Here is a 57,671-nt window from a genome sequence, read left to right as displayed (position 1 = left end):
AATGAACCAAAGTAAGCACACCGTCTAACTCTCCAGAAAGAACGTATTCACGGGCTTCAACATAGGCCTCCTCTATTTCCGGACTATCTCCATCACCCAGAAAGTGAACCCCTACCAAATTGTAGTCTGAAACCGTCTCTATGGTATAGTCAATGTTATTTAACCCACCTAAATACACATAGCCACCAATTATTATAATAAAGGCTACAAGCCCAGTGATTATCTTTCCTTTCTTACTCATATTGCTGCTACTTCTTTGTATTGCATGTTATACAACTTAGAATAGAAACCATCTTTATCCAATAACTCTTGGTGTGTTCCTACTTCTTTAATTTCTCCTTTATCTAACACTATAATTTTATCGGCACCCTGAATGGTTGAAAGTCTGTGAGCAATAACTATGGATGTTCTCCCTTTCATTAAAACCTCAATTGCCCCTTGAATAAGCTCTTCTGTTTCTGTATCAACTGAAGATGTGGCTTCGTCTAACACAATGATCTTCGGATCGTAGACCATGGCCCGTACGAAGGATATCAACTGTCGCTGACCTACAGAAAGGGTTGAACCTCTCTCCATCACGTTATAATCATAACCGTTGGGCAAGCGGTCGATAATTTTCTTCACTCCGACCAAATCGGCAGCAGCAGCTATTTTATCATCTGTAATATCGGGGTTACCTAGTGTAATATTGTGCCTGATGGTATCGGAATACAAAAAGACATCTTGCTGAACTACACCGATATGACTCCTAAGAGCTCCTAAATCATATTCTTTCAGGTTTACACCATCTACCAGAATATCACCTTTGTTGATTTCATAGAATCGCGACAGTAGATTAATGACTGAAGACTTCCCTGCTCCGGTGGCTCCGACAAGCGCTATGGTTTCACCCTCTTTCACCTTGAACGAAATATCCTTTAGCACATATTCCTCCTCATTGTAAGCAAACCAGACATTTTTGAACTCAACTTCGCCTTTGATTTCCTCAGGTGCATATTCACCTTCATCGGCCATGTGTTCATCATTATCTAATAGATCGAAAATTCTGTTCGAGCTCACAATCCCCATCTGAAGGGTGTTGAACCTATCGGCAATCATTCGGATGGGACGGAAGAACATCTGAATGTACATGATAAAGGCAATGATCACTCCTGGACCAACACTAGCGTCTACCAAAATCTCTCTAGCGCCATACCATACTGCCATACCTATGGCAATAGCTTGAATAATCTCTGCAACAGGGAAATAGATAGAATAGTAAAGTACGGAGCGAATATGCGCCTTTTCATGTTCTCTGTTAATTTCCTTGAACTTGTCCATCTCTCGCTTTTCTGCGTTAAAAATCTGGACAATGTTCATTCCTGTTACATGCTCCTGTACAAAGGAGTTTAAATTGGAAACAGCGTTTCTGACCTCATTAAAAGTAACCTTAATCTTCTCCTTGAAAACATAGGTGCTAAAAATAAGAAGTGGTAAGGTAGATAAACTTACTAAAGTCAGTTTCCAGTCTAAATAGAACATAAAGCCCATCAAGAAAACCAGCTGAAGCAAGTCGCCAATCAGGGCGGCAATACCTTCACTAAAGACGTTAGAAAGCGTTTCAATGTCCGAAACATTTCTGGTTACTAGTCTTCCTATTGGTGTTTTATCGAAGAATTTGAGTTTTAACCTTATTAAGTGATTAAAGAGCTTTGTTCGAATATCCTTTATAATGGTTTGGCCTACCCAACCCGAAAGATAAGTATGCGAATATTGCACTACAGCTAATACAATAAGGTGACCGATGAGAATGGTTATCATTAAAACCAATCCATCATAATCTCCATTCGGCACATATTCATCTATGGCCTTTTGAACCAGAATTGGTCTAATAGGGGTTAGTATGGCCAAAAATATGGTCAGGAATACTAGCAGATAAAACTGCTTTATGTAAGGCTTTGCGTATTGAAACAATCGCTTCAACACTTTAAAGTCTACAACATTTCCACTCTTAACTTTAGCCTTTTCCTTTTCCAATGCTATAAGTAAATCTCTTCTGAATAGTTAACCTCCGAAAGGTACAGTCCATGAGGAGGCACAGCCCTACCCGCTTTTGTTCTGTTCTTTGCAGCAATGATAGTAACAAAATCTTCCACAGTAAGTTTCCCTCTGCCCACTTCCAATAACGTTCCAACCAAGGCTCTCACCATTCCGCGCAAAAACCTGTTTGCCCTAACGTTAAAAATTAGCTGATCGTTCTCGCAATACCAGTTGGCTGTCAATATTTCACAAAAGAAGTTATTCACTTCAGTTTTCACCCTGCTAAAGCTTTCAAAATCTTGCCTACCGAGTAGCTTCTGGGCAGCCTCATTCATTCGTTCCACATTTAAGGAATGGCTGAAATAGTAGCTCTGTCCCACTAGAAAAGGAGTCTTCTTTTGATGAATAAAATAATGATAACCTCTCTCTTGAGCATCGAAACGTGCATGAGCCTCTGGCTGAACTTTACGACAGCTGTTAATAGCCACTTCATCGGGCAGCAGGCCATTCAGCTTGTACTGAATCTGACTTTCTGGAAGCTCAGTTTCTGCATCGAAATGCGCTATTTGCTTCCTGGCATGAACACCTGTATCTGTTCTACCACTGCCTGTAATACCAATCTGAGCGCCTAATATTCTGGAAAGCCCCTCTTCTATTTCTTGCTGAACGGTTAGAGCATTGGCCTGTCTTTGCCAGCCATGATAAGCCGCACCGTTGTAAGAAATATCAAGAAAATAGCGCATAGAGGTTTAGCCAATTCAATTTTGCCAGTGCGAATTAACTCAATTTAATCCATGCAGGAAAAGGAGCACTGTTTAAATCGACATTCAAAAGGAGCATTCGTAAATGGGTTTACTATATTTGCGCAAAATCAAGTAAGATGATCCAACGTATACAAACTTTATTTCTTCTAGGAGTAGCCATTTTAATGGGAATGACCAATGCGTACTACATTTGGGGCGAACAAAGTGTTGATCAGGAGACTGTGGTAACCCTTACCTCCATGAAGTTAAAGGTAATTGATACTGCAGGAACCATAAGTAACCTATCTGACGACACATTGATCAGAGAAGATGCTACTTGGTACATTGGCGCACTTACTATTGTTGCTGCCTTAATTGCAATATTCTCAGCCCTTCAATTTAAAAACAGGCTAAACCAAATGAAACTTGGTGCACTAAACGCACTAGTTATGGCTTCAACTTTAGGTGTTTCTTATTACAAGATATATCAATACGAAGGACTCATTGAGGGACAGGGCGTTATTTCATTCGGCTTTTATTTACCAGCTGGCGCCATGATTCTAAACATCATAGCTAACCGTTTTATCCGTAAAGACGAGAAGTTGGTAAAAAGTGTAGATAGAATCAGATAATCTACCCCTTCTGCTGCAAAACTTCTTTTATTTCCCTTAGCTCTGCTAGCAAGGCTTCATTAGCTCGTACACTTGAGTTAACAAAGCTCTTGAGTACATAAAGTATAGCCAAAGTGAAAATAAGAATAAATATAACGCAGGTTAAGATAATAAGTAGCTCCATGGTTTATTGGTTTATCCATAAAGTTACTCATTATCCTTTGACTATTTAACCTTAAACGGAATTATGAAGCCCATGGTCATTCTCATTGCCACCACGGCTTGCCTATTTGGCCTTACCTGATTGATCTGAAGTTGATGTGGAATAACTCCAGCAGCAACATCAAAAAACAAACTCTTAGCTTCTACTCTGTAACCATAGTATATTCCGTGCATTGGAAGAAACCTTCGATCAGCAGAACCGCCCTGGCCGTCTGTAGCCTGATAAGACTTTGCCCAAACATTATGAACCCTAAACATAGCATAATGACCAGCAAATTTATCTTTAGCGAAGTAGTAACGCCCTGAGAGACTAAATGAGGAGTTTATATCGTAGGTTCTCTGTCCTTGAGGTTCAGAATGAACCTCAATTACGCCATCACCAACATTCAAGGCACGTGTTCTTCGTTTTGCGTAAAAATCTACGCCCCATTGAAATCTATTAGAAATATCTCCTGTCAAGCCAAGCACAATGGCCGATTCTAATTGCTCCGATTGAGCGGCTGAAAAAGGACTTAAAGCTATTTCAAGTTGCAAAGGCTTTCTAGCTCCGTCTTAAGCTAGAATCGATCCTGAGAAGAACAAAAAGATGAATACTAGTACTGATATGTGTTTTTTCATGAATAAGTTATGTTATAAGTTAAAGAAATTTCTAAGCCTTTAACTTACAACAATAACAACACCTTGGTATCTACTCAGGATTAACTTTAACAAGTTTTATGACGAACCTTAAGTTCTCATTCGGTGCAATTTTGCCTGAGCCATAGTTCTGGTAACACCAAACTGAAGGAATATAAAAGTCTCCCTTGCCTCCCTCTGTAAGGAGCACTGCCGAACGTTGAAAGCCAGGGATAATTCCATTTGTGCCTATGGTAAATCTCAATGGCTCATAATCTCTATCCGCATCATGAATACCACCGTCTTGAGCAACACTTTCAATACTCGTATCCAGTAGCTCATCTTCAAAATTATATAACTCGTAATCAACATCTACCACATCACCGTCAGTAGCTTCAGTGGTATTTCCGTCTTCTAGCAACAAATATCTGATTCCGCTTTGCTCATCTACAACGGCAGTTAAATTCTTTTCTTCCAAGTGCTGATCTATTGCCGCAATATCAATTTCCAATTGCTCTGCAGGGTTATATTCAGGAAAATCATCATCACCTAAACACCCCATAAAACTCAACAACACTAAGCCTGCTATCCACTTTTTCATTCTCTTTCAATTTTAATTCAACAGTCCGGATAAACGAACGGTCGAATTTTACACTTTATTTTAACAATTCATCTTCAAGACACCCCCAAAAAACAAATAGTTGTAATGTCAAAAAAAGTAGTGTCGCCATAATTTCACTAAGTCAGGAAGCTTAAACTGTCAGGCTGTCACTCTTTTTGCCTTGGTATGGACTTTGAGTTTTAGGCATCGCAAAAAACAACTGACAGAACGTTATGCAAGAGAAAGGTACAATCTCGATACATACCGAGAACATATTCCCGATCATTAAGAAGTTCCTCTACTCAGATCATGAGATCTTCTTGAGAGAATTAGTCTCGAACGCGGTAGACGCTACACAAAAAATTAAAAGGCTAGCCTCACTTGGCGAATACACTGGCGACTTAGGTGAAACCAGAGTAGAAGTTGAGGTAAACAAAAAGAAGAAGACCATTACCATCAAAGATGCTGGTATTGGTATGACAGCCGAAGAAATTAAAAAGTACATCAACCAGATTGCTTTTTCAGGAGCTACTGAGTTTGTTGAGAAGTTTAAAGATGCTGGAGACGCCAAAGAGATCATTGGTAAGTTCGGTCTGGGCTTCTACTCTGCCTTTATGGTTGCCGGCAAAGTTGAAATTGACTCTTTGAGCTACCAAGAAGGTGCTGAGCCAGCGAAGTGGATTTGTGACGGTAGCACAGAATTCGAAATCAAAGAAGGAAAGAGAAAAACTAGAGGTACAACCATTACCCTCCACGTAAACGAAGATTCCGAAGAATTCTTAGAAGAAAGCAGAATTCAGGGCATCCTTGACAAGTATGCTAAATTCCTTCCTATCGAAGTAAAATTCGGAGAGAAAGAAGAGTCTGTAGAAGATGGCGAAGACAAAGAGGGTAAGAAGAAGTGGAAAACGGTTAAGAAAGATAACATCATTAACAACACCGCTCCTATCTGGACCAAGTCGCCTTCAGATCTGACTGACGAAGACTACCTAAAATTCTACAAAGAGCTTTACCCATTCTCTGAAGATCCGTTGTTCTGGATTCATTTGAATGTTGACTATCCGTTCGAACTAACCGGAATTCTTTACTTCCCTAAGTTGAAGAACGACTTCGAAATGCAGAAGAACAAGATTCAGCTTTACTCTCGCCAGGTATTTATTACCGATGAGGTGAAAGACGTTGTTCCTGAATTCTTGATGTTACTCCACGGTATCATTGACTCACCAGACATCCCGTTGAACGTATCTCGTTCTTACCTACAGTCTGATGGCAATGTGAAGAAAATCAACACCTACATCACCAAAAAAGTAGCAGATAAGTTGGGCGAACTCTTTAAGAAAGAGAGAGAATCTTACGAGAAGAAGTGGGATGATATCGGGCTTTTTGTGAAGTATGGAATGATCTCAGAAGAGAAGTTCTACGAAAAAGCGACTGACTATGCTTTGGTGAAAAATACGGAAGGCAAGTGCTTCACCTTAAAAGAATACGAAGCTCAAATAGAAGCCAACCAAACCGATAAAGACGGCAACAAAGTTTGGCTATATGCTAACAACCCAGCCAAGCAAGATGCCTTCATTTCTTCTGCTATTGATAAAGGTTATGATGTTCTTGTATTCGATTCTCCAATCGATAGCCACTTCATTAACCATATGGAAAGCAAGTTGGAGAAAACACAAATCAAGCGTGTAGACTCTGATAACCTGAACAAACTGATTGATAAAGACGAAAAGAGAGAGTTAGTACTTTCTGACGAGCAAAAAGAAAGCTTGAAAGAAGTATTCTCTAAGTCTATCGGCAATGAAAACTTCAAGGTTGAAGTTGAAGCACTTTCTCCATCTGATGCCCCGGTAACTATCACAATGTCTGAGTTTATGCGCAGAATGAAGGAGATGCAAGCTACTGGTGGTGGCGGATTCAACATGTTCGGTGCCATGCCAGATACATACGATGTTTCCGTGAACGGTAACCACCCATTAGCTGACAAAATCTTGAAGTCTGAAGCAGACGATGCAAAGCAGGGTCTTGCCAAGCAGGCGGTTGACTTAGCTATGCTTTCTCAAGGTTTGCTAGAAGGCAAAGCTTTAACTGACTTTATCAAGAGAAGTACTGAATTACTAGGTAAGTAGTTTACTTACAAGCTTTTTTAAAAATGCCAGCCCTATAAGGGTTTGGCATTTTTTTTGTTAATTTTTGTACTCAAACAACTAACACATGAAAAAGCTACTCCTCTCCATTCTCTCTCTTTTTACACTTCAAATTGCTTTAAACGCACAAAACACTACTCTTGAGATTCATTCTAATGGTTTCAAGCCAGAAGACAAGGTTAGTATAAAGTTTCATGATGGAGGCAGTTATAAAATAGATCCATCTACTGAGGTACAAACCATTCAAATGGACATTAATGAACCGAAACGAGGGATCATCCTCATAAGAAAACCCAATAGACTATTCTTTAAATCGCACTGGAAGGAGATTTATATAGACCCGGGTAAAAACGTGGTTAAATTAGAAAGACGAAGATTTAGAAGAAAAACGAGCCTCACTGGCTCCTCGAGCAACACTATGTTTCAGGCTTATTTAAAGGGCTCAAAAAAAGACAGGCTTTCAATACAAAAGGAAAACCCAAATCACCCCTTCTTCAACAGTTGCAAGAATTGAAAAAGACACTCCCTAAACTCAAAATAGACAAAACATGAAAAAAACACTTACCCTCTTAGCATTTTGCTTGTTGTCCTTAAATCTTACCGCTCAAGATTCTTTAAGACTAACCTTTAAACTTGAAGGCTTCAAGGCAAAAGATCAATTATCCATTGAATATAGTGAAGGTCGGTTTTCACTTCCTTCAGAGAAAGAAGAGCTTACAATAGTTAGAAAGCTGGAAAATCCAGAACCTATGGCCATAATTTATAAGTCTAGGCTTCGATCTTTTTGGATAGATAATAATGATATAACAGTAACCATCTCTAAATCTGGCTTTAAAAATGGAATAGATGTTCAAGGGTCACCCGCAGAAGATTTGTGGCAGCAGATAGTAAAAGCCCCAAAAGAAAAACGAGCCGAGCTATTAGCAGAAAACATTAATACTAAAATGGCTCAGTCCTACTTAGCAAGGAGTAGTGACAGGCTACTTCCAGAAGATCAAGAACGACTGCTTGCCATGTCTAACTCTAAAACCAAAGACTTAGCCAAGTATGATCTTTTAATGGCTTATGATATGTCTAATAGACTCAAAGAAGGAGACCCAATGATGGACTTTATCGCATCAACTATTGATGATCAGCAAACCTCAACCAAAGACTTAAGAGGCAAATTCATTCTGCTTGATTTTGCCGGCACTAATTGCGGCTGGTGTTGGGTAGAGTATCCTGAGATGTCTAAAACATTAGTTAATTACAAAAACCTGCAGACATTTACATTCAACCTAGACTTTAGGCATTCACAATGGCAAAAAATAGCCACACAACGGAATATTGAATTACCATGGCCAGTACTTTGGAAAGCAGAGAATAAACAGGAAATCATTGACAGATATGGAATCAACGTGCTACCCACTTATTACCTAATCTCTCCAGATGGAACAATCCTAGATAGATGGCAAGCTGGTAAAGTTGAAAAGCTAATTAGGAAGCTAGAGCAGCACAAAGTTAACTGATTGACTGCCTTTCAACATTAAGAGCACACAAAGCAGCCATAAACTCAAAATAGACAAAACATGAAAAAAACACTTACCCTCTTAGCATTTTGCTTGTTGTCCTTTAATCTTACCGCTCAAGATTCTTTAAGGTTAACCTTTAAACTTGATGGCTTTAAGACAAAAGATCAATTATCAATATCCTTTAGTGAAGGTCAGTTTTTGCTTCCGACAGAAAAAGAAGAAGTTACAATAGTTAGGAAACTGGTAGGCCCTGAATCCATGGCCATCATTTATAAGTCTAGGTTTAAATCGTTGTGGATAGACAATAATGATATTACGGTGACCATCTCTAAATCTGGCTTTAAAAATGGAATAGATGTTCAAGGGTCACCCGCAGAAGATTTGTGGCAGCAGATAGTAAAAGCCCCAAAAGAAGAACGAGCCAAGATTCTAGAAGAAAATATTAAGACTAAAATGGCCCAGTCCTACTTAGCAAGCAGTAGTGACAGGCTACTTCCAGAAGATCAAAAACGGCTACTGGCCATGTCTAACCCTAAAACTAACGACTTAGCCAAATACAACATTTCATTACTGGGTTTAGATGTATCTGAAAGACTAAAAGAGGGAGATCCAATGATGGACTTTATCGCATCAACTATTGATGATCAGCAAACATCAACCGAAGACTTAAGAGGCAAATACATTCTTCTCGATTTTGCAGGAACTGGTTGTGGTTGGTGTTGGGTAGAATACCCCAATATGGTTAAGTCATTAGAAAAGTATGAGAATCTTCAAGTATTAACTATCAATGAAGATTTTTCTCACGAACGTTGGAGGAAAATGGCTGAACAAAGAGACATTAACTTGCCTTGGCCTGTACTTTGGAAAGCTGAAAACAAAAAAGAGATTTTTGCCAAGTATGGAATTCAGGTGCTACCCACCCACTATTTAATATCTCCAGAAGGCATCATCTTAGAGAGATGGCAAGGAGCAAAAGACAACAAACTGGAACGTGCATTGGAAAAACACAAAGTCAATTAACCGACCGCCAGCGAACACCATCGTCCTTGTAAGAACATTTTAATACGACATACAATTTCCAACAGGCCTAAATCAGTTATTTAGGCCTGTTTTTCTTTGGCATATTCCTTGGCTAGCAAAAGCCGAACTTATTAAATTCAGCTATGCTTAGAACCATGTTCACAATTGCTTGGCGCAACGCCATTCGCCACAAACAATTCGCTATCCTCAATATACTTGGGCTAACCATAGGCATTACCGCCACAGTAATAATCGCGCTGTACGTGATGAACCAGTACAGCTATGACAACTTCCATAGCCAGGGAGATAGAATTTATAGAGTGAACCAGCCCATGATCTGGGGAGACTGGAATGAGCCCTTCGCCTCCACTGGTCCGAATTTAGCTATTGCATTAAGGTCTGATGTGCCCGAGTTTGAAGAAGTAACCAGAGTTCATACGCCAGGGGAAATGGCAGTAAGCTACAGACCGGATACCGGCAACCCTGTTTCGTTTACAGAAAGTAAAGCATTTGTTGCAGAGCAGAACTTCTTTGAAATATTTGACTTTAAGGCCAGAAATGGAAGCTTAGAAACAGCTCTGGAGCTACCGGGTAACGTGGTGGTCACTGAAGAAACTGCCACTAAGTACTTTGGTACAGAAGAAGCCATAGGAAAAACACTTTTGGTAAATCAGGGAACGGATGTCAAAGCATTCCGTGTAACGGCTGTTCTAGAAAGTATTCCAACCAATTCACATATACAGTTCGACATGTTGCTTTCCATGACTTCATTTGATGATATAAAGCGAAGACAGCATCAGTGGATCTGGACAACCTTTGTAACCTATGGTTTAGTGGCCGATGGGGTGAACATTGAGCAGCTTGAGCAAAAAATCCAGTCTATTCCTCCAAAATGGGCAGAACAAGAAATACAAAATGTTTTTGGCCAGAGCTATGCAGAATATACCAAAGACAAAGCTTGGACTCTAGAACTGCAGCCCTTAAGCGAAGTTTATGTGTACTCTCCACCTTCGGGTAACCGCATTGGCCCTAGCGGCAACATTCTATATATCCAGATTTTTTCAGCTGTAGGCGGACTTATTCTACTCTTATGCAGCATCAATTTTATGAACCTTTCTACAGCCAAATCGGCTAACAGAGCCAAAGAAGTGGGTATTAGAAAAGTTCTGGGATCGGAGAAAAGAACACTTATTCAGCAGTTTATCTTTGAATCGGTTTTATATGTTGCCGTAAGTACAGTAATAGCTTTAGTGGTCACCGAAATCTCTTTAGATGGTTTCAACCTAGTGGCCAATACAGAATTGAGTCTTTATGAATACGCCACCAACCCAAATGCTATCGGGCTAGTGGCTGCTTTTATAATTATACTAGGCGTGGCTGCCGGAAGCTATCCAGCCTTTTATCTATCATCCTTCAGCCCTATGAAAGTACTCAAAGGAAAATTAAGCTCTGGTTTTAAAGGAAGCATGCTAAGGAACACTCTTGTAGTGGTTCAATTCACTATTTCCGTAGCGCTAATTATAGCTACCTTCTTTGTGCAGAAACAGCTCAATTATGTTTCCAACGTAAATTTGGGGTTCAACACAGAAAACATTTTGCAAGTCCATAATATGGAAATGCTAACTAACGAGCAGCAGCAAACGCTTCAAGATATGCTTGTTGCCAATTCGGCAATTGAACAGGCCGGTATATCTGATCTTATTCCACCCAATGTTTGGAATGAGGACAAATACAAAGCTTACGGCCCCGACACCGAGGTGGTGACATTGAACAGGATCAGAAGTAACGAAGAGTATATCGATTTGCTAGACCTAAATTTTCTGGCAGGTAGAAACTTTGACAAAACCAGAGGCACTGACCAGCGCAAAGTAATACTGAATGAAGAGGCTGTTAGAGTGCTTGGTTGGGAGTACCCGATTGACCCAGACAATTCGCCCATTGGCCAACATATTACCTTCCCTAATAGCAACGAGGCCCTCTTTGAGGTAATTGGGGTAGTGGAAAACTTCAACCATAACAGTGTTCGTTATGAAATAGGCCCACTCCTCCTCATTCATCAGGAGAACGACATCATGTGGAAGCACAGCAACAACTACCTATCCGTTAGGCTGAACAATCAAATTGTGGCTAGTAAATCTTCGTTGGAAAATAGCCTTAAAAGTATTGAAGAAAGCGTGAAGGAAGTAGATGCCACCATTCCTTTCGAATACTCATTCATGGATCAGATGTTCGAAGCAAACTTTAGAACTGAACAGAGAATGGGCCAGATTCTGAACATCTTTACGGTGATGGCTTTAACCATTGCCTGTCTTGGTCTATTTGGGCTTTCGGCATTTGCTGCTGAGCAAAGAAAAAAGGAGCTCGGTATAAGAAAAGTACTCGGAGCCACAGCTCAACAGATCATAAGTTCTTTCACTAGAGAATTCTCAATTCTGATTATTGTTTCTATTGTAATAGCCAGCCCATTGGCCTATTTCTTTACCAAAAACTGGCTCTCCAACTTTGCCTATTCAACACCAATTGAGGTCTGGGTATTTGTGCTTGTTGGAGTGGCATCAATAATAATAGCTTGGCTAACTATTGGAGTACACTCGTTCAACGCAGCAAGACAAAACCCTACGGAAGTTTTACGAGACGAATAATTCTTATTGATTGGAAGCAGTATCTGCTTGCTGTCTGTTGTATTTCCAGCGTTTGTGAGACCAGAGATAATCTGCCGGATTTCGGTTGATGGCTTCTTCTAAAAGCTGGGCATACTTTTCAATTACCGCAGGTGATTCAGCGTAAGGCGGCTGCGCTATCGGTCTAAAAGTCACTTCATAATGCCCTTTAGATACTCGTACCGTATCGGAAAAGTAAACAGGGTAATTAACAGAACTAGCTATTTTCTCTGCTCCTACATAAAAGGCAGACTCTTGGTTGAGAAAGTTGACCCAGCGCTTCTCCGTCCCCATACTAGGTATCTGATCGGCTATCATACCGATCACCCTAGGGACATTTTTCCTTTTTATGATCTCTCTTAAAGCAGTGTCTTTAGGTATTGGCAAACCTCCATGTCTAGTGCGGAGTTTGTGCATAATGCCTTGATAAGACTCTTTTTTGATCGACTTAAAAAGGAACTCCATAGGGTAACCGATCTGCTGACTTATTGCATGTGCAGGCCACTCCCAGTTGGCTACATGGCCCGACAGCAACAAAATAGGTTCGCCCTTACTTAAGTGAGCCTGCAGTACTTCTGGGTTGATTAACTTACAGCGTTGTTCCCAATCTTTTTTCTTGAAAGAATATGACTTAGTGAACTCAGCAAAAACCTCCATAAATTGAAGATAAAATTGCTTTTCTATCTTCAACCTATCTTCATCGCTCAGGTCTGGAAATGATTTCTTGATATTCTCATGAACAACACCTCTTCTGTATTTAAGCACATAAAATGCAAAATAGGCCGTCATTCTGAACCAGAAATAAATCCACCAAAACGGCAGCCAAGAAGCAATTTTTACAAAAATCATCGTGTTAAAAGTGGTGTTTATTAACCATTAAAGGATGGGCTTAGTTCTCTCCTGATTTGGCCTGTTCGTTAATGGTTGGGTCTTCAGCTTTGGTATACTTCCACCTTCGGTGAGACCATAAATATCCTTCAGGTTGCTTTCTTATATTCTGCTCCAAATGTTGGGCATAAGATTTAATAATACCTGTATGCTTTTTGGAATAAGGCGGGGTAGCAATCTCATGAAATGTACATTGATACCTACCACGACCGATTCTCAAGACTTCCATAAAAAACACTGGACTTTGAGTAGCAATCGCAATTTTTTCAGAACCCTGATAAAAGGCGGTTTCTTTGTTGAAGAAATCTAACCATTGTTTATCTGTTCCTCTTGAAGGTATCTGATCTCCAATAATACCTATAACCCGAGGTTTATCTTTATTCTTCAGAATATGCCTGATGGCCTTGTCTTTAGGTAGACCAGTTCCACCATGCTTTTCTCTGAAAGTCAATAGCGACTTATCTACTCCATTATTTTCCATTGGCCTGTAAAGAAACTCTATAGGCACATTGAGTAAACTCCCCATAGACAGAAAAGGCCACTCCCAATTGGTCATGTGACCATAGGCAACCAGAACGGTTTTTCCTTGTTCTATGTACCCTCTCACCTTTTCTGAACCTCTCATCTCAACCCGCTCTTTCCAGTCATATTCGGTAAAACGATAGGCGTAAATTGCCTCTCCCAGAACATACAAAAACTGTCTACCAAATTGATTAGCCGTTTTCTTCACCTCTTTTTCGGTGAACTCAGGAAAGCAGGTTCTAATATTGTCTTGAATGATAGATCGCCTGTAGCCAAACACTTGAAATCCGAGAAACCAGAGAAAATCGGCAATCAGGTACACCAACCATTGAGGAAGCAGGGAAATGATTTTAAAAATCATAGGGAATTAATTCTGCGCAAATATAGCAGTTGATCGGGGCTAGTAAACCAAAAACTACTTGTCGTACAGCCAAAGTAGGGCTTCTTTCAGCTCTGCTCTCCAAAAACGTTCGTTGTGCTCGCCTTTAGGGTTAATCTTAGAGGTCATTTGATCAGCATAGCCTTGTTCCTTGAACAGTGCTAGCATGCGATTATAACTATCCATCATCATCGGCCCTTCCTTTCCACCCATGTAGAAGAACAATTTAACATCAGAAGATAGTTTGAACCCTTTCACTTGTTCAAAAGCTCCTTCGCTATACCAATAACTTGGAGAGAAAATTCCTGCTTTACTGAAATATCCAGCATACTGGAACATAGCGTAATGTGAGATAAGTCCGCCCATTGAGCCTCCCATTATTCCTGTGTGCTCCCAAGAAGGTAAGGTTCTGTACTTTTTGTCTATGTAAGGTTTTACCACACGAACAATGAAGTTCATGTATTCATTGCCTTCTGCCTTACCATACTTTTCATGGTCCCAGCCAGCCATTTCTTGCGTTCTGTGTTCTGCTCCATTGTCCACTCCCACTACAATAAGCTCCAGGCCATGAGACTTGTAAAGGTCGTTCAACACTTCATCTACACCCCATTCTCCAGCAAAAGAAGTCGCATCATCAAACAGGTTTTGACCATCGTGCATATAAAGCACTTCGTAATCTTTCTTTGTGCTCGAGTAGTTAGGAGGAAGGTAAACTCTTATTTGACGCTCTCTTTCCATTCTAGGAAAATGAAGTGGAGTTTCTATGACCGTAACATTGGCTGTAGCTGTGCTTTTAGAGTCTTGTGCGCGAACAGAAATAACAGCAACTAAACCTAACAGGAAGAGAAATTTTCTCATGCTTAATGGATTTCAAAACGAAGCACGAAATTAAAGATTATATCAACTTTTGTAGAATATTAGTTAGAATCGCTCCCAGCGCTGCGCATCTTGTTTCCGCTTCATCTCCCCAGAATCTATCATTTCAGTCAGCCTTGGGTTTTGCTCGGCATTTTTAGAGGTAAGGTGCCAGTAACCGCAAATATCGCACTCGTAGACATTCTGAGGCCCTTCATGAGGAAGAAAGCCCTTATAGATGTGTTGGTCAATCAGGGCGGTTTCAGCCAAGTCTTGAGACATATATTGGTATTTCCCTGTCGAACACTTCATAGTACAAAGGTAATGGAGTTAATGGCTAACTATATAAATGATAACAGCCAAAATAGTTCAGAAAAACCATGCTCATTGCCATTAGGCTCAAGTTCTTTTTCATATTTGTAGTGTATAATTTATGCCGAAACCCACTTTCGGTGATTAACCAAGATGTTTCTATCAAGAAGCATCGCTCAAAATAATAAACATATGCGCCATGAATTGAGCGACATAGCTAAGCTCACAGCAGAGTTCATCAATACTACCGACAGGCACGTTTTCCTAACCGGAAAGGCCGGAACAGGCAAAACCACCTTTCTCAAATACATAGTTGAACACACTCACAAAAAAACTATTGTTGCAGCTCCTACTGGCATTGCGGCTATCAATGCTCAAGGAGTTACATTGCATTCCTTATTACAGCTTCCTTTTGGTGCATTTATTCCAGAAAGAGTAATTCCGCCCGATGTAAACGCACAGGTCACCACGCTTTACAACTTGTTTTCAGGCCTTCGTTTCAATGCAACCAAGCGCCAACTGATTAGAGAAATGGAGCTACTCATCATTGATGAAGTGAGTATGCTGCGGGCCGATTTACTAGACTGCATCGACCATATGCTTCGGTATTTGAGGAAGCGAAAAGACGTTCCGTTTGGAGGGGCTCAATTGCTATTTATTGGCGATTTGCTTCAGCTTCCGCCAGTAGTAAAAGACAACGAGTGGAATGTTTTGAAATCTCATTACAAATCGTCTTTCTTTTTTGAAGCCAAGGCACTCAGTAACCAATCACTTATTCATGTTGAACTAGAGAAAATTTACCGCCAGAGCGATGATCAGTTTATCTCAATACTCAACAGGTTCAGAGAAAATACTCAGACCCATGCCGATATTGAGTTTTTGAACGGGTACTACAAACCCAATTTTAATGAACAAGAGTCTGATGGTTTCATTCATCTGACAACCCACAACAGAAAAGCTGACAACATTAATAATGAACGACTTCAGGCTCTAGAAGCTAAGAGTCATTCCTTTCAGGCAGAAATTACAGGCGACTTTCCCGAAAACTCCTATCCTATCCCCAAAACGCTAGTTGTTAAAGAAGGGGCTCAGGTAATGTTCATTAAGAATGACCCTTCGGGCGAAGCCCAATTCTTCAACGGTAAAATCGGGCATATTTCTTCCATAAGCTCAGGGACTATTAAGGTGAAATTCGGTGATGGCAATGAAGTGGCTGCTCCACAATATACTTGGGAAAACAAACGCTACTCGTTGAACAAAGATACCAATGAGATCGATGAGAAAATACTGGGTAGTTTCACCCATTTCCCCATTAAGTTGGCCTGGGCAGTTACGGTACATAAAAGCCAGGGACTTACCTTCGAAAAGGCCATTTTAGACCTTTCAGGAGCTTTTACCCAAGGTCAGGTTTATGTGGCGCTTTCCAGACTTACCTCACTCAACGGACTGGTACTTTCTTCAAAAATACCTCTGGAGGGCTTCGATATTTCAAGGTCGATGAAGGAGTTTGCGGAAAACCGACCAAGTAAAGAAGAACTCAACAATAGACTTACCAAAGACCGCAGCGACTACCTCTACCAACTCATCTCTAAGCATTTCAATTTTGAGGAACTGGCGCGAATATTCAGGGCACATGTGTTTAGCTTCGACAAGCAAGAGAACAGATCGCTTAAGCAGCAATTTTCTGAGTGGACCAACGAACAGGCCAAGCCAATTTTAGACATGGTTCAGGTAGGCAAAAGCTTTCAAAGCCAGGCTTACTCTATCATTCATAAGCAAGGGGACATGAAGCTTTTAGCCGAAAGGGTTGAAAAAGCAAAAGGGTATTTCTCTACAATTTTGACTAACGCCTTAGACTCCATTAAGGCGCACGATAAAAATCTGAAAGACAAGACCAGACTCAAAGCCTATCGAAAGGAGCTGAAGGAGCTTCACGAACAACTCTTTAGCAAACAAATGGCTATGCTCAGGGCCAATCTGTTTATTCAGTTTATGGCCGAAGGTAAAACCCTCACTAAGCAAGATGTTCAAGATGTACTGAAAGAGGTAATTATTCCCAAAACCGAGAAAAAGAAAGACAAAACGCCAACGGCCGAAGTAAGCTTTGAGCTGTATAAGCAAGGTAAAACCGTAGAAGAAATTGCAGAAGAACGTGGGCTAGTGTCTTCCACTATTGAAGGCCATCTTTCTAAATACATTGAAACTGGAGAAGTAAAAGCCACCGATTTGGTAGATGAGCAAAAGCTTAAAAACATCCTCAGCCTAATCACCCCAGAAACCACCACCTTAACAGAAATCAAAAGCCAATTAGGTGATGAGTATACCTTTGGAGAAGTGAGAATTGCAATGACGGAGTGGAAGAGAAGGAAATAGATGCGTAAAAATAACAAAAATCACTTCTTATGATTCGCTGATACTATTCAAATAGCTATCTGGAAGCATTATCTCATATTTGGATTCTAAGTATTCATCAATTGATTCTTGATCTGTCATCGATAAAAGTTCGTTCCTTTCATGATTTGTAAATTGGTATACGCCAAAACGTTGTAAATACCGCTTTCCCATAGAGTAATAGTCGTTATCATACGGGCGACTAACATGAGACAGGTAGAACCAGAAAAGCCTAGAATTAAGCACTTTTTGTACAACTCTGAGATCCTCCTCTTTGTGGGAGATTACTGCAAACCCATTGTAAAAAAGGAGATCTTCGTTATCAGTGTAGACAAAATAAGGTTGGTTAGAAATATAGGGAAAAAGTAATTTCTTCCCTCTTAAATTGAGTGCCTGATTTCTGCCAAATGCAAACCAATTCTCATATTCCTTATTTGCGTTGTCTCTCTTTGCCAGCTCTTCCTTATGGAATACCAAATATTTATATGCATACGGAAAATTTTCTTGAAAATAATCCTCCTTGAAAAGACTCAAAACCGGGTTTTGAGTTTCTGGAAACAAAGTTCCTTCTGGATAAGTCAAGTGATAAGGAAAAAGTAGGTACTCGAGTTTTTCGTCAATATCTTCCTCAGACTTCAGAATATTTGGCTTTACAGCCAGTTTGCAGATCCCCTTTTCTATCCCAAATTCCTTTTCTTCTAATTTGACATAAAAAAACTCCTCATCTTCTCTATTGGCCCTAATTAAGTAAATCTTATTTCTTAGAGTGGCAAACCCGTTGCGAATATCAAAACATTGTCCAAGCTGTTCACCAATTGTCTCAATTTTCAAAACCAATGCTGAAACCTTAGCTTCATCCAATAGCCATCCTCTGTGGTTATCCAGTCTATTATAAGGAATTGAAACAAAGTGTCTTTCACCTAATTGCTGAAGCCTTCGACTTTCAATTTTGATGTATTCAAGATGATCAGATCTCCTATTCTGTATGATGCATATACATGTATATGTCGTACGCCTTTTGAATATCTGCTCTCCTCCAAAGTCGATTATCCTTAAGTCATACAGTGCTTGTGAAATATAATTCCTGAGTCCAATTCCATTCAGACTTTTATAGAAGGTATTTACTGAGATAAAGCCCAAAACTCCACCTTCAATCAAAAGTTCTAACCCTATTTGAAAAAAAGGAATATATAAATCTGCCTTTCCTACACTAGCTACATCCCACTTCTTTAATTCCTCTTTTGTCTGAGCATCTAACTTAACCGAACCTACATATGGAGGATTGCCAACAATAGCATCGAAGCCTCCATTGATTCTTATTTTATCGCAATTGTCATCCCACTTGAACTTTAGCGCATCACCAACGAACAAGTTCCAATTGTAGGTTTCTTCATCTTCGCCATTTTGCAATGCAAGCGCAGAAAGCAGTAACTTGGTTCTTTTGATACTGTATGCCTCAATATCGAGACCGAAAATATTATCTTGAAAAATGTCTTTATAATCCTTGCCAGTTCTTGCCTTGAGTTGTTGAGTTAGGGTAAAAAAGAAGCCTCCGCAACCGCAAGCAATATCTCCAAATGTAGCAAAATTCAAATCCCTGCCTGATACCTCAAGTCTATCTATAGACTCGGTAACAATATATTCTCTTATTTGATTAGGAGTATATACAGCACCATTGACCTCCTTATCTGCTGGAGAAATAACAAACTCAAAAAGCTGAATTAGGTCTTCAATTGTTAATATTTCTCTCTCCTTCCTGACAAGACCAATTAGGTGCTCCAGCTTACTTCGTTCCTCATCATCTTGCTCCTTTATGTAATGATCGAGAAGTAACCGATTGTTCCGAGGCTGAATGTTATTGAACTCATAAAACAGGGACATTATGAGCTTATCAACCAAGTTGGTTGTATCGGAGTATTTTGCTAGATATTCATAAACAGATTTATGCATATCAATTACAAAATTTGAGGGCATATTGCCTTTACATCCCAGTCGTAATTGGCTTCTCCATAACCTGTCCAAATTTTAGCCATCGAATGGATGTAAGGCCTCCAAATACTTTTTTGACTTTCCTTTACACAGTCGTAATATGGTTTGACATCGCAGAGCCTGTTTCTAAGGTCACCAAGAAAATTTGAAAGAACAAAATCAATGCCTAACACTGCATCTAAGGGAAGATGCATTAACCTTGGAGTATCAAGTACTAAATGTGTTCCATAGTTACCGTCAGGAAGTCTCAACTTTTGCCCCCCATACTGAAAGTGATATATCGGATGTGCTTCCTTAGGCTGTTTACTCTTATCATCGGTCAAATGACGATCCAAATGCCAGCTATTGAGCATAGCAGTACCATCTTTCCTTTTTCCCTTAGAAACAACATTCAACTCAAGATGAGAATATGGATCTTCGGCATAATCGTTCCTGAGATAATTGCCAATTACAATCGCTGAAACAGATACGCTTTCACAACTTGCCTCTTCAGGATAAACCCCCTTTGCTTTCTTATCCTTAGGAATATTGAAAACGATGTTTGCGATTTCATAACCCCATGTCGTAGCGGTATTAATTTTCACACCTTTCACCACTGGCATCGGCCCATTCTGACATTGATTGGCTGCATCATCAAAGGGCTTTTTAGTTGTTATGGCCTGATTGTCTAAAAGAGCACTACCAAACTTTCTTAGTTGGTCCGCCATTTCCCTTTTGAACTTTTTCTTACCACTCTTATTCATTCACCACCTGTCGTTTTCAGCTCATTAACTCGCTCTTTTTCTAATTGATGAGGAAAAAGATTGTTGGCTTTACTTTCAACGTCAAGAGCCGCTTTGATACTCATACTTAAATTATCTTGCCATGGCAAAGGCTCATTTTTTGTTTCAGCGCGAATTGCGTCTATTGGATCCAAAGGGAGTTGATAAAGTGCACATATAGTCCAAAACTTAGTCGCGTATTCGCGATCTAGTGGTTCGGCAGCATTAAGTCCATTAATATTGGTTGCACTTGTAAGTTGACTTGCCCTTTCTTGAGCATCTAAAAAGGCAAGATTGGATTTACAGGTTTTTCTCCACCACTGATCAACAAGATGCCACCACCAACGGTCCCAACCTTCATGAAAAGGACCTTTGTATTTAAGCTGATTAAACTTCGTCTCAATTAGTTCATTGAAGCCTGGAGAGTCATCTTTTAAACCCAACCTAGCAGCTAATACTTTCCTATCAATCAATGGCCCCGAAGTCCATATCATTTCTCTTAAAATAAATCGGGCGTATTCATGTACTGGTAACCTACCAGTCACTTCACCAAAGTGCTCTGTAAGCCTCACATCCAATGGTTTCAATTCCTCTGCTGAGAGTTGGAACATTTGCTTTAATTGAGGTCCACGACCTCCCATTTTGGCCTTGATTTCTGCAATGTGTTTGTAACCTTTGGCGAACGCGACCAATTCTTTAGCAACAACCTCTGAGTTATCGACTAAATCCTCTTCCTTCAAGTACTTACTATCGAACAAATCATGCCCAGTGCCATCCTTGTTATATGACTTTTTGAGTTTTGCATCTGTAGAACAAACAACGATCGGAATATCAGTTAACGTTCCTTCTGTCGCTCTTGTCCTTAACTCCTGTGCTAAAGTGAATGCTCTATACTCAGCCTCTGATTTTACATCTAATCTTAAGTCTAAAATCAGACCATCGTATTCACTAGATCGCAGCCTTTGAATTTCCTCTCCAAAGGACTTGGGTAACTTCAGATCAATTTCAAGTTCATCATCCTCTGAAGAAAGAAGCTCAGGAATATGACGAGTTAACTCCTCAATCTCATCATCTAGATATAGGTACTTGATACTCATGTATTTTCTAAATCTTTTTCGGTGGCCTCAGGAAGCTCTATTCTAATATTGGTGCTATAATCAGAAGGGGCATCAACAACTTCTATCGACCCATCATAGGCATTAATAATATCCTTAACTATTTTGAGTCCAAGACCAGTTCCTAAGATTTCATCTTGCTCATCCGCAAAATGTCCAGCTGATGTTGAGGTTGTAAAAAAGGGTTCGAATATGCGGTCTCGATTCACTTCAGGGATACCATCTCCATTATCGAGGAACTCGAGATAAACCCGCCTATTTTCTTTACCAATTCTTAGCCAAACTTTACCGTTATCAGTTTTAGCCCTCTTTATAGCTTTTAATGAATTCGTATATAAGTTGAAGAGAATTGTGGCCCACTCTGAAGAGTGCATTGGGACGGTAAATAAATCCGCACCATTAATTTCAGTCTGTTGAATCTCAACCTGGTTTAAACCAGAATCTAGAGAAACAACTTTGAAGAATTGTGAGACTACCAAAGGAACCTCCTGAGGCACTAATTCTCGGGTAATATTTTCCGAAATGGCTTTATCAAAGTATGAGGTGTAAGTCCTTAAAGTTCTTACATTATCCAATAAGCCAGCAATCTTATTTTGATACTCATTGTCCTCCTTATACTTCTTTGAAAGTAATTTTGTAGAAGCATTTATTGCCGCCAAGTAGTGTCGTATCTCGTGGGTAAAAATTCCGATTGACAAGCCCAAACTTGCAAGAACCCTGAGAATTCCCGTCTCCTTGAATTGAAGGGAGTCTTCAAGTTCTTGTTCGGCAATGACCTCGTCAATAGTGTCAACGGTTCTTCTGATTTTCTCATTTTGGTCAATCAGTCGATCCGTAATTTCCTCTTTGGTCTTTTCCGTATAAGAATCCGTTTTTACAGCTTCAGCCTCTTTTTCGAGTTCTTCCTTTAGAGCCTTTAGTTTTCTTACTGGTTTATCAGCCTTCCCTTGCCAATTTTTTTGGCCAGAAGTGACCTTTATATCTCTAGCATGTCCGATACGGATGACTCCTGTGATTATACTACGATAAACCCAGTCTTTCAATTCTTCAAAACTTGAAGTATCAAGTAGCCCTTCTCGACTGGAGGTCTCTTGGAATTTTTCTCCTTCAGGGTCATAAACTTCTACAAATCCAAAGAAATTGTTATTGGCATGTCGTGCCAATAAAGTCCTTTTTCTTTCCGATTCATCCAATTCTATCCAATCATCACCAAACTCTCCATAGGGCAGTACGCGAAAACCATTTCTATATAACCGAATACCTCCAGCAGTATGTGAAAGCTCTCTAATCTTACTTAACTGCTGAGTAGGAATATAATCTGAAGTATATAAAAAGTAATAAGCCTTGAAGCTTACATTACGCAAGTGCCCATACCCTAACTCAAATTTATCCTTTTCCGCACCCAATTGAATCATCTCATCTATTTCAAATCTTTTACTCTTAATTGAGAGCAGACTGTGTCCATGATCATCAACAATTCCTTCAAATACAGCAACAGAATAGTCGAAAATCATGCTTTGCTCATCAGCAATGGCAATGGTTTCGGAACCATCTTTCTTAAATAAACTGGCTTTAAACCCCGGGTCTAATGTTTTAGAGCTTCTTTCTTTCTCTTGCTTAATTCTTTCTTTGGATAATGGGAATGGCTGAATCAATGCCGATATATACCGAAAAACGCGTTCAATACTTGCTATTGTCCACTTGTCCCTTAGACCTTCAATGGTTAGAGTTGTTCCAAAGGCTCGATCTGATTCGAATTCTTCTATCTGATTGTTAATTGTCAACAAATCTTGATCTCCTTTATAAAGAGACCAATCTATCGTCACCTTTACTGCTGTGGGCGAACCCTCTTTTCTAGAAATAATGGCCAATCTATTACCCAGCCTTTGAACTGCAAACCGTCCAATTCCTTTCCGTCCAGCACGATTTCGTTTGTACTTTGGCGATTTGGGGTTGTGGACTTTGTCAGTTGAAGAAATCTTCATGAAGCCATCAATCAACTCCTCGCGAGACATGCCAATGCCATCATCGGAAATCTCGAGAGTGCCACCTTCATAGTCAGAATCCGAAAAGGTCAAGTCGACTTTTTTGGCATCTGCGTCATATGCATTTTTGACCAACTCAGAAACAGCCGTTTCCTTTTTCCCAACCAATTCTCGACCTAATCTGTCAATAACACCGGCATCGACAGAGAACCTAACGTTCTTCCTATCAAATCTGGAAAGCATGGAAGACAACTCAAGAACCTTTGAATAGTTCTCTGGTTCCGTCTCAATGGTCTGAGTTAGTAAGCGTCTAATTTCCGATTCGGTCATTTTGGAAGGTGGATTCTGAAAGCAAATGTTTATCAAATTAAGTAATTGTAAGCATAATAGCCTTAGGCAATTTTAAGTTTTACCCTAAACCATTCAATAATGCTTAACCAAAAATGGGTCTCCGAGGAGACCCATTTTTGGTTGTGGAGCCGGAGGGATTCGAACCCTCGTCCAGATAAGGAACACTAAGTGCCTTCTACATGCTTATTTGCTGATTAATTTTCGAGTTTGTTAAGGACAGCAACCACCCTAATCCAAACCTTATCCGCGATTAATTTTGCGCAAATGTCACGACAACCACTTACGCTAGTTCTGCATGATGATGTCTCATATTCCCACCCGGCAGAACGAGGGGTGAGAGAGACACATTGCTATCTAATACTAATTAGGCAGCAAGGGCGTATTGTCTTTCGCCAATTAAAAGGATGAAAGTTTTATTTAAGGGAAATACTAACAACTCCCTGCATGCTTACACTCGCATTGCACATACTGTCAATTCCAGTCGGCCCCATATGTTATAGCTCCGAAAGATGTTCGGAACAAGTTTGCCTTACGCAAAAGGACTACAAATGTAAGGCCTTTTTTGTTCCAAACTAGCATTCTTTAAAACTGTGCAAACCATATTATAAGCTGCTATTTACTCATGTCAGCTTCATTGTTAACATATACAGACTCAAGAACAAATGAATCAAGAATCAAGTTAATCTCACATCTAAGGTTTTAATTCAACATTATTGAGTTTAACTAATCGCCTTCAGCAATAGGTATTAGATTTTTTAAATGATATTTCAATAGTCAATAGAATGGCCAAAACAACCACCATACTTGCTCAAGCAGGACTCGGCACTAAAGGCATTGTCTATATACTTATGGGTATTTTAGCGGCCTTTACCATTTTTGGAATGGGTCAAAAAGCTGACAGCACCGATGTACTGCTCTTTATTTCTCAGCAGGCCTTTGGTAAAATACTACTGGTGGCTGTAGGCGTTGGCCTTGGCGCCTATTCGCTATACAGATTTTACCAAGCCATTAAGGGCACTGACGATTGGGGAAATGATCTAAGAGGACTAGGTGTTAGAGCAGGATTTTTTCTTGGCGGGTTTATGTACAGTCTCATCACCTTTTCGGCCTTTAAAATTTTTCTTAGGGGCAATACAGACAACCAACAAACCTCTTTACTTATTGAACAAGTATTAGACTTGCCTTATGGACGAGCTATGCTTTACATTGTTTCTGCCAGCATTTTGGGTCGAGCCATTTTCGATGCAACCATCGGTTGGTCCAAGCTCCATAAAAAGAAAATCAGTGATGATAAGCTAAATGAAACTGGAAGAAAAGTACTGACCAGAGTAGCGCGCATTGGTTTCAGCGCAAGAGCCATTGTATTTGCCATCATTGCCTTTTTGATCTTTAGAGCAGCCTATTTTCTAAATCCCGATGAAGCTGGGGGAACTAAGGAGGCCTTTTCTTGGCTCCAAAACACATTGGGAACAGTCGTGTTTTCATTCATTGGCTTAGGATTAGTAGCCTACGGTTTCTTTATGCTTATCAGAGCAAGGTATCCTCATATGGATATTTAGAGGTCGATGGGAAAGGAGATACCGCTTCTACGAAGCTCATATCAGTTTGTGCCCGTAATTATTACATTAGGCTACTCTGTAGCCAAAACTTAACCGAGCCATTGAGATCGGTACGAGTGAAATGTCATAACCAGACTCGCTGGAAAGTGATCCTAGCTCCAGGGGAGTGACATTATCTTACTAATGTTCTGCTACAGCCTTAAGAGCTTCCTTATGATCTCACTTGGCCGATCTCTCCATAGAGTCGAGATGAAAAAAGGGAAAGCTTTTTTTCACCCCGACCTTTGCGGAGGGGTCTGCCTGAAAAAAACTTGGCTGATCTTTCGGCTGTGTTCAAGATGGGAAAAGAGATACTGCTTCTACGAAGATCACATCAGTTTGTACCTATGATTATGACATTGAGCCACTCTGTAGTCAAGACTTCACCAAACAACTAGCTCGGTGCGAGCGAAATGTAATAACCAGACTCACTGGAATGTGATCCTAGCTCCAGAGGAGCGACATTATCCTGCTAATATCCTGCTACAGTCATAAAAGCTTCCTTATGATCTCACTTGGCCGATCTCTCCATAGAGTCGAGATGGGAAAAGGGAAAACCGGCCTTTGCGACCTCCGCGCACTTGGTGGTTTTTCTTTTAAGTAGTTTGTAAGAAACCGGATAGGGATTCCTCCCTATAGCTATCGAGACGGGAATGACGAGACTGAGAGTTGTTTTTTTATTAAACTTTGAACCTAGAACTTCGAACTTATAGGTCAAGATTTATATCTTGCGGCAATGGAAAAATTCGTTGTCTCGGCACGGAAATATAGGCCGGTTGGTTTTGAAGAGGTTGTAGGTCAAGAGCACATTACTACTACCCTTAAAAATGCAATTGACAATGAGCAGTTAGCTCAGGCACTGCTTTTCTGTGGTCCAAGAGGGGTTGGTAAAACTACCTGCGCAAGAATAGTGGCCCGATTAATAAACGAACAATCCATTGACAATCCGCTTTTAGGCAACGATTCTTTCAATATCTATGAGCTCGATGCTGCCTCTAATAACTCGGTAGATGATATCCGAAACCTGATCGATCAGGTGCGTTATCCTCCGCAGCAAGGCAAGTATAAGGTATACATCATAGATGAGGTTCACATGCTTTCTAATCAGGCCTTCAACGCGTTTTTGAAGACTCTAGAAGAGCCGCCTTCTTACGCCATCTTTATTCTAGCAACTACGGAGAAGCACAAGGTAATTCCTACCATTCTTTCTCGTTGTCAGATTTTCGACTTCAACAGAATTGAGGTGAGTGACATCTCAGGTCAGTTGAAAATGATTGCAGAGAAGGAAGGTATTGAAGCTGAAGATGAAGCGCTTAACCTAATTGGTCAAAAAGCTGATGGTGCTATGAGAGATGCACTTTCTCTTTTCGACCTTATTGTGACATTCTCACATGGAAAGAAGGTTACCTACACAGCTACCATAGAAAACCTGCACATTCTGGATTATGATTATTACTTCAGAATGACTGAGGCTTTAATGGCTCAAAACACCACGGAAACTTTATTGATTTTCGATGAGATTCTGAAAAAGGGTTTTGATGGTCATAACTTCATTATTGGACTGAGCAGCCATTTCCGAGACCTAATGGTAAGTAAAGACAATGCTACCATTCAGTTATTAGAGGTTTCTGATGTGGTAAAAGCTAAGTACCAAACACAGTCGAACGCAGTTCCGATGTCATTCCTACTTACTGCATTAAATATTGCCAACCAGTGCGATATTCAGTATAAAGGAAGTAAAAACCAGCGCTTACATGTAGAGCTAGCACTATTGAAGATGGCGCACCTAACAACTGCCCTTCAACTGGCTGATGTGAGCGTTTTGGACGACTCATCAAAAAAAAAATTCTAGAGCAGTCTGAATCTAAGAAGTCAGAAGCCGAAAAGAAAGAAGCTGCCCCAGCTGCAGAGTCGAAAACTGAACCTGAGCCAAAGGTTGAAACCAAAATTCAAGCTACTCAAGATTCAGAACCTAGCTCTCCCACTCCTCCACCAGCACCTGCTGCTTCGGAAGAAACTCAGCCAGTGGCACAACCCACCACCAGAAAGGTTAGAAGGCCAGGATCGGGTAAAACCATGGCCATTCCCTCCGACCTTAACTCTTTGAAGGCCGCTATGCAAAAGCCAGTGGAAGATGATACCGAAGAGGAAGAAGTAGTGGTTGGCACCCTGAGAGAAACTCCTTTTACTGCAGAACAACTCGATGAAGTTTATAATAAGTTTGTAGAGGAACGTGAGAAAAGAGGCCTCCAGCATGAGCTACTCATCTTAAAAGAGCCTTATACTCTCAAAGATAAACATGTGATTATCCCAATTGCCAACGAGGCCTTAGAACCTACTTTTGAACGCTTTAGAGCAGATTTACTTCAATTTCTAAGAGACGGATTAGCCAACGACAACGTGACAATCAGTTCAGAAATAAGGCAAATTGAAAAAGGCAGAATGCTTTACACCGACAGAGAGAAGTTTGAGCATCTTAAATCAAAATACCCTGCCCTGCGTGATCTTCAAGAAAAGCTTGGGCTAGACCCAGAGTTCTAAAACTTCAGAATAAAGCCAACCGTGATTACATTCTTGAGCTGAATATCCCTACCCCGTGTACCATCAGACCGAGTTACTTTGACGTCATCGTCATAAATGAGCTGGGTATTAATTTTTGACTGAATAAAGTCATTCACTTTTAGGTTTAGGCTTGCTTCTACGTTCACTACTGTATTCGGGAATTTCTCATAGTTTGAGAAGAAGTTGTAATTGGTTTCAAACTCTACATTCTTCATCAGAGTTTTCTTGAAAGAACCTATGAGCGAAATACCAGCCTCAGATCTAATCCTTTCACCAGCTGCCACACCAAAAGACCCTGCTGTTGCTAAAGAGTCATTCAGAACAAATGTAAATCGACCAGCAAAGGGTGCCAACGTAGCTGTTAACCCCCAGTCTGTGGGCTTATAGGTTAAACCCAGCGAAGCCTGAAGGTAACCTGGCGCCATAAAGTCTGAGATGAGTACTCTTCTCTTTTCAGATTGGCCAGAAACCGTTTCTAACTTCACCCCTTCATCCATTTGAGTCCTAAAGTTGATAGTGGCGGTCATCAGTATTTCCTGACTCATTTTCTGGCTATACTTAGAGTTCAGAATAACTGCATCATCCGTTTTCTCAAAGCGATTAGAGTTATCTCCGTTTCTGATAATACCGTAACCAATCTTGAGCTTATTTTCCCAGACCACCTCTTCTCTCTCGTAGTTGGTAAAACCTTCTACAATGCCTCCAATAGCCAAAGAAGAACTACCTCCGGCTGCCCAGTTGGTAAGCCCTACCTGCTGGATATTTAGGTTGAAGTTTCCACCATTTTTCCAATAAGTAATAGTGTCTTCAGGGTTAATGATCTCTGGACGAGGCAAAAGTGTAGAATCGGCTTCTTGTTCTTGTGCCCAAGCCAAGTGAAAACAAAGAAAGAAGGAAAGAAATAGAAGAGTCTTTTGAAACATTCCTAAAAATCTGCTGCAAATGTAATGGAGTAAATTAAAGGGCTGAAAAATAGCAGCGGCTTTTTGACCACTGGTGAGTTAAATCTAATTTGGTTTACGAATAATCAACTTTTCGCCCAAAGACAGGGTGTTATCTGCCTTGTTGTTCCACATCTTTAAGTCTTCGACTTCAACGCCATATTTTCTAGATATTGCCCACATAGTTTCCCCTTTTTGAACTTCGTGAGTTATTACCTCATTTTTGGGTTCAGCCGTTTTAAATCGAGTTTTCGGCACCATTAATTTGAGCTCTTGCCCTATCTGAAGGCCATTGGTTACTTGTAGGTTATTCCACTCCAATATTTCATCTATTTCTACTCCGTACTCTTTAGAAACAGCAAAGAAGGTTTCTTGATACTTCACCTTATGAGTGATTACCGTATCGGTGGCTGTATTTTCCAATCGCCTTAGTGGAGTTGGCTCAATAAAGACTTCGTTGTCATCCTTTAAAGGAACCTCTACAGTTCGAGGTCTTTCAACCCGTTGCTCTATGGTTTTCTCTGGCTCAACTGAAACTTGCTGAGATGCCGCTTGAGTAGTTTGAGGCTGAAGCACATTGCTATACTCTACAGGAATATCTTTTGGGCGAATAAATCTTAACCAGAGCACCCTCCCCACCTTCAGTTGCTCGCTGTCTCTCATGCGGTTTTTGTGCATCAGCTTTTTCTGCTTAATACCGTAATCTTGTGAAATGGACCAAAGAGTTTCCCCTGGCTGAACAATGTGATAATGCACCTTACCCTTGTTCTTTTTATTCTTGAGGTAGTAGTACTTATCTGCACGAACATTTCCTCTTTCACCAATGTCGTTGAACTTCCTAAGGCGTTTTATTTTCACCCCTGTTCTTCGAGAAAGGGTTTGTAGACTTTCGTTTTGTTTTGCACGAATTGCCGGAATACCGTTCAACTCAATTTGCCCTGGCTCATACGCCATGTTTGTATTACCTTTTATTCTAGGAAAAGCGCCCACATTGCCAGCAATTGGCCTGAAGCGCATGGATCTTTCGTTTGATTGACCGCTTGAAGTGTTGGAGCTACTGGTAGTTTTAGATGAGCCCGAAGAAGAAGTAGAAGTTCCAGAAGATTTAGGTTTATCTCCTGAAGAAGCAACCACCGGACTATGGTTTCTCTTCGGGTCAGGGTAAAAAACCATATAAGACTTATCGTCAGGAATTTTCGACTGATTCAGCCACTTGTTATAGTCTTTGAGCTCTTCATAATTGGTGTTAGTAGCTGAACTTACCTGACGAAGGGTCTTTCCCCTTCCTTCATAATTATGTAAACTAAAATCGTCTCGGTATTTACCACTGCCCACATAATCTTGGAAAGCCAGATAATGCGCCAAAAACTTCTTCACATACCAGTGTGTCTTCCCGTTGATGGTCATTGACTTGGCGCCATACAATTTATCATCAACCGACCTCTGCGTACCGGTTAGCCCTTGCAAGTAAGATTGAAGAGAAAGCACCCAGTTATCGAACACGAAATTGCTCCTTTTGAAGTATTTGGTTGCTCCAATGGTTGCGGTTATAATGTGCTTTCGTTCATCTACCACATTATCTACACGAAGCCCGAGTTCTTGAGCTGAAGCCTTTTTAAACTGCCAAAAGCCTACGGCATTGGAAGTAGAGACTGCGTCTGAAATAAACTGACTCTCCTGAATAGGTAGGTATTTAAAATCTTCTGGAATACCCTCTTGCTTTAGCACTTGCTCAACATAAGGCATATATAGCCTTGAGCGATCTACAAGTATTTGAAAGTGATATTGGCTGCGGGTAAGCAGGTCTAGTGTTTCCTCAATTTCTTTACGGGCATCTGCTGTAATCTTCAGCTTAACGCCAGCAAACTCCATTTCATTGGGGACAGTGATTGGGGCTTGCGCTAGTAAGCGTAACGAAGCCAGCAGGAGAATGAGTAGTGCGGTGAATGTCTTTCTCACTGTTTTCTTCTTACCACCATGAGGCCATCTCTGATGGGTAATAAAACGTTCTCAACTCTGTCATCTTCTTCCATGGAACGATTGTAGTCGAGAATTGCTTGCGTATCGGTATCAATTTTCTTTTCGGTTTGAACCACCTTACCACTCCACAATACATTATCGGCAATGATAAAGCCTCCTATCCGAACCTTTTCAATGACTAAGTTAAAGTAATTCAGATAATTTTTCTTATCCGCATCTATGAAAACTAAATCGAAAGGCCCCTCAATATCAGGGATTAAGTCCATGGCATTGCCAATTCGGTAATCGATCTGATCTGACAGACCGGCTTCTTCGAAATAGCCTCTTACCATTTCTTCAATTTCCTCATTCTTGTCTAGAGTAATGAGCTTTCCACCCTCGGCAAGCCCTTCAGCCAAGCAGATAGCAGAGTAACCTGTGTATGTTCCAATCTCGAGAATTCGGCTAGGCTTCATCATGTGAGAAACCATAGATAACACTCGCCCCTGCAAATGACCAGAAAGCATTCTTGGCATGAGTACCTTCTGATGTGTTTCTCTATCTAGTTTAGAAAGCAGCTCCGATTCTTTTCCAGAGTGTTCTTCAACGTACTTTTGAATATCTTCAGGAATAAACTCCATTAGTTCTGTGGTAAAAAGGTGAGGTAACTTAATCGCTGTGCATCGAACATTTCATTGGCAATATCCATTAAATCGGAACTACTAACTTTTCGGATTCTATCGAAAACATCTTCAAGACTATCTACTCTATTTAAGTCTAGAATGCTTTTACCTAACATGAGCATCAGGCTCGCATTATTCTCTTCTGCCATGGCCAATTGACCTACCAACTGCTCTTTGGCTTTGTGCAACTGCATGACACCAAGCGGTTTTTCCTTCAGCATTTTGAGCTCTCTAGCTATGATTCTGTGGCTACGCTCTACTTGGCTTTGCTCTGTACCGAAGTAAATGGCAAAGAGACCTGTATCTGCAAATGGGTGGTAACTGGCTTCTACATTATACACAAAACCATACTTCTCGCGTAAGGCCAAGTTCAACCTAGAATTCATGCCTGGGCCTCCAAGAATATTGATCAACATAAAAAGCGGGAGTCTCTTTTTGCTGGTCAATGGGTAGCCCGTTGCTCCAATAGCACAATGCGCTTGAGAGATATTTCTTCTTATAATTTCCTTTTCAGGAGTGTATTCAGCAAAGGGTTTTCTAATTCTGGCAGCTTCAATTTTTGGTATCTCACCAAAATGCTTTTCGGCCAAGCGCTGTACTTTCTTGAAAGACACATTACCCACACAAGAGAAAATAACGCGCTCTGTATTAAGGTTGGCTTTTAAAAACCCTTGAAAATCTGCTCTATGGAAAGACCTAACACTTTCTGGTGTTCCAAGAATGTTCTGGCCTAGAGGGTGATCTTTGAAAATGACTCGATCGAACTCATCTTGAATAGCATCTTCAGGATTATCGTGGTAGAGAGACATCTCTTCTAGAATTACCCCGCGCTCATTTTCAATCTGCTTTTCTGGAAAAATGGAATCGAACGTAATGTCTTTCAATAACTCGAAGGCGCTTTCCATGTGCTTATCCAATGCCGATGCATAGAAGCATATTTTCTCTTTGGTGGTATAGGCATTCAGCTCCCCGCCAACAGAGTCTAGTTTATTGAGAATGTGAAAAGCCTTTCTCTTCTTAGTTCCTTTAAAAGCCATGTGCTCCCAAAAGTGAGCAATTCCAGCCTGCTCTTCTGACTCGTCTCGGCTACCGATATCCAAAATAAATCCGCAATGCACAATTTTAGTACTTGGAACCTCTTTATGAATTACTCTAATGCCGTTGGGTAATGAAATAAGATTGTAATCGACCATCGCCTTCCTTCGAACGGGCAAAGTTAAGGCTTTATTGAGCAGAATAAGAACACTTTACATGTAAGATATCTTCCCCTTCCTCCTACTGTCATTCCCGTCCCGATAGCTATCGGGAGGAATCTCCATATCAAACGGACAGATTCGCATTTGTATTAGAATGACGATGTAAACTGATTCCTATATCTTTGCTGGCCCTATGACTAAGCCCTTTCAGAAAATACTGGTTATTCAAACCGCTTTTATTGGTGATGTAATTTTAGCCACTGGAGTTTTAGAAAAACTTCATCAGTATTATCCGCAAGCTCAACTCGACTTTTTGGTTAGAAAGGGGAACGAAGGCTTGGTAAAAAACCATCCTTTCTTGAACCAAACACTGGTCTGGGACAAGAAAGCAGGCAAGTATAAAAACCTACTGAAGTTGCTGAAAGCCATTCGCTCTGAACAGTATGATTTAGTAGTAAACATTCAGCGCTTTGCCAATTCTGGCTTTCTTACCGCTTTCTCAAGGGCTAAAATCAAAGTAGGGTTTGACAAGAACCCATTCAGCTGGGCTTTCAATAAAAAAGTACTTCATCTGATCAATAATAGAAGCCACGAGATAGAACGCAATCATAATCTAATAGCTGAGTTTACCGATGAGCATCCGGCAAAGCCAAAGCTTTATCCATCTGCAGAAGATTTTGATAAAGCAAGGAAACTAAAAACAGATCAGTTTATCTGTTTTGCTCCTGCATCTGTTTGGTTTACTAAACAATACCCAAAGGAAAAGTGGATTGAGTTTTTGGCAGAAACCAAGTTCGATGGTCTCATTTATGCGCTTGGCGCACCAACAGACAAGGCTCTTTGCGATGAAATTATAGAAAAAAGTGGCAACTCGAATGCTCATAACCTTTGCGGAAAACTTAGCCTTTTGGAATCTGCAGCCTTAATGCACGATGCCCAAATGAACTACGTGAATGACAGCGCTCCAATGCATTTAGCCAGTGCCATGAACGCTCCGACCGCTGCGATTTTCTGTTCTACTATTCCAGAATTTGGCTTTGGACCGCTTTCGGATGATTCAAGAGTTATTCAAATTCAAAAACCTTTGGCCTGTAGGCCTTGCGGATTACATGGTAAAAAGGCTTGCCCAAAAGGGCACTTTAAGTGTGGGCTTGAGATTGAGAAAAACCAACTTCTAAAACTAGTCGATTACTGATTTCAGGTTGTAGCGTACTACTTCAATTTTATTGAGTTGTTCAACTATTGAATATAGGTAGCGCCCCTCTTGGTCTACAGAAATAATCTTAGTGTCATACTCCAAAAGCAACCTATCCACTATTTCTCCCTCCCAGTTTAGAACAACTACTTTTTTAGAAAAATCCTTATCATCACCATGGCCCTCAAAGTTCTTTCCAGAATACAGAGCATAGATATATTCATCATTGGCCGTCACATCTAAAAATCCTTCCTTATTCTGAGATGAATAAGCCACACCGTAGGTTCTGCTCTTCTCTTTAATTTCAGATAAGTCTTTAAACTGTCCCATTCCTAAATGATGTGAAGCCACTAACTCAGGTTCTGGCTGATTGAATGATATGATATCCCAGTTTGGCATATTCATGGTAAAAACACCAAGCCTATTATCACTGAAATTTCTAACCGTGAATGCTTGATAAGCCATTCCAAAAGCTTCTGTTCTAAGTTCGGACTGTTCGTCTTGAAAAGGATATTTGAAATACCCTCTCGGATTTTGTCCCTCTCGATCAAAAACCACTATCCGATTTGGAGAACTAAGACTTAATGAAACAAACTCACCTTGATTGTTCCTCTCCGTTCTATTCAACCCGAACACATCAAGTTCAGCTATTTCTTTCGTAAGGTATCCTTGTTCCTTCAATGCAGAGTCAATATCGAACTCATAATAACTTCGCCCCATATCCTTGGCAATAAACCCGACCCTGTGTTCCTTTTGAGAAGCTATTGTTGATCTTAAAACTCCAGCAAACTCTCCAGGACCACCACCTTGCTTAATGAAGCCACCAAGGTATTCTAACGATTTAACATTGTAGACCTCAAAATAATTTGGCTGAGCAAAAGGCTTACAAATAACCAGCTTGTCTCCAACAACCAACAGGTTAAACGCCATCATTAAATGCTCTTCAGAAATATCCAGAGCCTCAGCATTAAGCAACCTACCTTCTACTTCAAGAGCTTCTAAAGATATTTCGATTTTAACTTCCCTTTGGCCTCTAGTACATGAGAGGGATGTCAGCGCAATAAGGACGCATAGAGTTTTGATCAAATTGGATGAGTTCATGCATATCTATTGACGTTTCAAATTAGTCAATCTAGACCACAACTAAAAAAATCGTTAACCGATGAATGAATGAAGAATTTAGTTCTTAGTTGAGTCTCATCACACTTCCCTTTAATTTCTCATTGTTTCCTGTTTACTTCGCTACAAACGAAAATGAGCTTATGAGATACGAACACATCGGTAAAGACCTTTTCATTAAAAACAGGGAAAAACTGAAAGCCAGACTAAAGCCAAACTCGGCTGTAATTGTCTGCTCTAACGATATTATGCCAACTAATGCAGATGGCACCATGGCATTCAGACAGAATAGCAACATGCTTTATCTTTCAGGTATTGATCAGGAAGAATCTACCCTAATCATAGCCCCCGACTTCCCAGACGATAGATTTAAGGAGGTGCTTTTCCTTCGTGAAACCAATGAACATATTGCGGTGTGGGAAGGCCACAAGTACACCGAAGAAGAAGCCCAAGAAACTTCAGGTGTTCAGACCATTCTTTGGAACGATAAATTTGAGCTAACCCTCAAGACTATCTTGGCTGAATGTGAGCATATTTACCTTTATCACAATGAGCACATCAGAAATTCAACAGAAGTAGAAACTCGCAGCGACCGCTTCAGTAAATGGATCCGAAATACTTATCCTAATTATGAGTATGAGCGTCTCGCACCTGAAATTTATGACCTGCGGACAGTTAAGGAGCCTAGGGAAATTGAGTTGATGCAAGAGGCTTGTAACATAACTGAAAAAGCCTTCAGAAGAGTTCTGAAATTCACTAAACCTGGCACTTGGGAATACGAAGTTGAGGCAGAATTCTTACATGAATTCATCAGAAATAAATCTAAAGGCTTTGCTTACACCCCAATTATAGCTGGTGGCGGTAATGCTTGCGTACTTCATTACATCGAAAACAAAGCTCAGTTGAAAGATGGTGATTTAATGCTTCTTGATGTTGGGGCCGAATACGCCAACTACAATGCAGACATGACCCGTACCATTCCGGTTAATGGCCGATTCACCAAAAGACAAAGAGAAGTTTACGATGCGGTTTTAAGAGTGAAAAACGAGGCAAATGCCATTCTCACTCCAGGAAATAGTATTCCTGAATACCATAAAGAGGTTGGTAAAATTATGACTAGCGAATTAATAGGGCTTGGTTTATTAGATCAAACAGATGTTAAGAACGAAGACCCTAACTGGCCTGCCTACAAGAAGTACTTTATGCACGGAACTTCACACCACATAGGGCTAGATGTTCACGATGTTGCCAGTATTTACACCGAATTCAAACCAGGCATGGTGTTCACCATTGAACCAGGCATTTACATTCCTAATGAAGGGATTGGTATTCGTTTGGAAGATGACATCCAAATTACTGAAGACGGTCACTTCAACCTGATGAGGAACATACCTATTGAGGCTGAGGAGATTGAAGAAATCATGAATTCATAAAAATGGAAATTCTCGAGGGTAGTTTTTCTGAAGCTTTGGAAGTTCTAAGAGGACTACCCGAGTTTGACCCATTGCTTTCTACCGATCATTATGTGGAAAGAATGGCCAATAAACCGAAGCTCATCGCCATAGCATGGGTAGAAGAAAAACCTGTGGGCTGCAAAATAGCCTACGATAGGTTTGAAGATGGCACCCTATACAGTTGGCTGGGCGGGGTAATTCCAAAATATAGAAAAATGGGTCTGGCTAAGAAATTGGCAGACTTTCAAGAAAAGTGGGCACTGGAAAATGGTTTCAGTGCCATTCGCTTTAAAACCTTGAACCGACACAAGGCTATGCTCACTTTTGCCATCAATAATGGTTTTCAGATATACAGTGTAAAACCGAAAGACGAGATAGAAAACTATCGTATTGAACTTATAAAGGATTTGAAATGAGTGAAGCATTTAACAGCAATGAAGCCCCAGAACCAGTTGGACTCTATCCACACTCTAGAAAAGTAGGCAATCTGCTTTTCCTTTCCGGGGTAGGGCCAAGAGAAAAAGGCACAAAGAAAATCCCTGGCGTTGAGCTTTCTGAAAACGGAGAAATCATCTCCTACGACATTGCCGAACAATGCCACTCAGTTTTCAAGAATGTCCGACTAATTCTTGAAGCCTCTGGCAGTAGCTGGGATAAACTGATAGATGTAACCGTTTTTCTTACCAATATGAAAGACGACTTCCCCACCTACAATAAAATCTATGCTGAATATTTCAAAGACAATCAACCCTGTAGAACCACAGTCGAAATCAGCTCTCTACCAACTCCCATTGCCATTGAATTGAAGTGTATAGCCACAATTTAAAATAGCTATTAACTATATTCATGATGTCACTTTCAACTACCCATCATGAACTTAGGCCAAAACTACCTCGCTTTAGCGGTAAAAGACATTTCCGCTTCTCTTGCTTATTATCAAAAATTAGGATTCGAACCAGTACCCGATTGTGGGGGAATTGACCAAAAATGGTTGATGCTTAAAAATGGAGAAACCCAGATTGGTCTGTTTCAAGATATGTTCCCTGAAAATGTCATCACCTTCAACCCTCCTAATGTCAGGTCCATTCAAAAATCGCTAAAAGTAGAAGATATTCAAATTGATAATGAATGTGATGAAACCAGTACTGGCCCAGCATGCATCATGCTGAAAGATCCCGATGGCAATCAAATCTTGATGGATCAGCACTAGCAATTGGGTCTCCAACATCAGGACTCATTTCCCACTTCGGGAATAGTTTTACGCATTTCAAATATTTTTTTCTGCTGTTGGTAGGGTCAAATAGGTAAAACACGTAGTTGGTATAAGGATTGGGGTTCAACACCCAAATCAATCTAACAACTATGGGTCAGTTGATAAGAAAAACTAAACAAACACTCTACCCTGCTTTCAACATGATAAGCGGGTTACTCATCCGTGTTTTCAACCCAATTAAAAAAGGAGACTTTATAGAAATAAACGGTCAAGTTGGCTCAGTAGAACACACTGGCTACAAAAAAACTATTTTAAAAAATATGGATGGCGAACCAGTTGAAATAGCCAACACACTAATCTATACTGGTGAACTTCACAACCTCAGTCATAAGAACATTGTCAACCTAGATGTTAATGTTTCTATTGAGATTTCTAACAATATGAGTTTAGTGAAGCAATTCATTAGAGACTATCTAGACAGGAATAATAGCTTATTAAAAACTCCAGCTCCACGTGTTTTTGCGAAACGCATTAAGGATAAACATGTGGTGTTAGGTATTAAAGCTTGGTGCACTATAGAGAAATATTTGGAGGCTGATGCTGAAACGGAGTTTTCATTGAAAGAATACTTAGCAAGCAAAGGCATAAGCCTAGAAACAGAAAAAACACCACAAAGAAATTTACTGACAGCCTAGTAAGGTAGGCTTAATACATTTTTTAATGCAACTAACTGAAACTCCGACTATAAAAACCTTCCCCGCTCATTTGAGTACAGGTGGCATTGTTCCGGGTTTTCAGACAGACGATAAGCACAAAGCATTCATCACGGACTTGATTGGTTTTGGGAATGGTTTGTCAGGTACTCACAAGATGTGCATTGATGTAGGTACAACTAGTGAGGTAAATGGCAATCTTATATGGAGAGCCGCTAAGCTTAAGGAATTAGGATCCAACACTTGTAAGCAAAAGGTTACAAAACTGACCAACTGTTTGGAGCTCTAATTTTACAACTCCTCGCTAGGTCAAGCCTGCTTAACCTTCTTGATTACCAGTGTCTTCTGAGAAATTAAACAACGTATAAATGTGTGTGAAATACATATTTATGTATATTTGTATGCCTTTCACAGAAATCCTATCACCTAAACCTAGTTTCTAGAATCACACGTAAATGTGGTCTTTAACAAGGTGTAGTCTTAATCTTAGACAAGTATTAGGTGAATCCAAGCTAACTACATCTTTGACCAAAACACGAGAGTGATGAAACAACCTATTGGTGGGTTTAAGAGACACCTACTAATTTTTGCTATTGCATGTCTTTGCACATTGCCTATACTGAGCATTCAAGCTCAAGCACAGTCTGCCAATTGTGACCTATTTGGCCCCGGAGCTAGTGCGTCTATTGCTAATCCATTCGATCCAGCATTGGGTTTCAACGTCTTCGTAAAGAATGACCTGAAGCTAAAAAACAATGAAACCGAAGGGGCTGTGGCGCTTGGCGGAAACCTCATAATTGATGGAAGCTACCAAGTATCTGTTAACAGCAAAGGCAGTTTCAAAGTTGGCGGGGTGCCAGTTACACTAGTAGTTGGCGGAATGGTTGACTACAGAAGCGGCAACTCTCTGCAGGTGAACAACAATGGCTATGTTAAAATTGGCAATCCCAACGGATCAAAAGCATGGTATACAGACCAGAACGGGGCTTACTCTCCAATCAGAATCACTAAAGACAATAACTATAACAGCACACCGAGGCTTCATTTACAAGCCAATGCTCAACAGCTTGGTGTAAGTGCGCAAAACAATCCCATCTTTGAGGCAAACCTTATAGACTTCAATGCTGCCTTCGCTCAGTTTGAAGCCAGTTCTCATACCATTAGTCAAATGGCAAACAATGCTAACTTGACTAACCCAAATGGCAACCCAATTAGTAACGTAAACCTTCCCAATCAAGTCAAAATTAACCTTCAGACGGGAGTTAATGTACTTAATGTTACAGGAACCGATTTAAATAAAGTATCAGTTTTCACTTACAATAACCAACCAAGTGCCAACAGAATATTAATTGTAAATGTAGATGCACCAGGTACATTTAACTGGAACGTATTTAATACGGGAGGTATAGGTGAACATGTGGCACCATATATTCTCTTCAACTTTCCTAACACCACAACGCTAAAAATCCAAGGTAACGGTTCTATCATTGGCTCACTATTAGCACCTAAGGCCCACATTAATAAAGCGAGCCATAATAATATTGCTGGGCAGATTGTAGGGCAGTCTATGGAGCAAGCTTCAGGCGAAAACCACTGGTTTGGTTTTGCAGGAAGCATTGGCTCTCAAACAGGTGGCGGACTGCCTAATGGAAGTACCGTAACTAGAGAGTTAGACGATTGCTCATACATCATAGATGGTAATGAATTTACCCCTGTTGCATCAGCTTCTTGTACCTCAGCTCCCACATATGTGCTTTCTGGTGCTACAACCGGAAGTGGAACGAATCTCTCTGGAGTTGCTCTAAATCCTGGCACCACCACCATCACTTGGACTGCAGGAACATCAACCTACACCGTCAATGTTGAAATTGAAGACAACATTGTTCCTACCGTTATCGGGAAAGACATTACGGTGTATCTAGATGAAAATGGAGAAGTCAATGTATCTCCAGAAGATGTTAACAACGGTTCTTCCGATAATTGTGACTTAACGCTATCATTAGACAAGCTAACCTTCAGTTGTGCCGATTTAGGGTCAAACACTGTTACTCTTACTGGCAGCGATGAGGCTGGAAATTCTGCGACAACCACACTCACCATCACAGTAGAAGACAACATTGCACCTACTGTGGCTACTAAGAACATCACCAAAATGGTGAATAGTGCAACGCCTGTTACCATCACCCCTCAAGATGTGTTAGTGCTGAACTGTGGTTCTACGGGTATTTCAATGCCTCAGCCTGTTCCTGGAATGGGCGATGAAGAGGTAGCATTTGAAGCCAACTGTACTTCTGATAACTGTACCATTGTTTCTTATTCTTTGTCTAAAACATCTTTCACTTGTAATGATGCAGGACAAAACGTAGTAACAGTCACTGTTACTGATCAAAGTGGAAATGCCACTACCGCTACAGCAATTGTTACTGTTGTAGACAACACGCTGCCTACGGCAAGAACTAAAACAGCTAATATCTACTTAGATGCCAATGGCAATGCTACCCTTACTCCTCAAATGGTTGACAACGGGTCTAGTGATGCTTGTGGCAACGTTACCCTTGAAGTATCTAAAACAAGCTTCGACTGCTCTAACATTGGAGCTAACACAGTAACACTTATCGTTAAAGATGCTTCTGGTAACACGGCTACCAAAACAGCTACTGTAAATGTAATTGACAACCTAGCACCTGCCATTCAAACCCAGAACATCTTGGTTTACCTAGATGAAAACGGAAAGGCTAAAATCCACAATAAAGACGTACTATATGTTTGTGAAGGTACTGTTATTGAAACTGGTAACTCTGGCGGTTCTGGTGGACTCGGTGGAGGCCTTGGAGGTGGACTCAGCGGTGGACTTACTGGTGGGCTTACCGGTGGCCTTGGTGGAGGACTCGGTGGAAACATTGGCGGAGGTACCGATGTACCTTACAGCACAATTACTGTTACAAGCGATGTATCTCAGTTTACTTCTTGCACCAAAGACAACTGCAAAATCACTTCTGTAGCAACATCTAAAACTTTATTCGATTGCTCCAACATTGGTGATAATACCGTAACGGTAACTGTAAAAGATGCTAGAGGAAACTCTGCCTCTGCTACTGCTATTGTCACTGTGGTAGATAACAGAGCCCCCGCTGTAACTGTCCAAGATGTAAACCTTAACCTTGATGCCAATGGCAATGCTACCCTGACTGTAGCTCAAGCAGAGGTTTCTAGCTCTGACAACTGTACCATCGCTTCTAAAGTACTGAGCAAAACCTCCTTCAATTGTGATGACTTAGGCGACAATGAGGTGACTCTTACCGTTACTGACGCTAACGGTAATGCTACTACCAAAACCTTCAACGTATCTATTACTGATACTACCGCTCCAACTGTCATTGCACAAGACTACACTGTCGCACTCGATGCAAACGGTAATGCTTCTATTTCAGTACAAGACATTGACAATGGTTCTTACGACAACTGCTCATTGACGCTTTCTTTGGACAAACTGACTTTTGATTGTTCTAATGTGGGTGACAACACGGTTACACTTTCTGGTGTAGATGCTAGTGGCAACGCTGCTACCGCTACTGCTACCGTGACCGTAGTAGATGATATTCTACCAACTTTTACTGCTTCTGATTTCACTGGCTATTTAGATGAAGAGGGAGAGCTAACAATTTCTGAACAACAAATTGTAGATCAGCTTTCTGACAACTGCGGAATTGCTTCTGTCAACATCAGTCAAACAGAATTCTCTTGTGGTAATTTAGGAGACAACTCCGTTACCATTACAGTAACAGACAACAGTGGCAATACTGTTAGTGAAACTGTCACCATCACAGTAGAAGACAACATTGCACCTACTGTGGTTACTAAGAACATCACCAAAATGGTGAATAGTGCAACGCCTGTTACCATCACCCCTCAAGATGTGCTGGTGCTGAACTGTGGTTCTACGGGTATTTCAATGCCTCAGCCTGTTCCTGGAATGGGCGATGAAGAGGTAGCATTTGAAGCCAACTGTACTTCTGATAACTGTACCATTGTTTCTTATTCTTTGTCTAAAACATCTTTCACTTGTAATGATGCAGGACAAAACGTAGTAACAGTCACTGTTACTGATCAAAGTGGAAATGCCACTACCGCTACAGCAATTGTTACTGTTGTAGACAACACGCTGCCTACGGCAAGAACTAAAACAGCTAATATCTACTTAGATGCCAATGGCAATGCTACCCTTACTCCTCAAATGGTTGACAACGGGTCTAGTGATGCTTGTGGCAACGTTACCCTTGAAGTATCTAAAACAAGCTTCGACTGCTCTAACATTGGAGCTAACACAGTAACACTTATCGTTAAAGATGCTTCTGGTAACACAGCTACCAAAACAGCTACTGTAAATGTAATTGACAACCTAGCACCTGCCATTCAAACCCAGAACATCTTGGTTTACCTAGATGAAAACGGAAAGGCTAAAATCCACAATAAAGACGTACTATATGTTTGTGAAGGTACTGTCATTGAAACTGGAGACTCTGGAGGTTCTGGTGGACTCGGTGGAGGCCTTGGAGGTGGACTCAGCGGTGGACTTACTGGTGGGCTTACCGGTGGCCTTGGTGGAGGACTCGGTGGAAACATTGGCGGAGGTACCGATGTACCTTACAGCACAATTACTGTTACAAGCGATGTATCTCAGTTTACTTCTTGCACCAAAGACAACTGCAAAATCACTTCTGTAGCAACATCTAAAACTTTATTCGATTGCTCCAACATTGGTGATAATACCGTAACGGTAACTGTAAAAGATGCTAGAGGAAACTCTGCCTCTGCTACTGCTATTGTCACTGTGGTAGATAACAGAGCCCCGCTGTAACTGTCCAAGATGTAAACCTTAACCTTGATGCCAATGGCAATGCTACCCTGACTGTAGCTCAAGCAGAGGTTTCTAGCTCTGACAACTGTACCATCGCTTCTAAAGTACTGAGCAAAACCTCCTTCAATTGTGATGACTTAGGCGACAATGAGGTGACTCTTACCGTTACTGACGCTAACGGTAATGCTACTACCAAAACCTTCAACGTATCTATTACTGATACTACCGCTCCAACTGTCATTGCACAAGACTACACTGTCGCACTCGATGCAAACGGTAATGCTTCTATTTCAGTACAAGACATTGACAATGGTTCTTACGACAACTGCTCATTGACGCTTTCTTTGGACAAACTGACTTTTGATTGTTCTAATGTGGGTGACAACACGGTTACACTTTCTGGTGTAGATGCTAGTGGCAACGCTGCTACCGCTACTGCTACCGTGACCGTAGTAGATGATATTCTACCAACTTTTACTGCTTCTGATTTCACTGGCTATTTAGATGAAGAGGGAGAGCTAACAATTTCTGAACAACAAATTGTAGATCAGCTTTCTGACAACTGCGGAATTGCTTCTGTCAACATCAGTCAAACAGAATTCTCTTGTGGTAATTTAGGAGACAACTCCGTTACCATTACAGTAACAGACAACAGTGGCAATACTGTTAGTGAAACTGTCACCATCACAGTAGAAGACAACATTGCACCTACTGTGGTTACTAAGAACATCACCAAAATGGTGAATAGTGCAACGCCTGTTACCATCACCCCTCAAGATGTGCTGGTGCTGAACTGTGGTTCTACGGGTATTTCAATGCCTCAGCCTGTTCCTGGAATGGGTGATGAAGAGATAGCCTTTGAAGCCAACTGTACTTCTGATAACTGTACCATTGTTTCTTATTCTTTGTCTAAAACATCTTTTACTTGTAACGATGCAGGGCAAAACGTAGTAACAGTCACTGTTACTGACCAAAGTGGAAACGCCACTACCGCTACGGCAATTGTTACCGTTGTAGACAACACGCTGCCTACAGCAAGAACTAAAACAGCTAATATCTACTTAGATGCCAATGGCAATGCTACCCTTACTCCTCAAATGGTTGACAACGGGTCTAGCGATGCTTGTGGCAACGTTACCCTTGAAGTATCTAAAACAAGCTTCGACTGTTCTAACATTGGAGCTAACACAGTAACACTTATTGTTAAAGATGCTTCTGGTAACACAGCTACCAAAACAGCTACTGTAAATGTAATTGACAACCTAGCACCTGCCATTCAAACCCAGAACATCTTGGTTTACCTAGATGAAAACGGAAAGGCTAAAATCCACAATAAAGACGTACTATATGTTTGTGAAGGTACTGTCATTGAAACTGGAGACTCTGGAGGTTCTGGTGGACTCGGTGGAGGCCTTGGAGGTGGACTCAGCGGTGGGTTAAGTGGTGGGCTTACCGGTGGCCTTGGTGGAGGACTCGGTGGAAACATTGGCGGAGGTACCGATGTACCTTACAGCACAATTACTGTTACAAGCGATGTATCTCAGTTTACTTCTTGCACCAAAGACAACTGCAAAATCACTTCTGTAGCAACATCTAAAACTTTATTCGATTGCTCTAACATTGGTGATAATACTGTAACGGTAACAGTAAAAGATGCTAGAGGAAACTCTGCCTCTGCTACTGCTATTGTCACTGTGGTAGATAACAGAGCTCCCGCTGTAACTGTCCAAGATGTAAACCTTAACCTTGATGCCAATGGCAATGCTACCCTGACTGTAGCTCAAGCAGAGGTTTCTAGCTCTGACAACTGTTCCATCGCTTCTAAAGTACTGAGCAAAACCTCTTTCAATTGTGATGACTTAGGCGACAATGATGTGACCCTTACCGTTACTGACATCAACGGTAATGCTACTACCAAAACCTTCAACGTATCTATTACTGATACTACCGCTCCAACTGTCATTGCACAAGACTACACTGTCGCACTCGATGCAAACGGTAATGCTTCTATTTCAGTACAAGACATTGACAATGGTTCTTACGACAACTGCTCATTGACGCTTTCTTTGGACAAACTGACTTTTGATTGTTCTAATGTGGGTGACAACACGGTTACACTTTCTGGTGTAGATGCTAGTGGCAACGCTGCTACCGCTACTGCTACCGTGACCGTAGTAGATAACATCGCTCCTTCAGCTATCGGTCAAGACATTACGGTTTCATTGAATCAAAACGGTCAGGCTTCTATCACTGCTGAACAGATCAACAATGGTTCTACTGACAATTGCGGTACTCCACAAGTAGAGATTAACATCAACTCCTTCGACTGCTCGAATATTGGTGATAACATCGTCACGCTAACAGCAACTGATGGATCTGGAAACACTTCAACCACTACTGTAACTGTTACCGTGGTAGACAACATTGCTCCAGTAATTATCGCTCAAAACACTACTATTACGCTAGATACCAACGGTAATGCATCTATCTCAGTGCAAGACATTGACAACGGCTCTTACGACAACTGCTCGTTGACCCTTTCTTTGGACAAACTGACTTTTGATTGTTCTAATGTGGGTGACAATACGGTTACACTTTCTGGTGTAGATGCTAGTGGTAACTCTGCTACCGCTACCGCAACAGTGACTGTGGTGGATGATTCAGCGCCAGAAGTAACTATCAATAGCATTACAGCTTCGCTCGATGAAAACGGTCAAGCTACTATCTCTGCTTCCGACCTTGTAGATAATGCCATCAGCGTTTGTGAAGTAGAAGCTTTTGAAGGTGGAAACAACCATGCAGTCTGGCTAAGCAAATACACTGCGAGCAACAGCAATGTAAACTTCCAGTTCGATAATAATGGTGGTGAATTAGTTCAGTTCCCTGACGGTACTGCCACAGTGAGAGGTCGAATTGTTAATCCTAATGATGCCAATGATGCTTGGAGCGTAGAACTTAATTTGACCGACCGAAAAGATTGGGATCAGTGGTCTGCTTTAGGTAGAAGCTGGAAAGGAAACGCAAACAAAGTACAGGACAACTATAAAGATTGGTCGTACTACTTAATGGATGCTGCTAATCCTTCTCAACTTCTTGGAGAAGGAAGCAATGCTGGCCAAACTATTTCTATTACACACATGCCGGCTAACTACCGTTATGGATTCCAAGTTGGCCAAGCCGCTAATGATAAGAATAGAAACTTCGGAATGTCTGGTTGGTTCTTCTACACCAACAGACAGGGCAAAAGTGTTCAGGGTGACTTCAATCTTGACATTAGTACTTGTAGAACTACTACTGGCTTAAGCGCTTGCGACCCTTATGACATTACAGTAAGTCAATCGGAGTTTGATTGCGCTAACATTGGTCAGAATACTGTAACTGTAACCGTTGCTGATATTCATGGCAATACCAATACTCAGACGACAGCAGTAACCATTGTAGATGAAGTTGCTCCAGCTGTTATTGCTCAAGACTACACTGTTTCGCTAGATGCCAATGGTAACGCCTCTATCTCAGTACAAGACATTGACAACGGTTCTTACGACAACTGCTCGTTGACTCTTTCTTTGGACAAACTGACTTTTGATTGTTCTAACATTGGTGAAAACACGGTTACACTTTCTGGTGTAGATGCCAGTGGCAACTCTGCTACCGCTACTGCTACCGTCACTGTGATTGATGATATTGCTCCAAGCGTACAGGTTCAGAATTTAGACCTTACCTTAGATGCTTCAGGTAACGCTACAATTACCGTAAGTGAGGTTGAAGTCTCTAGCTCAGATAATTGCGGCATAGATACAAAGGTTCTTAGTAAAACTTCTTTCGATTGTTCTGACCTTGGCGACAATCAGGTAACACTTACTGTAACCGATATTAATGGAAATATCACTACGGAATCGTTTAGTATTTTCATTTCCGATCATACCGCTCCAACTGTCATTGCACAAGACTACACTGTCTCGCTAGATGCAAACGGCAACGCTTCTATCTCAGTGCAAGACATTGACAACGGTTCTTACGACAACTGCTCGTTGACCCTTTCTTTGGACAAACTGACTTTTGATTGCTCTAATGTGGGTGACAATACGGTTACACTTTCTGGTGTAGATGCTGGTGGCAACTCTGCTACCGCTACTGCTACAGTGACTGTTGTGGATGATATTGCTCCTTCAGCTATTGGTCAAGACATTACGGTTTCATTGAATCAAAACGGTCAGGCTTCTATCACTGCTGAACAGATCAACAATGGTTCTACTGACAATTGCGGTACTCCACAAGTAGAGATTGACATCAACTCCTTCGACTGCTCGAATATTGGTGATAACATCGTCACGCTAACAGCAACTGATGGATCTGGAAACACTTCAACCACTACTGTGACTGTTACCGTGGTAGACAACATTGCTCCAGTAATTTCGGATGTACCTGAGGATATTATGTATCAAATTACTGATAACAATTGTAGTGCATCAATTACTTGGAATGCCCCTACTTCCATCGACAACTGCGAGGTTACTCTTACAAGTTCTCATCAATCAGGAGCAACTTTCCCAGTTGGAACTACCCAAGTAACATACACTGCAACAGATGCAGCAGGTAACCAAACCACATCTACCTTTGATGTGACAGTTATAGCATCACCTGTAACCATTACACTAGAGGCTTTTGTCTACAATCAAACTGAGGGGTATAACATTTCTTGCAATGGTGCTTCAGATGGAGAAATAACGGCAGTCGTTGAGGGAGGCTGTGGAGCTCTCACCTATGAATGGAATGTTAGTGCCTCTGGTTTAAGTCTTTACAATGTATCGGCTGGCACTTACACATTAACAGTTACTGATGAAACAGGAGTCTCAACCTCTGAAAGCATAACTCTAACAGAGCCTTCACCATTAAACATCGAATCAGCCATTACTCCTGAATACCCAGGCGGTGACGGTTCGGAAGAACATACCATTTACCTTGGTTATGGAGAACAAACGGTCACACTTTCAGCTAATGCTACTGGTGGTGCTGGAGATTATAGCTACTCTTGGACTCCAGAAGAGGAAATTGCGTGCTCTTCTTTCAACTCTGTAGTAGTAGCGCCACAAATAACTACCACGTATGAAGTTTTAGTAACCGATGCTGCGGGCTGCTCAACAAGTAAAACCTTCACTGTTTATGTAATTGATGTAAGATGTGAAGACACCCCTGGTGGAGGAAATAATGACGGTGGAGATAACGGCAATGGCAATGATGCCCCTTGTCAATGCGAGGGTAAAATGAAGAACTTCTCAGTTGTTTACAACGGGTTCTCAGGTGCAACTGTAAAAGCCTACAGAAAGAACAAGTCGGATAAAATAGAATCGTACTACAATGTGCAGAATGGTGATATTTTAAAGGTAGAAGGCTTCGACCATAAAGGAAGACTTGACTCCAAAACATACTTAAAGATTGGTAACGCCTACTACAAAGTACATACCTCGTGTTCAGAAGACATTCTTGGTAAAACTATAGGTCCGTTTACGGTAATAGAATATACTGACGGTGAAGGAAGTACTTGTTCTGTGGACGACTCTAATGATGATGGCAATCCATCTCACGGTGATGACGATGACGATGATGACAAAGGCAGAAATCATGATGACGATGACGATGATAAACACAAATCAGATGATGATGACGATGATAAGAATAAATCAGACTCAGACGATGATGACGATAAAAAGAAGAATAAACATAACAGTTCCAATGAAATAAAAGGTTACGGCTCTAACTATGGCTCACGCTACTTGTACTCCTCAAACCATTATGGTGGGAATGATGATGACGATGATGATAACAGCTCAGGCTCTAATAACACCGGAAACAATGATTGCCAGTGTGAAGGCAGAATGGAAAACTTCACTGTAATTTACAACGGTCAATCCGGAGCTACCATCAAAGCGTATAACAAGAAGATGAACAAAAAAATTGCTGAGTTCAGCAATGTTCAAAATGGTGACCAACTAATCATCACAGGGTTCGATAAGCATGACAGACTAGAGTCTAAAACTTTCTTAAAAATCAACGGCTTTGCTTATGAAATTCATACCTCATGTTCAATCAATATTCTTGGTCAAAGTTATGGGCCTTTCAAAGTCATAGCCTATACAGATGGAGAAGGAAGTAGCTGCTCATTAATTACCTCAGACCCATCAATACCAGCAGAAGAGTCATCTTGCACTGCCGTAGAAGCCGATGGTGGTGGACATGCAATGTGGCTAGATGATTATACTTACAATGGCTATAGCGCTAAATTTAACTTCGATAATAACAGTGGGAAACTATCATATAACTCCGATGGATCTATCACTTTAACCGGTTTGCTTAAAAACGTTCAAAATATGAATGATAAGTGGGAGATCAGCTTTAGACTAGAGGGTGGTCATTCTTGGACTGAATGGTCAGGCTTAGGTAGAGGTTATAAAGATGAAAAGAACTTAGCAGGCGATAAGTATGAGGACTGGACCTACTATACCTTAAATTCAAATAGTAAACTGAAAGGGAAAGGAAGTAATCATGGAAAAGTTGTAAGCGTATACCATATGCCAACTAATTATTTCTACGGATTCCAACTGGGTGAAGCAGCAAATAATAAAAATAGCAACTATGGTCTCTCAGGATGGTTCTACTATAAAAACTATTGCGGACAATGGGAGAAAGCTGATATCAATATTGATCTTGAAGACTGTGACTCGAACCCTCCTGGTGAACCTAACGACTGTATCATAGATACTGTAGAGTGGAACGGGAATATAACAGTATGCTATAATGGTGTAGAGTTGTGTGTTTCTCAACAAGAAGCTGAATCCTTAATTGCGAGTGGCGCAACTTTAGGAAGTTGCTCCGTAACAACTACAAGCAATAGTTTAACTAACGGAGAAGCAAACACTCAGGAATTAGAATCCACAACAGACAATGATGAACTCAAAATCCATGTGAGTGCTTACCCTAACCCAACCAGAGACTTCACTAATATTACTTTTGAGGTGAAAGAAGCTGGGCCAGTAAAGGTTGGCATATATACTTCTCAAGGAGTAAGGGTTGGCGACTTGTTTGAAGATGTTGCTGAGGCCAACAAAACCTACAACATAGAGTTCGATGGTTCAAGCCTCTTAGACGGCATATACCTCATCAGAGTTAACACTGCAGATGTGGTTAAAACCAAAAAGCTGATGATAAAAAGGTAATCTCTTTTACTAACAACATTGAAAAGGCTGGCAGTGACCAGCCTTTTTCATTTGGGTTTTAGTTTATATTTGCACCATATTTTGAATTATGGAACTAACAGCAGAGAATAGACTGAGAAAGCTTATAGTGGTAGGAGATCGACTGCTTATTCGTCCTAAGAAGCAACCTGATAAAACAGACAGCGGACTTTATCTTCCTCCTGGGGTTCAAGAGAAAGAAAAGGTACAGACTGGTTTTGTGATAAAAGTTGGCCCTGGCTACCCTATCCCAATGGCCACTGACGAAGATGAACCTTGGAAAGAAAATGATGAAAAAATCAAGTATGTACCGTTACAAGCTCAAGAAGGAGATCTTGCTATTTTCCTTCAGAAAGGAGCTGTAGAAGTGGTATATCAAGGTGAAAAGTTATTTATTGTTCCTCAATCTTCAGTATTAATGCTGGAGCGTGAGCAAGATTTATAACATAGACGGTATTTGGCCGTTCAAGTAAAAACCTGAAGCAAAAATTCTTAAGTAAGCTTCAAACTGGTAAATTGCAAATAGAATACCTAAAGAATGCAACATAAAACAGTACGTTTCTCAAAAACTAATCAGGCAGAGTTTATCGCTGACTTGAGAAAGCAAGTGAAAGCTTATTTTGAGACTAATAATATTTCAACCTATGGCAATTGGAAAATGGTACTTAAAACCATTTTCATGTTTGCACTTTATTTTGTGCCTTACCTTTTAATGCTTACCGGTGTAATTACCAATATCTGGGTAGTGCTTTTAATGTGGGCACTTATGGGCTTAGGGAAAAGCGGAATTGGCCTTTCTGTAATGCACGATGCTAACCATGGCGCATACTCAAAAAACAGACATGTAAATAAATACCTCAGCTATGTAATGAACATGATTGGGGCAAACAGTTACATCTGGAAAATTCAGCACAATGTTCTTCATCATACTTTCACCAATATAGATGGTATGGACGAAGACATTGATCCAGGAAAGTTAATGAGATTATCACCTCATGCACCTAAGCTTAAAGCGCACAAGCATCAGCATATTTATGGTTGGTTTCTATATGGTATGATGACCTTTCTTTGGTTAACCACTAAAGACTTCAAACAATTAGTTCGCTATAAGAAAATGGGCTTAATGAAAAGCCAGAAAAGATCTTTTGGTGGTGTACTTACTGAAGCCATTATTTCTAAAGTATTATACTACGCCTATGCATTAGTTCTACCACTGATCTTTATCCAAGCTCCTTGGTACATCATTTTAATAGGATTCTTTATAATGCATTTTATTACCGGGCTAGCTCTTGGAATGATTTTCCAGCCTGCGCACGTAATGCCAACTTCTGAATATCCTATTCCTGATGATACTGGTAGTGTTGAGAACAACTGGGCTGTACATCAGCTTTTCACTACCACCAACTTTGCTCCTAATAGCAAGTTATTTTCTTGGTTTGTGGGTGGTCTCAACTATCAGATTGAGCACCATTTATTCCCAAACATTTGCCACGTACATTACAAGAAAATCTCGAAGATTGTACAGGCAAAAGCCACTGAGTATGGCTTACCATACAACTGTCAGAAAACCTTTATGGCTGCTGTTTATCAACACGGAAGAATGTTGAAGCAACTAGGAAGAGGAGATCAATTCGCTGTTTAAGAATTGAGTTTTGCAAACTCCTTAGCGTGGTAGGTCAGAATAATATCTGCACCTGCCCTTTTTATGCTTAACAACGTTTCTTGCATTACTCTTTCGTAATCTAACCAGCCTTTGGCTCCAGCAGCCTTAAGCATAGAGTATTCTCCTGAAACATTATAGGCAGCAATCGGAAGACTGTAATTATCTTTCAATAACCTGATCACGTCCAAGTAAGCTAGCGCTGGTTTCACCATCATAAAATCAGCTCCCTCATTCATATCTAAATCGGCTTCAATTAGAGCCTCTCTCCTATTGGCAGGGTTCATCTGGTAGGTTTTCTTATCCCCACTTTTAGGCGCTGAGTCTAATGCATCTCTGAAAGGTCCATAAAAAGCACTCGCATACTTAGCGGTGTAAGACATAATTGAAACATCTGTATATCCATTGTCATCCAGCATTTCGCGGATGTATCCAACTCGTCCGTCCATCATATCAGAAGGACCAATAATATCGATACCACAAGCTGCTTGAGATAGGGCTTGCTTTCCTAAAACCTCAAGAGTTTCATCATTTAAGATTTTACCATCTTTAACGATTCCGTCATGCCCATCAGAACTGTATGGATCCAAGGCCACGTCTGTCATAATTGCTGCTTCCGGAAACTCCTGCTTAATTTTTCTAAGCGCCTTTTGGTAGAAGAAATCATCATCAAAGCTCTTAGTAGCAGTTTTATCTTTATAGTGTTCAGGAACTACAGGAAAGACATCAAAAGATTTAATTCCGAGTTTCAAGCACTCTTCAATCTCTTTGAGCATTTGATCAATACCCAAGCGACAAATTCCAGGCATAGAATCAACCTCCACCTTATCTGAAGCACCTTCCAACAAGAATAATGGAAAAATAAAGTCATCGGTTGTGACCTTCGTTTCCTCAATTATTGATCTAATGGCTTCTGACTTTCTATTTCTTCTCGGACGAATGTTCATAGCTGAAATTTTGCTCAAAGGTAATACTCAAAAAGCGGTTAATCTATTCATCTGGAGTGTATTCCAAAATATCTCCAGGTTGGCAATCCAAGGCATCGCAAATGGCTTCCAACGTACTAAAGCGTATGGCTTTAGCCTTTCCAGTTTTCAAAATAGAAAGGTTAGCGAGGGTTATTCCTACAATCTCAGCTAGCTCCTTACTTTGCATTTTTCGCTTGGCCAGCATCACATCTAGGTTTACAATTATCGCCATAGTTCTAGATGGTTAAGTCCTGTTCTTCTTTAAGGTTTACACCTTGTTTAAAGGCTTGAGCAAGAATGAAAACCATTAATGCTGTAAAGAAGAAGCTTTCAAATATGCTACCAGAAAACCCAACGGGAAAAGTTGTCAACCATGGCTTACCCAAGACTAATTTATTGTAAAAATATATTCCAATCCGATCTGACACATAATCGTGAATACTCAAAAAAAGAAATGCTGCCCCTATGTAATTCAGTCGTTTTACATTTTTGTAGGTAAAAAAGACATTCTTTTCCGCTGACCTGACCAACAGAAACATCATGTAAAGCAGAATTATATAACAAATCATTATAGGGATATCTAAAAGCAAGGCTTCTAACCTGCCAACTTCATCATAAACATTAAACGAAAAATCATTGACCGAAAGATTCATCTTATAGTCATTCAACTTATCGATGGCAGTTACTCTCTCTTTATTCAATGTAAAAACCTCATCCGTATTGTTTTTATATGGCAACGTAAAACTGAGCTGCTGATATTTATACTTAAATAGAATTCCGTAGGTATGAAAAAACAAGGCAAAAATGGGCAGAGCCATAGTGATCAACAACACCCATTTTACTACCACTAGTACAACTCGCTGTCTTGAAGTTTTAATCTTATTCATGGTTATGCTTATTTAAATAGTCAAATCCTGTTCTTCTTTCAACTTGAGGCCGTGTGCGAATGCTTCCGCAATAACCAAAACCAAAAGCCCAGTTATAAAAGTGGAAGTAAAAATATTTGGAAGCCTAAAAACCCAAAATGAACTCGTAGAGGTTAAGTCTGCACTAGTTAAAAAGTTCTCAAAAACCCACTGCTTAAAGAATGATCCTAGATAATCAACCAAGCCTGACAGAACAACTAATATTCCTATGATTCTCAGTCGCTTAACATTAAGATGACTAAAGAATTCATTACGCTTTGCGGAGTTGACTATTCCACTTAAAAGCACCAGAATATAAAAACAAATACTTGCATAAAGAGCAAAAGGAATATAGGTTAAATAGAGTCTATTGTCATGCAACCTAAAGGTTATAATATGTTCTGTAGGCTCTACATTTACAACCTCAAAAGCCGATTCAAATCCAGGGCTGGGTTCAACTTCTGGCTTAACTACCCAAGACTTATAATCTTCATTCAACCTCAAGGAAAACTGACCATCGTTAAAACCTGACCTTATCAGTACAATTAAAGCAACTATAAAGATTATAACTGAGATCCCTATAAAAGTATCTAAGACCCAACTAGAGCTTTTGATTACTAATCGATTCCATTTCATGTGTATTAAATTTTTCGAAACATAGTAATTATTTATTGTTTATCAATAAATAATAATCGAAAAACATCTCAATTAAACCTTCATAGACTTGCCTAAGTCTAAAGACCGATATGAAACTCAAGGTCATCACCATTTTAGTCGGACTACTGCTAGGCAGCTTTTCGGCCTCCGCTCAATACTGGGTAGTTAAAGGTTCCGTTGTAGATAGTACAGAAAATCTCCCTCTTCAATCGGCCACGGTTGTACTTACCAAGATTGCTGATTCAACCAAACGTGCTTTTTCCTCTACAGAGCTTGGGGAGTTCAGAATAACTGGTGTAACTAATGGAAAATATACGCTCCAAGTGAGCTTCGTGGGTTTCAAACCTTTTAACAAAGACATCACCATTGAAGATGCATCCGCAGACTTAGGGAAAATTAGCTTGGCTATGGACGCCACCTCATTGGAAGATATAACTGTTGAAGGTTTAGCAGATAGAGTTATTCAAAATGGAGACACTACAGAGTATAATTCTGAGGGCTACAAGGTAAACCCAGATGCAACAGCAGAAAATTTAATAGAAAAGCTACCTGGGGTGGTCATTCAAAATGGTCAAGTACAAGCTCAAGGGGAAAATGTGAGACGGGTTTTAGTAGATGGTCGTGAGTTTTTTGGAGACGACCCAAATGCGGCATTAAAAAACCTGCCTGCAGAAATTATTGAGCGTATTCAAATATACGATCAGGCTAGTGACCAAGCTCAGTTTACTGGCTTTATGGATGGCGAGACTAGCAAAACAATGAACATAATAACAAGAGCTAGCATGCGCAACGGTGAGTTTGGCAATGTATATGCTGGCGGTGGAACAGACGAAACCTATAATTTAGGCGGAAGCATCAACCTGTTCAGAGAGAAATCGAGAACCACTATTCTTGGTCAAATGAACAACATAAATATCCAAAACTTCTCAACCAGTGACTTGTTAGGAATTGCTTCGGGAGGTGGAAGAAGAGGTGCGGCAAGAGGTGGTGCTGGCGGCCGAGGCGGAGGAGCCGCTGGTGGTGGATTTGGTGGAGCCAGTGGTGGTTTTGCTAATGGAGGCAATGCCTCAAACTTTCTAGTGGGACAACAAGGAGGTATTTCTGAAACCAAATCTCTTGGCATCAACTATTCATATCAAGACAACGGCCCATTAAAGTTTAGTGGAAGTTACTTTTTTAATCAGTCAGACAATAATTCCGATGAATCAGTTTTCAGAGAGTACACATTAGAAAGGAATGAAGGCCAGACTTATGAAGAACAGAGCTTCTCTCCTAGTAGAAACATCAACCACAGGTTTAGTGGAGAATTAGAGTACACCATTGACGATAAAAACTCTATTATTATGCGGCCGCGATTTACTTTTCAAGACAACTCCGGTTCAGGAATAGTAGATGGAGCGACTATGCTCGATGGAAATCTACTGAACACTTCATACACCCAAAACACTTCTTATCTACAAGCTTTTAGCTTCAGCAATAACTTGCTTTATAGACATGCCTTTGAGAAAAGGGGAAGGACTTTCTCCATCAATTTAAACACAGGCTTGAACGAAAACTCTGGCGATAGCTACCTGCTTTCTGAGAATATCTTCTACAGCGGAAATGCTCAAAACGTAGAGCTCAATCAGTTTGGCGATCAAGAAGTAAAAGGCTTCAGTCTATCTACTAATGCTACTTATACCGAACCATTGACAGATAGAAGCCAATTGATGGCTAGCTATAACTATGGTTACCAATACAATGACTCTAGAAGAGAGAGTTTCGACTTCAATGAAGGAGCCAACGACTATACAGATTTAAACTCACTTCTCAGCAATACATTCGAAAATGACTATTTGACCCACAATACCTCACTCGGCTACAACCTTAGAGGTGAAAAGGGCACCCTAACCTTAAGAGCTGGCTATCAGTGGGCAATACTCGATAATGATCAGACCTTCCCTTTTGAGGATAACGTAGATAGAACTTTCGGCAACTTTATCCCATCTGTGGTTTATAGATACAGAATGGAGGGAGGTAGTAGCATTAACTTTAATTACCGCGCAAGCACTGATGCTCCAAGTGTAAGTCAGCTTCAGAATGTGGTTAACAATACCGACCCATTAAATATATCGGCTGGTAATCCTCAATTAGATCAGGCTTATCAGCACTCTGCAACCATTCGCTACAACAAGGTAAATAGGGAAACTAACCATGTGTTCTTTACTTTATTGAGCGGAAGCTATTCAGATAATAGAATTGGCACAAGTTCATATTTAGCAGGAAACACGGGAATGACTGTAGATGGAATTGATCTTCAACCAGGAGCCAGATACTCAAAACCAGTAAACTTAGATGGCTATTGGAACTTGAGAAGCTTCATTTCTTACGGAATGCCAATTGGAGCTATTAAGTCTAACCTCAACCTTACTGGTTCATTAGCTTACACCCAATCTCCTGAAATGATAAACGGAGAAGTAAACTATGCAAAAACTCCAACCATGGGGCTTGGCGTAGTATTAAGCAGCAACATTAGTGAAAATGTAGACTTTACAATTTCAAGCAATTCAAACTTCAATTCAGTAAGCAATACGTTGGAAAGCCAAACAGAAACCAATTACTTTAACCAAAACACAAGGCTAAGACTGAATTGGATTTTTGGTGACGGTTTTGTATTCAGAAATACAGTTAACCATACCGCTAACTCCGGTCTTTCAGAAGGCTTCAACCAGAATTTTGTGTTATGGAACATGGAGCTAGGTAAAAAGATGTTGAAGCAAAAAGCTGAACTAAAGCTTTCAGTTTTCGACCTGCTAAAGCAAAACCAAAGCATTACCAGAAATGTAACGGGTTCTTATATAGAAGATAATCAAACCCAAATTCTCACTCAATACTTCATGGTATCATTCATCTATAACATCAGAAGTTTTGGTCAAGGGCAAGACATTCCGTCAGACAGAATGGAAAGATTCCAGCAAATGAGGCAGAGGTTTGGTAGAGGAGGTTGATTCGGCACTAATAATGAGTAAGGTGAACCCATTGGTCACTTAAAACTCATATTTCACAACTATTAACTTAGGTATTT

At 40.5% G+C, this 57,671-nt stretch carries 44 protein-coding genes and 1 other RNA gene (1 of these 45 only partly in view); 22 read left to right on the top strand and 23 right to left on the bottom strand.

All coding sequences use genetic code 11. The annotated features are described in order from the left end of the window. The 3 genes in view from T7867_RS09165 to truA are tightly spaced (at most 2 nt apart) and all read right to left on the bottom strand, a layout consistent with a single transcriptional unit that may run on beyond the window. A protein-coding gene (locus tag T7867_RS09165; RefSeq protein ID WP_068225241.1) for a GyrI-like domain-containing protein crosses the window boundary here: on the bottom strand, positions 1-241 show its 5' portion. 284 nt of this gene lie to the left of the window's left edge; 241 of the gene's 525 nt are visible here — the first part of the coding sequence; its start codon is at positions 239-241; its stop codon lies beyond the left edge, outside the window. Next, positions 238-2,016, bottom strand: a complete 1,779-nt coding sequence (locus tag T7867_RS09160) for an ABC transporter ATP-binding protein (protein ID WP_068225240.1) — start codon at positions 2,014-2,016, stop codon at positions 238-240. Before T7867_RS09160 ends, T7867_RS09165 begins: the two co-directional genes overlap by 4 nt. Before the next feature lie 2 nt (positions 2,017-2,018). Next, complete coding sequence (gene truA, locus T7867_RS09155) at positions 2,019-2,762, bottom strand: tRNA pseudouridine(38-40) synthase TruA (protein WP_068225238.1); 744 nt, start codon at positions 2,760-2,762, stop codon at positions 2,019-2,021. Between the two features lie 137 nt (positions 2,763-2,899). Here truA and T7867_RS09150 point away from each other — a divergent pair, with 137 nt between their 5' ends. Then, positions 2,900-3,394, top strand: coding sequence for a DUF4293 domain-containing protein (locus tag T7867_RS09150; RefSeq protein ID WP_068225236.1), 495 nt, complete (start codon positions 2,900-2,902; stop codon positions 3,392-3,394). Positions 3,395-3,598: 204 nt separating this feature from the next. Here T7867_RS09150 and T7867_RS09145 read toward each other — a convergent pair whose 3' ends face one another. Both T7867_RS09145 and T7867_RS09140 read right to left on the bottom strand, forming a co-directional pair. Then, a complete protein-coding gene (locus T7867_RS09145) occupies positions 3,599-4,129 on the bottom strand; it encodes a hypothetical protein (protein ID WP_068225235.1) in 531 nt (176 codons plus the stop codon). A gap of 154 nt (positions 4,130-4,283) precedes the next feature. Beyond that, positions 4,284-4,811, bottom strand: a complete 528-nt coding sequence (locus tag T7867_RS09140) for an FKBP-type peptidyl-prolyl cis-trans isomerase (protein WP_068225233.1) — start codon at positions 4,809-4,811, stop codon at positions 4,284-4,286. Positions 4,812-5,044: 233 nt separating this feature from the next. Here T7867_RS09140 and htpG point away from each other — a divergent pair, with 233 nt between their 5' ends. The 5 genes from htpG (at position 5,045) to T7867_RS09115 (ending at position 12,128) form a co-directional block, all read left to right on the top strand. Further along, positions 5,045-6,937, top strand: coding sequence for a molecular chaperone HtpG (gene htpG / locus T7867_RS09135; RefSeq protein ID WP_068225231.1), 1,893 nt, complete (start codon positions 5,045-5,047; stop codon positions 6,935-6,937). Positions 6,938-7,022: 85 nt separating this feature from the next. Further along, positions 7,023-7,469, top strand: a complete 447-nt coding sequence (locus T7867_RS09130) for a DUF4369 domain-containing protein (protein WP_068225229.1) — start codon at positions 7,023-7,025, stop codon at positions 7,467-7,469. A gap of 34 nt (positions 7,470-7,503) precedes the next feature. Continuing rightward, the gene (locus T7867_RS09125) at positions 7,504-8,463 is read left to right on the top strand and encodes a TlpA family protein disulfide reductase (RefSeq protein WP_068225227.1); all 960 of its coding nucleotides are present in this window, start codon (positions 7,504-7,506) and stop codon (positions 8,461-8,463) included. Between the two features lie 60 nt (positions 8,464-8,523). Next, positions 8,524-9,486, top strand: a complete 963-nt coding sequence (locus T7867_RS09120) for a TlpA family protein disulfide reductase (protein WP_084375786.1) — start codon at positions 8,524-8,526, stop codon at positions 9,484-9,486. Positions 9,487-9,629: 143 nt separating this feature from the next. Next, positions 9,630-12,128, top strand: a complete 2,499-nt coding sequence (locus tag T7867_RS09115) for an ABC transporter permease (RefSeq protein ID WP_322300112.1) — start codon at positions 9,630-9,632, stop codon at positions 12,126-12,128. A gap of 3 nt (positions 12,129-12,131) precedes the next feature. Here T7867_RS09115 and T7867_RS09110 read toward each other — a convergent pair whose 3' ends face one another. The 4 genes from T7867_RS09110 to T7867_RS09095 form a co-directional block, all read right to left on the bottom strand. Continuing rightward, positions 12,132-12,995 carry a lysophospholipid acyltransferase family protein gene (locus T7867_RS09110; RefSeq protein ID WP_322300111.1) on the bottom strand — a complete coding sequence of 288 codons (864 nt, stop codon included), beginning with the start codon at positions 12,993-12,995 and terminating at the stop codon, positions 12,132-12,134. A 40-nt stretch (positions 12,996-13,035) separates the two neighbouring features. Then, complete coding sequence (locus T7867_RS09105; RefSeq protein WP_322300110.1) at positions 13,036-13,917, bottom strand: lysophospholipid acyltransferase family protein; 882 nt, start codon at positions 13,915-13,917, stop codon at positions 13,036-13,038. A 54-nt stretch (positions 13,918-13,971) separates the two neighbouring features. Then, positions 13,972-14,793, bottom strand: coding sequence for an alpha/beta hydrolase (locus tag T7867_RS09100; protein ID WP_322300109.1), 822 nt, complete (start codon positions 14,791-14,793; stop codon positions 13,972-13,974). Positions 14,794-14,856: 63 nt separating this feature from the next. After that, a complete protein-coding gene (locus T7867_RS09095) occupies positions 14,857-15,072 on the bottom strand; it encodes a hypothetical protein (RefSeq protein ID WP_322300108.1) in 216 nt (71 codons plus the stop codon). A gap of 222 nt (positions 15,073-15,294) precedes the next feature. On the opposite strand from T7867_RS09095, the gene T7867_RS09090 reads away from it, so the two are divergent. Beyond that, complete coding sequence (locus T7867_RS09090) at positions 15,295-17,475, top strand: helix-turn-helix domain-containing protein (protein WP_322300107.1); 2,181 nt, start codon at positions 15,295-15,297, stop codon at positions 17,473-17,475. 27 nt (positions 17,476-17,502) lie between these two features. Here T7867_RS09090 and T7867_RS09085 read toward each other — a convergent pair whose 3' ends face one another. From T7867_RS09085 to ssrA, 5 genes are all read right to left on the bottom strand, one after another. After that, the gene (locus T7867_RS09085; protein WP_322300106.1) at positions 17,503-19,443 is read right to left on the bottom strand and encodes an Eco57I restriction-modification methylase domain-containing protein; all 1,941 of its coding nucleotides are present in this window, start codon (positions 19,441-19,443) and stop codon (positions 17,503-17,505) included. 5 nt (positions 19,444-19,448) lie between these two features. Then, on the bottom strand, positions 19,449-20,189 hold the full coding sequence (locus T7867_RS09080) for a hypothetical protein (RefSeq protein WP_322300105.1): 741 nt from the start codon (positions 20,187-20,189) through the stop codon (positions 19,449-19,451). A 32-nt stretch (positions 20,190-20,221) separates the two neighbouring features. Continuing rightward, positions 20,222-21,340: a hypothetical protein gene (locus T7867_RS09075; protein ID WP_322300104.1), complete on the bottom strand. Its 1,119-nt coding sequence runs from the start codon at positions 21,338-21,340 to the stop codon at positions 20,222-20,224. Further along, positions 21,337-23,673 (bottom strand): sensor histidine kinase, encoded by a 2,337-nt coding sequence (locus T7867_RS09070; RefSeq protein ID WP_322300103.1) that lies wholly within the window; start codon positions 23,671-23,673, stop codon positions 21,337-21,339. The genes T7867_RS09075 and T7867_RS09070 overlap by 4 nt, the downstream gene beginning before the upstream one ends. Before the next feature lie 141 nt (positions 23,674-23,814). Further along, positions 23,815-24,183: a transfer-messenger RNA gene (ssrA, locus tag T7867_RS09065) on the bottom strand. 293 nt (positions 24,184-24,476) lie between these two features. Here ssrA and T7867_RS09060 point away from each other — a divergent pair. The 3 genes from T7867_RS09060 to T7867_RS09050 all read left to right on the top strand — a co-directional run bounded on the left by T7867_RS09060 (position 24,477) and on the right by T7867_RS09050 (position 27,833). Next, complete coding sequence (locus tag T7867_RS09060; protein WP_322300102.1) at positions 24,477-25,253, top strand: DUF1206 domain-containing protein; 777 nt, start codon at positions 24,477-24,479, stop codon at positions 25,251-25,253. A gap of 775 nt (positions 25,254-26,028) precedes the next feature. Then, positions 26,029-27,144, top strand: coding sequence for a DNA polymerase III subunit gamma/tau (dnaX, locus tag T7867_RS09055; protein WP_322300101.1), 1,116 nt, complete (start codon positions 26,029-26,031; stop codon positions 27,142-27,144). Positions 27,145-27,317: 173 nt separating this feature from the next. Beyond that, entirely contained in the window at positions 27,318-27,833 is a 516-nt protein-coding gene (locus T7867_RS09050) for a hypothetical protein (protein WP_322300100.1), read from the top strand. Here T7867_RS09050 and T7867_RS09045 read toward each other — a convergent pair. The 4 genes from T7867_RS09045 to T7867_RS09030 all read right to left on the bottom strand — a co-directional run bounded on the left by T7867_RS09045 (position 27,830) and on the right by T7867_RS09030 (position 32,630). After that, positions 27,830-28,777, bottom strand: a complete 948-nt coding sequence (locus T7867_RS09045; RefSeq protein WP_068225198.1) for a DUF3078 domain-containing protein — start codon at positions 28,775-28,777, stop codon at positions 27,830-27,832. The genes T7867_RS09050 and T7867_RS09045 overlap by 4 nt on opposite strands. An 84-nt stretch (positions 28,778-28,861) precedes the next feature. Then, positions 28,862-30,754: a LysM peptidoglycan-binding domain-containing protein gene (locus T7867_RS09040; protein ID WP_157717735.1), complete on the bottom strand. Its 1,893-nt coding sequence runs from the start codon at positions 30,752-30,754 to the stop codon at positions 28,862-28,864. Next, positions 30,751-31,395: an O-methyltransferase gene (locus T7867_RS09035; RefSeq protein WP_068225194.1), complete on the bottom strand. Its 645-nt coding sequence runs from the start codon at positions 31,393-31,395 to the stop codon at positions 30,751-30,753. The genes T7867_RS09040 and T7867_RS09035 overlap by 4 nt, the downstream gene beginning before the upstream one ends. After that, on the bottom strand, positions 31,395-32,630 hold the full coding sequence (locus T7867_RS09030; protein WP_068225193.1) for a M16 family metallopeptidase: 1,236 nt from the start codon (positions 32,628-32,630) through the stop codon (positions 31,395-31,397). Before T7867_RS09030 ends, T7867_RS09035 begins: the two co-directional genes overlap by 1 nt. A gap of 196 nt (positions 32,631-32,826) precedes the next feature. Between T7867_RS09030 and T7867_RS09025 the strand changes: the two genes are divergently transcribed. Next, on the top strand, positions 32,827-33,828 hold the full coding sequence (locus T7867_RS09025) for a glycosyltransferase family 9 protein (RefSeq protein ID WP_068225191.1): 1,002 nt from the start codon (positions 32,827-32,829) through the stop codon (positions 33,826-33,828). Here the strand turns inward: T7867_RS09025 and T7867_RS09020 are convergent. Continuing rightward, entirely contained in the window at positions 33,814-34,929 is a 1,116-nt protein-coding gene (locus tag T7867_RS09020) for a BF3164 family lipoprotein (protein WP_068225189.1), read from the bottom strand. The genes T7867_RS09025 and T7867_RS09020 overlap by 15 nt on opposite strands. 161 nt (positions 34,930-35,090) lie before the next feature. On the opposite strand from T7867_RS09020, the gene T7867_RS09015 reads away from it, so the two are divergent. The 10 genes from T7867_RS09015 (at position 35,091) to T7867_RS08970 (ending at position 52,059) form a co-directional block, all read left to right on the top strand. Then, a complete protein-coding gene (locus T7867_RS09015) occupies positions 35,091-36,380 on the top strand; it encodes an aminopeptidase P family protein (protein ID WP_068225294.1) in 1,290 nt (429 codons plus the stop codon). 2 nt (positions 36,381-36,382) lie between these two features. Beyond that, positions 36,383-36,817 carry a GNAT family N-acetyltransferase gene (locus T7867_RS09010; protein WP_273514252.1) on the top strand — a complete coding sequence of 145 codons (435 nt, stop codon included), beginning with the start codon at positions 36,383-36,385 and terminating at the stop codon, positions 36,815-36,817. Further along, a complete protein-coding gene (locus T7867_RS09005; RefSeq protein WP_068225184.1) occupies positions 36,814-37,227 on the top strand; it encodes a RidA family protein in 414 nt (137 codons plus the stop codon). The genes T7867_RS09010 and T7867_RS09005 overlap by 4 nt, the downstream gene beginning before the upstream one ends. A gap of 45 nt (positions 37,228-37,272) precedes the next feature. Beyond that, positions 37,273-37,611 (top strand): VOC family protein, encoded by a 339-nt coding sequence (locus T7867_RS09000; RefSeq protein WP_273514253.1) that lies wholly within the window; start codon positions 37,273-37,275, stop codon positions 37,609-37,611. Between the two features lie 152 nt (positions 37,612-37,763). Further along, entirely contained in the window at positions 37,764-38,309 is a 546-nt protein-coding gene (locus T7867_RS08995) for a mechanosensitive ion channel family protein (protein WP_273277429.1), read from the top strand. Between the two features lie 25 nt (positions 38,310-38,334). Beyond that, on the top strand, positions 38,335-38,616 hold the full coding sequence (locus T7867_RS08990; protein ID WP_068225178.1) for a hypothetical protein: 282 nt from the start codon (positions 38,335-38,337) through the stop codon (positions 38,614-38,616). Between the two features lie 255 nt (positions 38,617-38,871). Next, on the top strand, positions 38,872-43,185 hold the full coding sequence (locus T7867_RS08985; protein WP_322300099.1) for a collagen-binding domain-containing protein: 4,314 nt from the start codon (positions 38,872-38,874) through the stop codon (positions 43,183-43,185). 152 nt (positions 43,186-43,337) lie between these two features. Then, entirely contained in the window at positions 43,338-50,399 is a 7,062-nt protein-coding gene (locus T7867_RS08980; protein WP_322300098.1) for an HYR domain-containing protein, read from the top strand. 88 nt (positions 50,400-50,487) lie between these two features. Beyond that, complete coding sequence (locus tag T7867_RS08975; protein WP_068218368.1) at positions 50,488-50,862, top strand: co-chaperone GroES; 375 nt, start codon at positions 50,488-50,490, stop codon at positions 50,860-50,862. A 93-nt stretch (positions 50,863-50,955) separates the two neighbouring features. Then, positions 50,956-52,059, top strand: coding sequence for a fatty acid desaturase family protein (locus tag T7867_RS08970; RefSeq protein ID WP_068218365.1), 1,104 nt, complete (start codon positions 50,956-50,958; stop codon positions 52,057-52,059). Here T7867_RS08970 and hemB read toward each other — a convergent pair. The 4 genes from hemB to T7867_RS08950 are packed head-to-tail and all read right to left on the bottom strand — an operon-like array spanning position 52,056 to position 54,586. Continuing rightward, entirely contained in the window at positions 52,056-53,024 is a 969-nt protein-coding gene (hemB, locus tag T7867_RS08965; protein ID WP_068218363.1) for a porphobilinogen synthase, read from the bottom strand. The genes T7867_RS08970 and hemB overlap by 4 nt on opposite strands. Before the next feature lie 43 nt (positions 53,025-53,067). Next, positions 53,068-53,277: a helix-turn-helix domain-containing protein gene (locus T7867_RS08960; protein WP_068218360.1), complete on the bottom strand. Its 210-nt coding sequence runs from the start codon at positions 53,275-53,277 to the stop codon at positions 53,068-53,070. A gap of 4 nt (positions 53,278-53,281) precedes the next feature. After that, positions 53,282-53,932: a DUF2975 domain-containing protein gene (locus T7867_RS08955; protein ID WP_068218357.1), complete on the bottom strand. Its 651-nt coding sequence runs from the start codon at positions 53,930-53,932 to the stop codon at positions 53,282-53,284. Positions 53,933-53,944: 12 nt separating this feature from the next. Continuing rightward, positions 53,945-54,586 carry a DUF2975 domain-containing protein gene (locus T7867_RS08950; RefSeq protein ID WP_068218354.1) on the bottom strand — a complete coding sequence of 214 codons (642 nt, stop codon included), beginning with the start codon at positions 54,584-54,586 and terminating at the stop codon, positions 53,945-53,947. A 110-nt stretch (positions 54,587-54,696) separates the two neighbouring features. Here T7867_RS08950 and T7867_RS08945 point away from each other — a divergent pair, with 110 nt between their 5' ends. Further along, positions 54,697-57,594, top strand: coding sequence for an outer membrane beta-barrel protein (locus T7867_RS08945; protein WP_068218352.1), 2,898 nt, complete (start codon positions 54,697-54,699; stop codon positions 57,592-57,594). Positions 57,595-57,671: the final 77 nt, after the last annotated feature.

This window comes from Roseivirga spongicola, from assembly GCF_034376045.1.
Lineage (GTDB): Bacteria > Bacteroidota > Bacteroidia > Cytophagales > Cyclobacteriaceae > Roseivirga > Roseivirga spongicola.
This window is presented reverse-complemented; position numbering and strand designations above follow the sequence as displayed.

Coding starts and splice junctions, on each gene's coding strand:
- truA (WP_068225238.1), bottom strand. CDS start 2,762: ATGCGCTATTTTCTTGATATTTCTTACAACGGTGCGGCTTATCATGGC.
- T7867_RS09150 (WP_068225236.1), top strand. CDS start 2,900: ATGATCCAACGTATACAAACTTTATTTCTTCTAGGAGTAGCCATTTTA.
- T7867_RS09140 (WP_068225233.1), bottom strand. CDS start 4,811: ATGAAAAAGTGGATAGCAGGCTTAGTGTTGTTGAGTTTTATGGGGTGT.
- htpG (WP_068225231.1), top strand. CDS start 5,045: ATGCAAGAGAAAGGTACAATCTCGATACATACCGAGAACATATTCCCG.
- T7867_RS09130 (WP_068225229.1), top strand. CDS start 7,023: ATGAAAAAGCTACTCCTCTCCATTCTCTCTCTTTTTACACTTCAAATT.
- T7867_RS09125 (WP_068225227.1), top strand. CDS start 7,504: ATGAAAAAAACACTTACCCTCTTAGCATTTTGCTTGTTGTCCTTAAAT.
- T7867_RS09120 (WP_084375786.1), top strand. CDS start 8,524: ATGAAAAAAACACTTACCCTCTTAGCATTTTGCTTGTTGTCCTTTAAT.
- T7867_RS09115 (WP_322300112.1), top strand. CDS start 9,630: ATGCTTAGAACCATGTTCACAATTGCTTGGCGCAACGCCATTCGCCAC.
- T7867_RS09110 (WP_322300111.1), bottom strand. CDS start 12,995: ATGATTTTTGTAAAAATTGCTTCTTGGCTGCCGTTTTGGTGGATTTAT.
- T7867_RS09105 (WP_322300110.1), bottom strand. CDS start 13,917: ATGATTTTTAAAATCATTTCCCTGCTTCCTCAATGGTTGGTGTACCTG.
- T7867_RS09100 (WP_322300109.1), bottom strand. CDS start 14,793: ATGAGAAAATTTCTCTTCCTGTTAGGTTTAGTTGCTGTTATTTCTGTT.
- T7867_RS09095 (WP_322300108.1), bottom strand. CDS start 15,072: ATGTCTCAAGACTTGGCTGAAACCGCCCTGATTGACCAACACATCTAT.
- T7867_RS09090 (WP_322300107.1), top strand. CDS start 15,295: ATGCGCCATGAATTGAGCGACATAGCTAAGCTCACAGCAGAGTTCATC.
- T7867_RS09085 (WP_322300106.1), bottom strand. CDS start 19,443: ATGCATAAATCTGTTTATGAATATCTAGCAAAATACTCCGATACAACC.
- T7867_RS09080 (WP_322300105.1), bottom strand. CDS start 20,189: ATGGCGGACCAACTAAGAAAGTTTGGTAGTGCTCTTTTAGACAATCAG.
- T7867_RS09075 (WP_322300104.1), bottom strand. CDS start 21,340: ATGAGTATCAAGTACCTATATCTAGATGATGAGATTGAGGAGTTAACT.
- T7867_RS09070 (WP_322300103.1), bottom strand. CDS start 23,673: ATGACCGAATCGGAAATTAGACGCTTACTAACTCAGACCATTGAGACG.
- T7867_RS09060 (WP_322300102.1), top strand. CDS start 24,477: ATGGCCAAAACAACCACCATACTTGCTCAAGCAGGACTCGGCACTAAA.
- dnaX (WP_322300101.1), top strand. CDS start 26,029: ATGGAAAAATTCGTTGTCTCGGCACGGAAATATAGGCCGGTTGGTTTT.
- T7867_RS09045 (WP_068225198.1), bottom strand. CDS start 28,777: ATGTTTCAAAAGACTCTTCTATTTCTTTCCTTCTTTCTTTGTTTTCAC.
- T7867_RS09035 (WP_068225194.1), bottom strand. CDS start 31,395: ATGGAGTTTATTCCTGAAGATATTCAAAAGTACGTTGAAGAACACTCT.
- T7867_RS09030 (WP_068225193.1), bottom strand. CDS start 32,630: ATGGTCGATTACAATCTTATTTCATTACCCAACGGCATTAGAGTAATT.
- T7867_RS09025 (WP_068225191.1), top strand. CDS start 32,827: ATGACTAAGCCCTTTCAGAAAATACTGGTTATTCAAACCGCTTTTATT.
- T7867_RS09020 (WP_068225189.1), bottom strand. CDS start 34,929: ATGAACTCATCCAATTTGATCAAAACTCTATGCGTCCTTATTGCGCTG.
- T7867_RS09015 (WP_068225294.1), top strand. CDS start 35,091: ATGAGATACGAACACATCGGTAAAGACCTTTTCATTAAAAACAGGGAA.
- T7867_RS09010 (WP_273514252.1), top strand. CDS start 36,383: ATGGAAATTCTCGAGGGTAGTTTTTCTGAAGCTTTGGAAGTTCTAAGA.
- T7867_RS09005 (WP_068225184.1), top strand. CDS start 36,814: ATGAGTGAAGCATTTAACAGCAATGAAGCCCCAGAACCAGTTGGACTC.
- T7867_RS09000 (WP_273514253.1), top strand. CDS start 37,273: ATGAACTTAGGCCAAAACTACCTCGCTTTAGCGGTAAAAGACATTTCC.
- T7867_RS08995 (WP_273277429.1), top strand. CDS start 37,764: ATGGGTCAGTTGATAAGAAAAACTAAACAAACACTCTACCCTGCTTTC.
- T7867_RS08990 (WP_068225178.1), top strand. CDS start 38,335: ATGCAACTAACTGAAACTCCGACTATAAAAACCTTCCCCGCTCATTTG.
- T7867_RS08985 (WP_322300099.1), top strand. CDS start 38,872: ATGAAACAACCTATTGGTGGGTTTAAGAGACACCTACTAATTTTTGCT.
- T7867_RS08975 (WP_068218368.1), top strand. CDS start 50,488: ATGGAACTAACAGCAGAGAATAGACTGAGAAAGCTTATAGTGGTAGGA.
- T7867_RS08970 (WP_068218365.1), top strand. CDS start 50,956: ATGCAACATAAAACAGTACGTTTCTCAAAAACTAATCAGGCAGAGTTT.
- hemB (WP_068218363.1), bottom strand. CDS start 53,024: ATGAACATTCGTCCGAGAAGAAATAGAAAGTCAGAAGCCATTAGATCA.
- T7867_RS08960 (WP_068218360.1), bottom strand. CDS start 53,277: ATGGCGATAATTGTAAACCTAGATGTGATGCTGGCCAAGCGAAAAATG.
- T7867_RS08955 (WP_068218357.1), bottom strand. CDS start 53,932: ATGAATAAGATTAAAACTTCAAGACAGCGAGTTGTACTAGTGGTAGTA.
- T7867_RS08950 (WP_068218354.1), bottom strand. CDS start 54,586: ATGAAATGGAATCGATTAGTAATCAAAAGCTCTAGTTGGGTCTTAGAT.
- T7867_RS08945 (WP_068218352.1), top strand. CDS start 54,697: ATGAAACTCAAGGTCATCACCATTTTAGTCGGACTACTGCTAGGCAGC.